The 57,671-nt window shown below is 39.1% G+C and carries 63 protein-coding genes and 1 tRNA gene (2 of these 64 running past the window's edge); 46 read left to right on the top strand and 18 right to left on the bottom strand.

Features of this window, described 5'->3' with window-relative positions:
- The 33 genes from QNI22_RS07445 to QNI22_RS07285 all read left to right on the top strand — a co-directional run.
- A protein-coding gene (locus QNI22_RS07445; RefSeq protein WP_314510010.1) for an SGNH/GDSL hydrolase family protein crosses the window boundary here: on the top strand, positions 1-650 show its end. 3,049 nt of this gene lie to the left of the window's left edge; 650 of the gene's 3,699 nt are visible here — the last part of the coding sequence; its start codon lies off the left edge, out of view; it ends in the stop codon at positions 648-650.
- Positions 651-663: 13 nt separating this feature from the next.
- Complete coding sequence (locus tag QNI22_RS07440) at positions 664-882, top strand: hypothetical protein (RefSeq protein WP_314510009.1); 219 nt, start codon at positions 664-666, stop codon at positions 880-882.
- Positions 883-911: 29 nt separating this feature from the next.
- Positions 912-3,389: a fibronectin type III domain-containing protein gene (locus QNI22_RS07435; protein ID WP_314510008.1), complete on the top strand. Its 2,478-nt coding sequence runs from the start codon at positions 912-914 to the stop codon at positions 3,387-3,389.
- Between the two features lie 18 nt (positions 3,390-3,407).
- Positions 3,408-3,644, top strand: a complete 237-nt coding sequence (locus tag QNI22_RS07430) for a hypothetical protein (protein ID WP_314510007.1) — start codon at positions 3,408-3,410, stop codon at positions 3,642-3,644.
- 59 nt (positions 3,645-3,703) lie between these two features.
- Complete coding sequence (locus QNI22_RS07425) at positions 3,704-4,165, top strand: hypothetical protein (RefSeq protein WP_314510006.1); 462 nt, start codon at positions 3,704-3,706, stop codon at positions 4,163-4,165.
- Between the two features lie 26 nt (positions 4,166-4,191).
- Complete coding sequence (locus QNI22_RS07420; RefSeq protein WP_314510005.1) at positions 4,192-4,428, top strand: FtsB/FtsL family cell division protein; 237 nt, start codon at positions 4,192-4,194, stop codon at positions 4,426-4,428.
- Positions 4,425-4,817, top strand: coding sequence for a hypothetical protein (locus tag QNI22_RS07415; protein ID WP_314510004.1), 393 nt, complete (start codon positions 4,425-4,427; stop codon positions 4,815-4,817). The genes QNI22_RS07420 and QNI22_RS07415 overlap by 4 nt, the downstream gene beginning before the upstream one ends.
- Positions 4,771-5,067, top strand: a complete 297-nt coding sequence (locus QNI22_RS07410) for a hypothetical protein (RefSeq protein ID WP_314510003.1) — start codon at positions 4,771-4,773, stop codon at positions 5,065-5,067. Before QNI22_RS07415 ends, QNI22_RS07410 begins: the two co-directional genes overlap by 47 nt.
- A gap of 17 nt (positions 5,068-5,084) precedes the next feature.
- On the top strand, positions 5,085-5,549 hold the full coding sequence (locus QNI22_RS07405) for a hypothetical protein (RefSeq protein WP_314510002.1): 465 nt from the start codon (positions 5,085-5,087) through the stop codon (positions 5,547-5,549).
- A gap of 96 nt (positions 5,550-5,645) precedes the next feature.
- On the top strand, positions 5,646-6,986 hold the full coding sequence (locus QNI22_RS07400; RefSeq protein WP_314510001.1) for a S49 family peptidase: 1,341 nt from the start codon (positions 5,646-5,648) through the stop codon (positions 6,984-6,986).
- A gap of 73 nt (positions 6,987-7,059) precedes the next feature.
- Complete coding sequence (locus tag QNI22_RS07395; RefSeq protein WP_314510000.1) at positions 7,060-8,055, top strand: hypothetical protein; 996 nt, start codon at positions 7,060-7,062, stop codon at positions 8,053-8,055.
- Positions 8,056-8,058: 3 nt separating this feature from the next.
- On the top strand, positions 8,059-8,334 hold the full coding sequence (locus QNI22_RS07390; protein WP_314509999.1) for a hypothetical protein: 276 nt from the start codon (positions 8,059-8,061) through the stop codon (positions 8,332-8,334).
- Positions 8,335-8,338: 4 nt separating this feature from the next.
- Entirely contained in the window at positions 8,339-8,929 is a 591-nt protein-coding gene (locus QNI22_RS07385; RefSeq protein WP_314509998.1) for a hypothetical protein, read from the top strand.
- A gap of 139 nt (positions 8,930-9,068) precedes the next feature.
- Entirely contained in the window at positions 9,069-9,713 is a 645-nt protein-coding gene (locus tag QNI22_RS07380) for a glycosyltransferase family 25 protein (RefSeq protein ID WP_314509997.1), read from the top strand.
- Positions 9,706-10,263: a class I SAM-dependent methyltransferase gene (locus QNI22_RS07375; protein WP_314509996.1), complete on the top strand. Its 558-nt coding sequence runs from the start codon at positions 9,706-9,708 to the stop codon at positions 10,261-10,263. The genes QNI22_RS07380 and QNI22_RS07375 overlap by 8 nt, the downstream gene beginning before the upstream one ends.
- A gap of 6 nt (positions 10,264-10,269) precedes the next feature.
- Positions 10,270-10,443, top strand: a complete 174-nt coding sequence (locus QNI22_RS07370) for a hypothetical protein (protein ID WP_314509995.1) — start codon at positions 10,270-10,272, stop codon at positions 10,441-10,443.
- Positions 10,440-11,150, top strand: a complete 711-nt coding sequence (locus QNI22_RS07365; protein ID WP_314509994.1) for a hypothetical protein — start codon at positions 10,440-10,442, stop codon at positions 11,148-11,150. Before QNI22_RS07370 ends, QNI22_RS07365 begins: the two co-directional genes overlap by 4 nt.
- A gap of 5 nt (positions 11,151-11,155) precedes the next feature.
- On the top strand, positions 11,156-11,815 hold the full coding sequence (locus QNI22_RS07360) for a hypothetical protein (RefSeq protein WP_314509993.1): 660 nt from the start codon (positions 11,156-11,158) through the stop codon (positions 11,813-11,815).
- The gene (locus QNI22_RS07355) at positions 11,799-13,421 is read left to right on the top strand and encodes a hypothetical protein (protein WP_314509992.1); all 1,623 of its coding nucleotides are present in this window, start codon (positions 11,799-11,801) and stop codon (positions 13,419-13,421) included. The genes QNI22_RS07360 and QNI22_RS07355 overlap by 17 nt, the downstream gene beginning before the upstream one ends.
- Positions 13,422-13,641: 220 nt before the next feature.
- Positions 13,642-13,941: a hypothetical protein gene (locus QNI22_RS07350; RefSeq protein WP_314509991.1), complete on the top strand. Its 300-nt coding sequence runs from the start codon at positions 13,642-13,644 to the stop codon at positions 13,939-13,941.
- A 22-nt stretch (positions 13,942-13,963) separates the two neighbouring features.
- The gene (locus QNI22_RS07345) at positions 13,964-15,319 is read left to right on the top strand and encodes a hypothetical protein (RefSeq protein ID WP_314509990.1); all 1,356 of its coding nucleotides are present in this window, start codon (positions 13,964-13,966) and stop codon (positions 15,317-15,319) included.
- Positions 15,288-16,271 carry a DUF6712 family protein gene (locus QNI22_RS07340; RefSeq protein ID WP_314509989.1) on the top strand — a complete coding sequence of 328 codons (984 nt, stop codon included), beginning with the start codon at positions 15,288-15,290 and terminating at the stop codon, positions 16,269-16,271. The genes QNI22_RS07345 and QNI22_RS07340 overlap by 32 nt, the downstream gene beginning before the upstream one ends.
- Positions 16,258-16,572, top strand: a complete 315-nt coding sequence (locus QNI22_RS07335; RefSeq protein ID WP_314509988.1) for a hypothetical protein — start codon at positions 16,258-16,260, stop codon at positions 16,570-16,572. The genes QNI22_RS07340 and QNI22_RS07335 overlap by 14 nt, the downstream gene beginning before the upstream one ends.
- Entirely contained in the window at positions 16,569-17,354 is a 786-nt protein-coding gene (locus tag QNI22_RS07330; protein WP_314509987.1) for a hypothetical protein, read from the top strand. The genes QNI22_RS07335 and QNI22_RS07330 overlap by 4 nt, the downstream gene beginning before the upstream one ends.
- Complete coding sequence (locus QNI22_RS07325) at positions 17,351-17,869, top strand: hypothetical protein (RefSeq protein WP_314509986.1); 519 nt, start codon at positions 17,351-17,353, stop codon at positions 17,867-17,869. Before QNI22_RS07330 ends, QNI22_RS07325 begins: the two co-directional genes overlap by 4 nt.
- 3 nt (positions 17,870-17,872) lie before the next feature.
- Positions 17,873-20,002, top strand: coding sequence for a SprB repeat-containing protein (locus QNI22_RS07320; RefSeq protein ID WP_314509985.1), 2,130 nt, complete (start codon positions 17,873-17,875; stop codon positions 20,000-20,002).
- 4 nt (positions 20,003-20,006) lie between these two features.
- The gene (locus QNI22_RS07315; RefSeq protein ID WP_314509984.1) at positions 20,007-20,330 is read left to right on the top strand and encodes a hypothetical protein; all 324 of its coding nucleotides are present in this window, start codon (positions 20,007-20,009) and stop codon (positions 20,328-20,330) included.
- Between the two features lie 45 nt (positions 20,331-20,375).
- The gene (locus QNI22_RS07310) at positions 20,376-21,914 is read left to right on the top strand and encodes a hypothetical protein (protein ID WP_314509983.1); all 1,539 of its coding nucleotides are present in this window, start codon (positions 20,376-20,378) and stop codon (positions 21,912-21,914) included.
- A gap of 54 nt (positions 21,915-21,968) precedes the next feature.
- Positions 21,969-22,235, top strand: coding sequence for a hypothetical protein (locus tag QNI22_RS07305; protein WP_314509982.1), 267 nt, complete (start codon positions 21,969-21,971; stop codon positions 22,233-22,235).
- On the top strand, positions 22,228-22,749 hold the full coding sequence (locus QNI22_RS07300; RefSeq protein ID WP_314509981.1) for a glycoside hydrolase family 73 protein: 522 nt from the start codon (positions 22,228-22,230) through the stop codon (positions 22,747-22,749). Before QNI22_RS07305 ends, QNI22_RS07300 begins: the two co-directional genes overlap by 8 nt.
- Before the next feature lie 111 nt (positions 22,750-22,860).
- Positions 22,861-24,246 carry a hypothetical protein gene (locus tag QNI22_RS07295; RefSeq protein ID WP_314509980.1) on the top strand — a complete coding sequence of 462 codons (1,386 nt, stop codon included), beginning with the start codon at positions 22,861-22,863 and terminating at the stop codon, positions 24,244-24,246.
- A 70-nt stretch (positions 24,247-24,316) separates the two neighbouring features.
- Entirely contained in the window at positions 24,317-24,718 is a 402-nt protein-coding gene (locus tag QNI22_RS07290) for a hypothetical protein (RefSeq protein WP_314509979.1), read from the top strand.
- On the top strand, positions 24,718-27,960 hold the full coding sequence (locus tag QNI22_RS07285) for a phage tail tape measure protein (protein ID WP_314509978.1): 3,243 nt from the start codon (positions 24,718-24,720) through the stop codon (positions 27,958-27,960). The genes QNI22_RS07290 and QNI22_RS07285 overlap by 1 nt, the downstream gene beginning before the upstream one ends.
- Here the strand turns inward: QNI22_RS07285 and QNI22_RS07280 are convergent.
- A complete protein-coding gene (locus tag QNI22_RS07280) occupies positions 27,957-29,159 on the bottom strand; it encodes a tyrosine-type recombinase/integrase (RefSeq protein WP_314509977.1) in 1,203 nt (400 codons plus the stop codon). The genes QNI22_RS07285 and QNI22_RS07280 overlap by 4 nt on opposite strands.
- 144 nt (positions 29,160-29,303) lie before the next feature.
- Positions 29,304-29,387: transfer RNA gene (locus QNI22_RS07275), tRNA-Leu, on the bottom strand.
- Positions 29,388-29,599: 212 nt separating this feature from the next.
- Here QNI22_RS07275 and QNI22_RS07270 point away from each other — a divergent pair.
- From QNI22_RS07270 to QNI22_RS07260, 3 genes are all read left to right on the top strand, one after another.
- A complete protein-coding gene (locus tag QNI22_RS07270; RefSeq protein WP_314509976.1) occupies positions 29,600-29,806 on the top strand; it encodes a hypothetical protein in 207 nt (68 codons plus the stop codon).
- Positions 29,807-29,911: 105 nt separating this feature from the next.
- Positions 29,912-30,259 carry a hypothetical protein gene (locus QNI22_RS07265; protein WP_314509975.1) on the top strand — a complete coding sequence of 116 codons (348 nt, stop codon included), beginning with the start codon at positions 29,912-29,914 and terminating at the stop codon, positions 30,257-30,259.
- A gap of 144 nt (positions 30,260-30,403) precedes the next feature.
- Positions 30,404-30,970, top strand: coding sequence for a sugar O-acetyltransferase (locus QNI22_RS07260; RefSeq protein ID WP_314509974.1), 567 nt, complete (start codon positions 30,404-30,406; stop codon positions 30,968-30,970).
- 194 nt (positions 30,971-31,164) lie between these two features.
- On the opposite strand, the gene QNI22_RS07255 is transcribed toward QNI22_RS07260, so the two are convergent.
- The 8 genes from QNI22_RS07255 to QNI22_RS07220 form a co-directional block, all read right to left on the bottom strand.
- Complete coding sequence (locus QNI22_RS07255; RefSeq protein WP_314509973.1) at positions 31,165-32,046, bottom strand: DUF6268 family outer membrane beta-barrel protein; 882 nt, start codon at positions 32,044-32,046, stop codon at positions 31,165-31,167.
- Positions 32,047-32,083: 37 nt separating this feature from the next.
- Positions 32,084-32,797, bottom strand: coding sequence for an ABC transporter ATP-binding protein (locus QNI22_RS07250; RefSeq protein ID WP_314509972.1), 714 nt, complete (start codon positions 32,795-32,797; stop codon positions 32,084-32,086).
- Between the two features lie 56 nt (positions 32,798-32,853).
- Positions 32,854-34,098: an ABC transporter permease gene (locus QNI22_RS07245; protein WP_314509971.1), complete on the bottom strand. Its 1,245-nt coding sequence runs from the start codon at positions 34,096-34,098 to the stop codon at positions 32,854-32,856.
- A gap of 2 nt (positions 34,099-34,100) precedes the next feature.
- A complete protein-coding gene (locus tag QNI22_RS07240; RefSeq protein ID WP_314509970.1) occupies positions 34,101-35,222 on the bottom strand; it encodes an efflux RND transporter periplasmic adaptor subunit in 1,122 nt (373 codons plus the stop codon).
- Between the two features lie 24 nt (positions 35,223-35,246).
- A complete protein-coding gene (locus QNI22_RS07235) occupies positions 35,247-36,569 on the bottom strand; it encodes a TolC family protein (protein WP_314509969.1) in 1,323 nt (440 codons plus the stop codon).
- Between the two features lie 11 nt (positions 36,570-36,580).
- Positions 36,581-36,979 carry a DUF2147 domain-containing protein gene (locus QNI22_RS07230; RefSeq protein ID WP_314509968.1) on the bottom strand — a complete coding sequence of 133 codons (399 nt, stop codon included), beginning with the start codon at positions 36,977-36,979 and terminating at the stop codon, positions 36,581-36,583.
- 324 nt (positions 36,980-37,303) lie between these two features.
- Positions 37,304-38,071 (bottom strand): LytR/AlgR family response regulator transcription factor, encoded by a 768-nt coding sequence (locus QNI22_RS07225; RefSeq protein WP_314509967.1) that lies wholly within the window; start codon positions 38,069-38,071, stop codon positions 37,304-37,306.
- Positions 38,065-39,096, bottom strand: coding sequence for a sensor histidine kinase (locus QNI22_RS07220; protein WP_314509966.1), 1,032 nt, complete (start codon positions 39,094-39,096; stop codon positions 38,065-38,067). Before QNI22_RS07220 ends, QNI22_RS07225 begins: the two co-directional genes overlap by 7 nt.
- Positions 39,097-39,233: 137 nt before the next feature.
- Here QNI22_RS07220 and QNI22_RS07215 point away from each other — a divergent pair, with 137 nt between their 5' ends.
- On the top strand, positions 39,234-40,148 hold the full coding sequence (locus QNI22_RS07215; protein ID WP_314509965.1) for a nucleoside hydrolase: 915 nt from the start codon (positions 39,234-39,236) through the stop codon (positions 40,146-40,148).
- Positions 40,149-40,204: 56 nt separating this feature from the next.
- On the opposite strand, the gene QNI22_RS07210 is transcribed toward QNI22_RS07215, so the two are convergent.
- Positions 40,205-40,981: a hypothetical protein gene (locus tag QNI22_RS07210; RefSeq protein WP_314509964.1), complete on the bottom strand. Its 777-nt coding sequence runs from the start codon at positions 40,979-40,981 to the stop codon at positions 40,205-40,207.
- A 165-nt stretch (positions 40,982-41,146) separates the two neighbouring features.
- The gene (locus tag QNI22_RS07205; protein ID WP_314510574.1) at positions 41,147-42,376 is read right to left on the bottom strand and encodes an NADP-dependent isocitrate dehydrogenase; all 1,230 of its coding nucleotides are present in this window, start codon (positions 42,374-42,376) and stop codon (positions 41,147-41,149) included.
- A 435-nt stretch (positions 42,377-42,811) separates the two neighbouring features.
- On the opposite strand from QNI22_RS07205, the gene QNI22_RS07200 reads away from it, so the two are divergent.
- Positions 42,812-44,827, top strand: coding sequence for a sensor histidine kinase (locus QNI22_RS07200; RefSeq protein WP_314509963.1), 2,016 nt, complete (start codon positions 42,812-42,814; stop codon positions 44,825-44,827).
- A 62-nt stretch (positions 44,828-44,889) separates the two neighbouring features.
- On the opposite strand, the gene QNI22_RS07195 is transcribed toward QNI22_RS07200, so the two are convergent.
- Entirely contained in the window at positions 44,890-45,555 is a 666-nt protein-coding gene (locus QNI22_RS07195; RefSeq protein ID WP_314509962.1) for a YggS family pyridoxal phosphate-dependent enzyme, read from the bottom strand.
- A 305-nt stretch (positions 45,556-45,860) separates the two neighbouring features.
- Between QNI22_RS07195 and QNI22_RS07190 the strand changes: the two genes are divergently transcribed.
- Both QNI22_RS07190 and QNI22_RS07185 read left to right on the top strand, forming a co-directional pair.
- Positions 45,861-47,414, top strand: a complete 1,554-nt coding sequence (locus tag QNI22_RS07190) for a GH3 family acyl-acid amido synthetase (protein ID WP_314509961.1) — start codon at positions 45,861-45,863, stop codon at positions 47,412-47,414.
- A gap of 68 nt (positions 47,415-47,482) precedes the next feature.
- Positions 47,483-48,118, top strand: a complete 636-nt coding sequence (locus QNI22_RS07185) for a LysE family translocator (protein ID WP_314509960.1) — start codon at positions 47,483-47,485, stop codon at positions 48,116-48,118.
- 69 nt (positions 48,119-48,187) lie between these two features.
- Here the strand turns inward: QNI22_RS07185 and QNI22_RS07180 are convergent, their stop codons facing one another.
- Both QNI22_RS07180 and QNI22_RS07175 read right to left on the bottom strand, forming a co-directional pair.
- The gene (locus tag QNI22_RS07180; RefSeq protein ID WP_314509959.1) at positions 48,188-48,721 is read right to left on the bottom strand and encodes a GNAT family N-acetyltransferase; all 534 of its coding nucleotides are present in this window, start codon (positions 48,719-48,721) and stop codon (positions 48,188-48,190) included.
- Between the two features lie 21 nt (positions 48,722-48,742).
- Positions 48,743-49,090: a winged helix-turn-helix transcriptional regulator gene (locus QNI22_RS07175; protein WP_314509958.1), complete on the bottom strand. Its 348-nt coding sequence runs from the start codon at positions 49,088-49,090 to the stop codon at positions 48,743-48,745.
- A 194-nt stretch (positions 49,091-49,284) separates the two neighbouring features.
- Here QNI22_RS07175 and QNI22_RS07170 point away from each other — a divergent pair, with 194 nt between their 5' ends.
- Positions 49,285-50,163 (top strand): SDR family oxidoreductase, encoded by an 879-nt coding sequence (locus QNI22_RS07170; protein ID WP_314509957.1) that lies wholly within the window; start codon positions 49,285-49,287, stop codon positions 50,161-50,163.
- 59 nt (positions 50,164-50,222) lie between these two features.
- Here the strand turns inward: QNI22_RS07170 and QNI22_RS07165 are convergent, their stop codons facing one another.
- On the bottom strand, positions 50,223-50,750 hold the full coding sequence (locus QNI22_RS07165) for a DinB family protein (RefSeq protein WP_314509956.1): 528 nt from the start codon (positions 50,748-50,750) through the stop codon (positions 50,223-50,225).
- Positions 50,751-50,936: 186 nt separating this feature from the next.
- Here QNI22_RS07165 and QNI22_RS07160 point away from each other — a divergent pair, with 186 nt between their 5' ends.
- Positions 50,937-52,241, top strand: coding sequence for a serine hydrolase (locus QNI22_RS07160; protein ID WP_314509955.1), 1,305 nt, complete (start codon positions 50,937-50,939; stop codon positions 52,239-52,241).
- Positions 52,242-52,576: 335 nt separating this feature from the next.
- On the opposite strand, the gene QNI22_RS07155 is transcribed toward QNI22_RS07160, so the two are convergent.
- Positions 52,577-52,939: a hypothetical protein gene (locus QNI22_RS07155; RefSeq protein ID WP_313999592.1), complete on the bottom strand. Its 363-nt coding sequence runs from the start codon at positions 52,937-52,939 to the stop codon at positions 52,577-52,579.
- A gap of 154 nt (positions 52,940-53,093) precedes the next feature.
- Here QNI22_RS07155 and QNI22_RS07150 point away from each other — a divergent pair, with 154 nt between their 5' ends.
- From QNI22_RS07150 to QNI22_RS07135, 4 genes are all read left to right on the top strand, one after another.
- Complete coding sequence (locus QNI22_RS07150) at positions 53,094-53,681, top strand: hypothetical protein (RefSeq protein WP_314509954.1); 588 nt, start codon at positions 53,094-53,096, stop codon at positions 53,679-53,681.
- 180 nt (positions 53,682-53,861) lie between these two features.
- Positions 53,862-54,410 (top strand): hypothetical protein, encoded by a 549-nt coding sequence (locus QNI22_RS07145; protein WP_314509953.1) that lies wholly within the window; start codon positions 53,862-53,864, stop codon positions 54,408-54,410.
- An 85-nt stretch (positions 54,411-54,495) separates the two neighbouring features.
- On the top strand, positions 54,496-55,176 hold the full coding sequence (locus QNI22_RS07140; RefSeq protein WP_314509952.1) for a hypothetical protein: 681 nt from the start codon (positions 54,496-54,498) through the stop codon (positions 55,174-55,176).
- A 23-nt stretch (positions 55,177-55,199) separates the two neighbouring features.
- Positions 55,200-55,820 carry a DUF4136 domain-containing protein gene (locus tag QNI22_RS07135; RefSeq protein ID WP_314509951.1) on the top strand — a complete coding sequence of 207 codons (621 nt, stop codon included), beginning with the start codon at positions 55,200-55,202 and terminating at the stop codon, positions 55,818-55,820.
- Between the two features lie 38 nt (positions 55,821-55,858).
- Here the strand turns inward: QNI22_RS07135 and QNI22_RS07130 are convergent, their stop codons facing one another.
- Positions 55,859-57,671 carry the 3' portion of an OmpA family protein gene (locus QNI22_RS07130; protein ID WP_314509950.1) on the bottom strand. 131 nt of this gene lie beyond the right edge of the window, so the window shows 1,813 of its 1,944 coding nt (coding positions 132-1,944); its start codon lies beyond the right edge, outside the window; its stop codon occupies positions 55,859-55,861.

The following is a 57,671-nucleotide window of genomic DNA, read 5'->3' as shown; positions in this document are numbered from 1 at the left end:
ATTATGGTACTCAGGTTAATATTATCCGCAATAGCGCGGGTACTGAGATGGGACGCTTTGAAATAACAATCCCAACCGATGTAGGAGTTGGTTTTATCACAACAGATCCAACCAGAGACGCGAAAAGGTTCAATTGGGTACATAAGCTTTTGGGCACAGACGATCATGTTATTCTATCTAATCAAACCGTAAGCAAGACAAGGGTTGGAATTGGTATGGATAACTCAGCCGGAATGCCTTTGCCAGGTGCTACACTAGAAGTTTGGGCTGCAACAGCGGACGGATCTGCGAATGCTTTTGTAATCCGGAATGCGGCAGGTGCTGCCAAGTTAGTTGTGGCAGATAGTTCCGGGAAGCTATTTCTGGCAGCTGGTGTAAAATTCAATGTAACTAATGTCACTACCAACACAACGCTAGATGCAACTCACCACTATATTTTCACTACTGGGACACTTACACTGACATTGCCTTCGGCTAGTGCCAATATAGGTACTCAATACGCAATTATGAAGCAAGATGCGGCAGGTACAACGGTGACTATTACCCCTTTTTCTGGAGACAATATAAATGGTGCCAGTACATATAGTTTAACAACTCAATATCAAGCCATTCGGATTATAGCTACATCAGCAGGCTGGAGGCTACTCTAAACATACTATTTATATGAAAGACGAAGAATTTGACAATCAAGTAAAGGAACTCACTATGAAAGGTATTGAGATTCTGCCCATTGCGCATGATTCGGTAACCTCTTACAGTGTACAGGATACATTCGAGTTTTGTGGCGTTAAATGGGAGCTATGGGATGAAGATAAAGAAGAAGCTTTTGAAAAAGTTATTGATAAGGCGAACGAACTACTCAAAAAACGGGAACCTCAATAAATGAATTACTTAACAAAAGATTTTAGATAATGCCATCTATCCGACAAATATTCACAAAGCTATCTGGTGGTTCTACTTCACCCACGCCAACCATACCAGGTACATTCAGCCTTTCTGTAACGCCAGGCAACGGACTTAATACCGTTGCCTGGACGGAATCTACAGGAGCTGCCTACTATATTTTAGAGTACTCCCTCACAGGAGCCGGTGGCTGGACGCAGTTAGGTGGCCAGCTTAACAGCCTTGGCTATCCACATACAGGCCTTACCAATGGGACTCAGTACTATTATAGAGTAACAGCTTATAACAGTACTGGTAATCGTGTAAGCTCTATTGTATCAGGTACACCATCCGGATCTTCAGCCAGCTTCAGTCTGGCTGCCCTGGCATTGGATAAGCAAAACTATCTTTCTTGGGCTTCTTATTCCGGTGCAACAGGCTATCAGGTACAGCGCCGGCTTTCTGGATCTTCCAACTGGGCAAATGTGGGAAGTGTGACTACTCAAACCCAGTATACGGATACAGATGCAGCTTTGCAGAATGGTGAAGCCTATGAATATCAGGTAGTAGCTCAGGGAGTTTCTGCTACTTCCAATGCAGCTTTATCTACTCCTGAAGTTGGAAACATTATGGATGTGACCATGCCAGCACCTACAGGTGTTATTGGCTGGTGTGAAGCTTCTAAGAAAGTACAGCTGATCTGGCGTAATGGTGGCACAAGATCCCAGCTAACGTATGAAGTTCAGTATAAAAATAATTCTGGCTCATATGAAACCCTGACTACAATTACGCCTGAGCTTTCAGATAAAGGAATTTATGGCAGTACTGAAATTCCTTCTTTGCGTGGAGTAGAACCTAAAAAGTATTTTCTGCATGATTTTTCCAGTCAATCTCTGACAGGAACGAATTACTACAGGATACGGGCAAAGTATGATAATACGTTTGTATCAGCCTGGTCTACTGAACTTCAGGTTACAATTCAGGGAAGTTATGTAGATACAACGGCTGCTAACTTTGCTACTACCTATGCAGCCCAGACGGCTCCTGGAACAGTTGTTCGGATTTTATCCGGAACATTGGATACTGCCAATGATGTGACATTAAAACCACGTATTTCTATTCTGAATGTTGCCGGATCTGTCAACTATACAGGCCAACAGCAGTACAGCTGGGATAAAGGTTTTCTGAAAGTGAATAATTCGACTCTTACCAGTATGAATCTTTCCATTACTGGTTTGACAATTGACTGTTCCAATTATACAGGCAGGGCTGGGATATCCTGTAATAAGGTACAGGGTTTAGTGATCTCCAACTGCATTATTTCGCGTTCTTTCTGGCAGGGTATTCAATTAGGTATAGATGCAAGGGATTGCGTAATATATGGTTGTACACTTACTAATGCAGGATATGGACCTCCTGAATCAGGTGATCCATGGACTGGTGAAGGCAATAGCTTTATTGGAGCTATTACCCTTAGAGGGAATACTACCAATATTCAGATTTTTGATAATATAGTTTCTTCTCCTGTACGTGGTTATGGATTCAAAGCTTTGATTGATTATATCAATACAGATGGATCTGGAAACTATTACAATGTGCATAGTCAGAATAATATTTTCAACAATGATTTTGATATGGGTAACCGGCTTTGGCTGGGAGCCAGTCCACAATTCTGGGGTGAAATATGGGCTGCCGAAAGTGTGAATTGGTGGGTGTTTGCCAATAAAGGAAAGAATCAATTAAGCCTGGAATACAGAAATGAGATAAACAGAAGCTACAGGCATTCTGTCAGAGTAGAGCAAAACCTTTTAACTGTGATGTATAAGGCAGCTCTTGAAGTTAGTAATCATGATCTGGTAATTACTCGAAATGTACTTGATTTGCGCAATGTGCAAAACTGTCAGGAGGTTTTTGGGGATTATAATAAGCCATCATCAGGCTTATATACTACAGAAAACCTATTGATAGAGTTTAATCTAATTTTATTAGGTAGTGAGATTCCAAACGTACAGACACATAGAAACCTTACTTCTAACTGTATTAATCGGAATAACACCATTATTAGTCCCAATGGCTTCCCTTATGCTTACTATAACGCCAGGACTAATGATGATGGAAGTTCACCCAATCATCCAACCAATCTTACTATTGAAAATAATGTATTTCAGTGTCCATCGGCTAACAATGTTTTCATTACCAAGAAAAGTACAGATGGTAATGCTGGTGGATTTGCACCATTTGGCAATGGTCAACTGACAGTAGTTGGAACGTGCAACATCAGAGGCAATCTGTTTAATGCTTCTGTACAGCTTATGCCAACCACTACAACAGGTGTAAATAACAATTTTACATCTGGCGTGGCTCCCAATCTGGTTGGTGGATCTGATATCAGACAGATGTATAAGCCGGCTGTAGGTGGCAACTGTCACAATACTGGCAGCAAAATTGGAAAGAAATATGCTGGATCTGCACCTGATCGGGGATGCTATGAGCTGGCAGCTAGTTAACGATAACCTATTTTATATATGAAAAAATTAGATGCAGATGATCTTTTACTGTTGCAAATGTTCTTAAACATTCCGGCAGTACTCAAAAAGGAAGACTGGCACAGAGAATGCCAAACCCTTCAGATGAAATTGCAAGGCGCTGGAGATCGGGGAGAGATAGAAGATAAGGATTGGGATAAAGCTATGGAGTATATGGAACTTCATGAACTGGCTTTAAAACGTGATCGGGAAGCCTTAAAAGCAAAGTGGGGATAGTTTATCTGTCCTTTAAGACTGGAAGTCTGGCAAATAGATTTGTCAGACTTCTTTGTTTTATGGGCTTAACTATCTTCATTCTCATTCTTGCTTTAACTATTCTGGTAGATGCCTACACAGATGCTAATCGCATTAGTGAAGGTAAAGCAGTCAATCATTTGCGTGGTGCATTGATCCGGCTTGTTCCCCTTACAGCTGGTACTATGCTGATTACCACACATTTGTTCTATATGGTACTTTGGCTGGCTGTTGCTGGCGCTTTTTACTGGCTAATCTTTGATATCGTATTGAATCTATTCAGGGGTTTGCCCTGGTACTATCAAGGGATTGTATCAGATAGTGAAGAAGATTCTTTTACAGATAGCCTGATTGATGAAATGCCTATTGTATTAATGCTTCTGGCCAAAATAGGGATGATAGTGCTAACCATAGCAGCCTGTAATCAGAGAGCACGCATAGAAGCCTTACTGAAAGCAGTACTTATTCACCTGGCTAACTGGATTATTGAATTATGGAAGTAGAAGTTAAAAATTCGAATAGGGACTTTATGCGTAACATAAATACGCTTGTGTTAGGCATTCTCACTGTGCTGATCACTTGGTTTGGGAATACAGTAATGGAGCTTAAAGACAGTGTGAAAGATTTGAGTTCAGAAATCAAAGTGCTTCAAACCAAAAATGACAACCTGAAGGAAAAGAATGATGATCTGAAATACAAGGTTGAACAGTGGGAAAAGAAGCTAGAAGATATCCGCGAAACTGCTAAACGTAACAGACTTCAATGAAAAACATTGCTTTAATCAGTTTAGGCCTTATAGGCATTGGCCTGGCTTCAGCCATTTTGATTCCTTCCTGTGAACAGAAACAATGCGACTGCACAGAGAAGGTAAAACAATTGAAAGATAGTGTAACTGCATTCCAGCATCAGGTAATGCTGCTGGAATGGCAGTATGATAGTTTACAAAACGTTAAACAAGCCGTCAATTATGAAATCGTTCAACTGGAAACCCAGCGCCAGGAGCAATATACGAATGCTCCTTATCTGTCTAGTGATTCCCTTCGCAGGGCATTCACAGACTACCTTAACCGATACGCTAGGGACGACATTGACAGGTTTAGAAGCAAACGTGATTCTCTTACACTTAAAGGATTACCAGCTGATCAAACCCATTAAGGCAAAACTTGAACTGAAAACTTCTATTCAGGAAAAGCAGCTTGCCATTAAAGACAGTACTGTACGAACTGTCAGAAAGATGAATCTATTGAAAGATGACATCATTCACGGGCTGGAAGTACAGCACAGAGAAGATCAGCTGACAATCAAAAGCCTGCAATCAGACAATAAGAAAGCCAAACAACTTTGGTGGAAATGTACTGGGATCGGGTTTGCTTTAGGAATTGCCACACGCTTTATTTTTCACTAACCTACTCTATATTTATTATGAAACATCTATTTCTCTTGTTCCTTACACTGGGAACTTTCCTTTTTACAAAGCCTGACTTAAAAGCAGCTAGCCTACAAACTGACACAACTATTTCCCAGATTGATTCCAGTGCTTCCCAAAATATTGATCAGGGATCTGACATATCAGAAGCAGCTGAACATTTGGTGTTCACGATTGATGAACCTGAAAACTTGCTTGGCCTGGGATTAGTTATTGCTGCCTTCGTTACTCTATATCTAAACAAAACCCTCAAAAACCTAAAGTACTGGCAAAGTACATTATTAGGTTTGGGTGGTACTATAGCGTTAGGTATACTCAAATTTGCTGGGGATGGGACACTTAATAATATTGCTGGGAAAGATTTACCTGCACTACTTCTTCCATTGATTTGGGGATGGGTTTCGAAATGGATAAATGATAGGGATAAAACAGCCAACACTGATACTTTGCCTCAAAGCTAACATCACCTGTTTTTAGACCAGCAAAACCGCTAGACCTTGTTTAGCGGTTTTTTGTTTGTCCTTTCTACAGCCGTGCTACATATGAATTTTTGTAGCATGAAAAACTACAAACTGCTTTCCGCTATTCTTGCTGGACATTGGCTGATAGATCCCACATGGGCAAATGCCAATCTGCCATTGGTAGAAGCTATCCTGAAAGGGGAAAGTGTAGACAGACCTGCTAAAGAATATGAAACGGATGCTGAACGGCCTTATATGGTGTATAGTGTTCAGGCAGGAACTGTAGGTGCAAGTCGCTGGACTAGTTTTAATGAAGCACCTGAAAACTCTATTGCAGTCATTCCTGTAATGGGTCCTATGCTGAAGTATGGTGATGGTTGCGGTGGTTTAGGTACTGTGCACTATACATCTTATATGAAAGAAGCCAAATCTTCTAATAAGATAGTGGGTGCAGTACTAGTAATGGATACACCAGGTGGACAGGTAGATGGAACATCTACTTTTGCTGACTCTATAGCAGATATGGTTTCCAATGGAAAGCCTGTAGTGGCTTTTGTTGATGATGGCATGTTAGCCAGTGCCGGTGTATGGGCTGCTTCTCGTGCCAGTGAAATAATTGCCAGCCAGCCAACAGATACCATTGGATCTATTGGAGTGTATACCACAATTGCAGATTACTCAAAATGGTATGAGCAAAAGGGTATAAAGCTCACTGAAGTGTATGCTGATCAGTCCAAAGATAAAAACAAAGATTATCGTGATGCCTTGAAAGGGGATGTCTCAGGCATCAAAGAAACGGTAAACTTCATTGCAGATCAGTTTATAGCTGGCGTAAAGCAATTTCGTGGGGATAAGATCAATACCAAAGTTGATAATCCTTTCACGGGTAAAATGTATGAAGCTGAATTAGCTCTACAAGTTGGGCTGATTGATGGCATTGGCAATATGGAATATGCTGTCAATCGTGTATATGAGCTTCAATCCCAAGCAACTTCTTCCACTAAATCAAATACAAAGTCCATGAATCTTACCAAGAAATGGAATGCTGTTGTAACCGCAATAGGTTGGACTGCATTAGTGATCGGTGAATCTGATCAGGTCAACGAAGCCAACCTGCAGGCGTTCGGTGATGAAACTAAAAAGTTGCAGGATGCCAATGCTCAACTGACTAGCCAAATCAAAGATCTGAATGATAAAGTTACGGCTGCTGACAAAGGTAAGGCTGATGCTGAAGCTGCACTAGCTGGTAAAGTAACTGAATTGGAAACAGCTAATGCTGAAGTTACCAGACTGAAAGCATTGGTGCCAGGAGCACAGCCAAGTGCAACTATAAAAACTGGTGATGATAAGATTCCATCTGCTTCTTCAGATAAGAATGAAGTCATAGATGCTGAAGCTGATCATAACAAGTTTGCCTATGAAATGCTAGGCCGGTAATTGAACTTGACTCTATTCAAGATATTGTTTTTTCCATCTAACTCACTCTTTTAACTCTTTTCTAGTCATTGCTATGTCAATAAACTTAGAGCAAGTAAAAAAAGAACTAGGGAATTATTTTCGTACAAATAATAAAGTAGTTCGTGAATGGGTGTACCGTGAAGCTCAGGTTTCCAAGTACATGCGTACCCTTACGAGAGTAAAGGGTAAATTTCCTGCCCAACATTCTGTAACTGATCACGTTATTCAGGGTTTTGCCTCTGTATGGAATGCACTAGGCACCACAACTTTCAAAACCAATGAATTGGTTAACTACCATCAGAAGGTAAACTTTGAAATTGTTCCAGCTGACATCCTTAACAGCTGGCTGGCAGAATTATATCAGGAGAATATGAAGCCGGCTGATATGCCTATCAGCAAGTATATAGCTGAAAAAGAGCTAGGGCCAAAAGTGGTTGAAGATATCGAGATCCTTTCTGGTGATGGGGTGTATGATAATACTAAGCTAGGACAGTTTGGCTATTCTATGAATGGTCTGAAAAAGATTCTGGCTGATGGTATTGCTAACGTAGACAATCCTATGTATCGCATCAAACTGAACGCTCTTCAAGACAACAATATTGTAGCTGAAGTAACTTCATTTGAGCGTGCCATACCTACTAAAGTTCGTAAGTCTCTGAAATATATTTTCATGAGTACTTCTAACCTAGAGCGTTACATTCTGGACTATGAGAATAAGTTTGGTGCTAACACCAACTATACAGCCGAAAATGGCATGAAAACCCGTCTGGGTAAACGTACCATTGTAGGTTTGGATTGTCTGGATGGATCAGATCTGATCTTTGCTACTCCTGAAGACAACTTCCTGAAGTTGATTGATATTTTCGATGCACCACAGGTTACAGATGTTCAAACTCTGGACTATAAAGTGAAAATCTTTATGGAATTCTGGCTTGGCTATGGCTTCTGGATTAACCAGCTGGTTATGGTATCTGTATACACTGGCACATCTACAGGCCTTGCAAGTGGCTCTGACGGTACAGACAACAACCAATTGTACTACGCATAACCGATGCCGTTCCATCTGACCTTGCAGGAAAAAGTTACCGATAACACCTGGCGTGCTATCGGTACTTTTTCTAATTCAAGAGGCGATAACGGGAAAGCGGATGTATTGCTTCGTGAAACGAATGAGGGGCTGTTGTTGATAGTTGATGATCAAATAGGGGAAAGTAGAGTTGCTGGAAAAAAGGTAACAGACTATCACAATGCACAGCCGGTGCCTGCTGATCTGGAAGCAGGAAATACAGTAACCTTCAATAACTTCTGGTATTCTCTAACAAAATAATACTATGCCTGATTTAACCGACTTGCTACATGTAGATGGTGATGATAATACCAGTGGTGTTGGTCAGTATATCTATGTAGCCAAAGAAAAAGAAATTCTTGTTTTGCCTTTGCCTGACCAGGATGATTCCAGTGCTGCTACTGGTTCACTGGCTGATCTTGTAACCATTACAAGAGACATTGAAATGTTACCAGGGAAAGACTTTAAGCGTATCTATGTGACACTGGAAACTGGTGAATTAAAACATGATGCACAGGGTGAACTGGATGGTATGAGTTTCTTAAACCAACTGGATTTCTTCATGCCTGGATCACGAGCTGAAGTACTGGGTTTTGCTCAGTGGGCTAAAAACAGTTCTTTGATCTTTTTGATCCCTGAACTGGATGGTCAGATCCGGATGTTAGGACATCGTGCATATCCTGCTAAAATGATTCCTGCCAGTGGAACAACTGGAAAAGCAAGTGCAGACCGTAAAGGCTCTAACTTCAGCTTTAAATCTGTAAGAAAAGGACCAGCTCCAATCTTTGCGGGTCGTGTGAAGACTGGTTCAGGATCTGGAGCTTCAGACTATCAGGATCTGGTATTAGTTGACTAGACATTCAAGCCCAGTGGGCAAATGATGAATCCCTTTATGGGAATATGTAGCAAAAGCCTGGCAATTGTCAGGCTTTTTTCGTGTCCTTTCTTGGCAATTGCCACTCTCACACCTTTACGGCTCTTAATTCTCACTGCTTATGAGCCCACTTTCTCAATTAAACTTTGACCGAATTTATGTAATCAATCTCAAACGCAGACCAGACCGCTGGGAGCATGCTGGTAAGCAGCTGGCAGATGCTGGCATTGAATGTAAACAGTACGAAGCTGTCGATGGCCAGCAATTACAGCTAAAACACCCATTCATGACTGCTGGTATGGTAGGGTGCTGGATGACTCACAGAGATATCTTTAAAGAAGCTGTAGAAAACGGCTATGAAAGTATTTTAATCTTTGAAGATGATCTGAAACTGATAGATGGCTTTAACCTAATGCTATCTCTTTCCCTTTCAAAGCTTCCTGCGGATTGGGAATTTGTCTATCTGGGATATACCCATTATGATGATCAGCCCAAAACCGGCTTACAGAAAGTAAATGACTTCTGGATTGTGCCGGCTAATTGCTGGGGAACTCAGGGTTATATGGTCCGCGGAAAAGAAGCCATCCGGAAAGTCTATGAAGGGATTAAAGAAGTTTCAAAAGAGCAATGGCAAGTTGATCAGCAGATCAGCATGAGTATCCTACCTGAATCAGGCCTTCGGTATTATGCACACTATCCCAGTGTTGTACGCCAGGCAGGCCTAACAAGTGATGTTCAAACCCAAAAACTTATTTTCAATGAATAACAAAGGTATCTGGACTTTGGAAGAAGCCAAGACTGGCCATATCCATTCCATTCTGCTGGCACAAGGCCTGGCAAAATTATTTGATAAAGCACAGCCTGTCTATGATCTGGGTTGTGGAACCGGCTTTTATGCCAGATATCTACAGCAGGCTGGCTTTGATGTACGTGCATTTGAGCCTACAGAAGGCATTGAAGAAATAGCATTCTTTTCTCCAATAGAGCGCCTGGATCTGTCTGAAGAAATTAAGCCTGGGACCTATCCACGTGCACAGATACTTTGTCTGGAAGTAGGTGAACACATTCCGGCTGAATATGAAGACATAGTACTGAATAATCTTTGGTACTTATCAGATACTGATGCTTACATAGTTCTTAGCTGGGCTGTACCTGGTCAGGGTGGTTTAGGACATGTGAATGAAAAGCCTAACAACTATATACAGTTAAAAATGCATGAACGTAATAGAGATTATTGCCACAAGCAATCTGAAGACTTACGTGCATTAGCTGGAAAATGCTGGTGGTTTGAAAATACTATTATGGTTTTTAAATAATCCTTCATGAAAGAAGAAATTGAAAAATGGCTTAATGCCAAAAAGCCCAGCTTCAGGAAAGGAGTTGCGCTATTTCAAAAATATGGCTATTCCAAAAGCCTGAAACGCCAGCTTGAAACAACAAGTGAAAGCCCTGATTCGCTGGCCATGGTTAAACAAGCTCTCAAAGATCTTTTATGACAGAAAGAGTTATTCACCCTATAGAAGCCTGGCTTCGTGATCCCAAAGACTATTGGGCTGGCTTAAAACTGTATGATACCTATAGTGAACGTCCCAGATATCCCAGACTCAGACATACACTGGGTTTTGGTCCGGATGATTATAACTGGTTATCTATCAAAGAAGAACTGACTTGGTTACTACAGAATGTTATTGTTCACAGTTTCGAGGCTGAAAAGGTAGTAGCTGAAGTAGAGCCGGCTACTGATCAGCAGCCAGCTGGTGAAACAGATAGCCTGCCAAAGCAGCCTACTACTGAAGAAATAGACGAACATCTATATTTTAACCGGCTGCCAGATGAAGGTAAAGAGTTAGTGAAAGAATGGAAAGGTTTATATGCTCAGTCGGCTTCTTTGCATGCTACACTGATTCATTTGCCAAGTGATGAAGAACGGAAAAAAGCAGCTAAGATGATTCTTGAAAACTTTGATCAGATTCATGTGAACTGGGATAAGTTAGATTATTATCAGAAGCATGGCCATTTTCCTGCAAAGCCAGTTGTAGAGCCCACTCCTGATCAGCAAGATCCGGCTGCCTTAATGCGCCGGCTGAATAACCTTCGTAGTCAGGTTTCCAAGCAAAAGGATAATGCAAATCGTCAGACAGAAGTAATTGCCTGGCGTAAGGAGATTGAAACAATAGAAGAAGCTTTGGGTATTAAAAAATAGTTAGAATGGCAAAGAAAGAAAGCAGAAAGAGCTTTAATAAGGAACTCAGAATAGAAGGTCGCCAGGATCTTCAACCAGCTATAGAATATGCTTCCTTATTCGATAAAATACACGCTCACTATATTAAGGGTGATCACCCGAATGGTAAGCCGCGTGTAAAGCTCACTGATGCTGAATCTGAAGTACTGGAACGTTGGGAATTGGCTTATTCTATCCTTCGAAGCATGCGTACTACTGAAGAAACAGTACGCATCATCATGAAACTGAAGAAAGTAAAGAAATCCACGGCCTATCATGATGTGACAAGTGCTTTACGGCTTTTTGGTGATATTTCTCAGGCTTCCAAAGAAGCCCATAGAAATCTTTTGGCAGATTATGCCACAAGGGTGCTACGTAGAGCCTACAAAGCCAAAGATGATGATATGGTGGATAAAATGTTGGGAAAACTGATCAAAATCAGAGGTCTGGACATTGAAGATCCAAATATTCCGGATTTTGACAACCTCAAACAACATATCTACAATATCATAGTAGATCCTTCTCAGATTCCAGGCCTGGAGAACCATACAGCTACTGAAATTGATACTATGATTCAGCGCTATAAGGAGAAAAGGAAATTGATCAACGAAAAAGCGGATTTTATTGAAGATGCAAAGCCAGCCTGAAGCTCAGAATATCTATTATAACCGTCCTATACTAAATGCGATGCTGATTGATGCTAATCAGGAATATCATATTTGGGGACGTGGTACGGCTAAAAGTTCGGGTTTGTTAGCCAATAAGCTGGTACGAAACATTACCCAAATGCCAAGATCAGCCGGAATGATCATTGGTGAAACCTATATTCAGCTTTTAACTCGTACTTTACCTTCTCTGATATCCGGATTAGAACGGCTAGGCCTTCGCAGGGATCACCATTATTATATAGGTCGAAAACCTCCAAAAAGCTGGAAATGGAAAGAACCTTATGAAGCTCCTGTAAGCTATGATCACTTTATGATCTTCTACAATGGTGCAGGCGCTCACCTGATCAGCCAGGACCGCGTGGGGAGCTCAAACGGTTTGAATACAGATTGGGTTTTGGGTGATGAAGCCAAATATCTGAACTATAATCAGTTTTTGGATGAATCACTGCCTACTATGCGTGCCAATCGTACGTATTTTGGCCATTTGCACACACATCAATCTATCTGTTTTGCTACATCCATGCCTACAGCTGCTGAAGCTAAGTGGATTTTGAAGAAAAAACAGGATATGGATCAGGAACAGATTGATTTGATGTTTTTGATCAACAAAGAAATTATGAAAGCGCATAAATCCGGAAAAAAAGCCCGGGCGAATGCTCTTTTAAACGAGCTTAATCTTTTGCGCAAAGATTGTGTGCATTTTTCGGCTGCCAGCAGCTTTGAAAATATTGCAGTCCTGGGAGAGCGATATTTTCGGAATATGCGCCGTATCATGCCTGATTTTATCTGGGAAACAGAAATTCTCAATATTGAGCCTAATACAGTAGAAGGTGGTTTTTACCCTTATCTGGATGCAGAAGGCAAGCATGGCTATTCTCATAGTTACAATAATGCCAAGCTGGAAGAATTCCATTATAATTTTGACCAGATGAAGGATATGGACAGCCGGTTTGATCTGGACTGTATATCTACTCTACCTATTAGAGCTGGTGTTGACTGGGGTTCTTCTATATCTACTATGTCCATTGCTCAGGACCTTACCCATACAGAAATGAGAGAATACCGGTTTATTAATGCCCTATATGTGAAACACCCTAAGCATATAGACCATTTAGCCAAGGCCTTTGTGGACTACTATAGATACCATACCTGTAAAGAGCTTATACTATGCTATGATCCAGCAGGGGATAAGAAGCAGGCTAACAGTGATCTTACCTATGCTCAACAGTTTATGAAGATAGTACGTGCTGCTGGGTGGACTGTTATACCACGTACCAAGGCAAGCTATCACCTACACCCTGAGAGATATCTATTATGGGCTAGGTTATTATCTGAAGAAGAAAACCTACCACGTATACGATTCAATAAACGTAAGGCCATGCACATTACCACATCAATGGCCAATGCACCTGCCTATGATATACCTAACAAAGGTATACGTAAGAACAAGGATAGTGAGAAGAATACTAGTGGTGTAGATCCATTAGAGGCCACACACTTCAGTGATAGCGCTGATTACTTACTCATGAACGATTTTAATTATATGTTAAAAAATCGCACTGGCTTTGTTCCCAACCTGATGTAAAATCATATATCGTATTACTTTTTAAAACGGAAATTGCCGTTTTGCGTCAGTGCGTGCCGGAATCAAACTTTCCATTTTTTTACCCTTTCAATGCCTCTGAAAGGGTAAAATCCTATCTGTCAGACCTGTAAATCGGTTTTGGCTGGAAACGCCCTGTCTATACGCTGTCCTTTCCCCTGTTTTCTTTTTTTAAGTGATTCGAAAGAAAAACAATTGCCATATGATCAAGCTCAGTGAAGCCCTAATGCAGATGGAACAGGGCGAAACCTTCAGTTGCAAGTTTGTTACTTTCAACCAACGTAGAAAAACAGGTGGGGAGATTATCGAAATACAGGAAGCCAGGTTATTTCGCCAGTCTGCTTCTACTCCTGAAGAAAAGAAAGAGTCTTCTGGAAAATCCAAATCACCTAATCACTGGGCGAACAGCACCCGTAACATTCTGATTCTGCCATCAGAACAGATCCGAAAATTACACATACGGCTGTTGATCGAATTCAATGGTTTCAAAGTCATCTACTAACCTACCGTGTCTATAACTCGCTATGTCAGAAATTTTAATTAATGATGCATTAACGGTTGCCTATTTGCCTCAAAGCCAATCAGCCGTTACGCTGGGGAAAAACCAGCGGCCTACAGCTCCCTTAGAAAAAGAAACCGGATCAACTACTGAGTATGCCAGGTGGGGTGATGACAACTTGTTTCCTCAAAACATCACACGAGAGATCGAAGCCAATACTATCATTGGTAGTACTCTTGATTGGAAGGCTAGGGCGCTTTATTCAGGAGGTATAATGTATGGTAGCAGAAGTTATGATGAAAAAGGAGAAGAAAAGTTTACTCCTTTCATAGATGTTGATATAGAGGAGTTTATTTTCAAAAGCAATGTGCTTCGCTATTTGATTGAGGCCAGTACTGATCTTTACTACTTCTACAATGTCTTCCCTGAAATTATTCTTTCAGAAGATCGTAGCCAGGTAGTATCTATCAGTGCACAAGAAGCTACCTTTTGCCGTTGGGCACGTCAGGATCAGAATGATGGATTGATAAAAAAATGTTTCATTAATGCCAACTGGGATAAGGAAGGTTCAGATTACCTGGACAACTCAGTACCTGTAATTGATCCTTACTATGCATCTGTCGACAAAGTAAAAGGAGATACTAGTTCCAAATATATTTATCCAGTTAGTTACCCAACGCCTGGCAAGGTTTATTACCAGTTAGCTCACTGGGATAGTATACGTGTGTCAGGATGGTATGAAGTAGCAAAAGCTATTCCTGCATTCAAAAAAGCTTTATTTGGCAACCAGGTTATTACTCAATACCACGTTGAGATCTCTAAAGAATACTGGTCTGACAAATATCCCAACTGGAATTCCCTGCCAATAGAAAAGAAGAAAGAGTTGATGACAGAAGAACTTGAAGCCTTTGATAGAAGGATGTCAGGGATTGACAATGCCGGTAAATCCATTATGACATCTTTTGAACATGAGGAACTTCATGGAAAAGATCATTCCTATTGGAAGATTAATCCCATTGATAATAAAATCAAGTCTGGGATCTATATAGAAGATTCTCAGGAAGCCAGCTCACACATATTGTATGCACTCTCTGTAGATCCTACCATTATTGGCAGTGCTCCTGGAAAAGGTATGGGTGGTGGATCAGGTAGCGACAAACGTGAAGCCTTCAATATGTATATCAGTCTTTGTGATGTACATGCACACCTGATATTGGAACCCCTGCAATTCATTGCCTGGTATAACGGATGGTCAAAAAAATATCCAGGCTTCACCTGGCGTTTCAGACGTCCAATCCTGCAAACCTTAGATAAAGTTACACCTTCCAAACGCGAAACAACTACACCAGATGCCTCTAATAAAAACAATTCAGGAAGTTAAAAACTATGTGTCTGTTGGGATCAACAATGAATTTGAAACCATCACGCCAGATCTGATACAGGCACATGATAGAGTGTTAAAGTTGTTAGGTAGTACTCAGTATACTGCCTTAGAAACTGCCTATGATGCTGGACCTGTTACAGGTGAGATAAAAAGCCTGCTGGAATTCTGTCAGGGCATTATCACAAATCTGTGCTATGCTGAATTTATTACGCCTGGTCAACTGGATATTTCAGATTCCGGATTTAGAATTCAGGTAGATGGTGAGTACAAAACGGCTTTCCAATGGCAGATAGATGATCTGAAATTATATTTCAGAAAGAAGGCAGCGGATAAGGAAGAAAAGATGCTGGCTTTTCTGGAAGAAAAATCAAGCACTTTCCCAGACTGGGCTAACTCTCCAGCTTCTACTTTATTTCGTCAGTACTTCATCAATTCTACTTCAGAGTATCAGGATCATTACAATATTGCCAGCAGCCGGCTAACGTTTCTGGCTTTGATTCCTACTATGAAGTACACAGAAACCTTTTCTATTGAGCCAAATATTTCACCTGCCTTATTCGCAAAGCTGAAAGATCAGATTCAAAATAAAACGCTGACAGATAAAAATAAGCTTTTGATAACCTATATCCAGCCGGCTGTAGCTTATCTGACTATCTGCAATGCCATTGATGAACTTCCTGTAGAGATCAAGGAAAATGCATTGGTAGTAAATGAATATAGAGCTACCGGGGAGAACTACAGGCAGCAAGCAACAGCTTCAGATAAGTTATTGGTCAGCAAGAAAGCCAGTGCCTGTGTGAAAGGAAATGATTATCTGCAACGTTTGATAGCCTTTTTGAATGCCAATGCAGATGATTATCCTGAATACAAGGATTCCGGTTTATATAAGCCACCCACTGAAACAATATTTGTAGATCGTTCCTCAAAGCATTTATATGGAGGCTTTTAAAGATTACTTGGACTTTCTGCAGAAACGTTTTGAGCAGATGAAGCAGGAAGATATAGAGGCTGAAAAGGTTCTGCGTGAACAAGCTGCCAGATATCAGGTGCCAGATGGATATATGAATATTAAAAGCATTGCCAAAAAGTTTAAGGTTAGCTTAACACGCAGGCAAAAGCTTCGTCTAATCAAACATTGTAAAAATGTTTGTAGCGAAAAACAGATAGATGTTCATATGGCTATGGATAAATTCCTCCTTTTTCCTGTAACCATTATTAAAGAAGCCCTGAAAGATTTTAATTTTCTATGACAGTAAACTATCCAAAGAACTGGAATGAGCTAACAGGAAAGCAGCTACTTTCTGTATTGAAAATAATCCACCAACCTATTTCAACAGAAGCAAAGAAGCTGCTTTTGTTGAAAACAATCCTTTCTGTAAAGATGAAGTCTTTACGAAGGATGGAAATAGAAACAGTGGCCAGGTGTATGTATGTACTTGATCCGTTTATCAAAGGTGATGTCAGTCTGACTAAAAATCTTCTCCCATGGTTACGCCTTCACTTAATCTGGTACCAGCTGCCATTTAAAGTATATGGCCCAGCTGACGGCTTTAAGAATATGAGTTTTCTGGAATTTGTCTTTGCTGATACCTATTACTCCCAGCAGTTTGGTAAGAAACCTAAACCGGATGCACTGGATAAGATGCTGGCAGTACTATATAGAAGGAAGCGTGACAAAGATCTACCAGGCTCATTAACCTATAAAGGAGATATCAGACAGAATTTCAATGAACACCTGATATCAGATCATTCCAAGTACTTCACTAACCTAGATCCTGTAAAGAAGCTGGCCGTCCGTACCTGGTTTAGTGGATGCAGACAGCAACTTGAAAAGATGTATCCGTATGTTTTCAGTGGAGACAATCAAAAGAAAGCTGCTTCATCCGGATGGACTCAGGTACTGATCAGCCTGGCAGGTGAAAAATTTGGTACAATTGATCAGACAGGCACGGAAAATCTGCACACAGTACTGATGCATATGAATGAAGTGATCAAAGAAAATGAGGAACTGAAAGATAAATACGGCAAATGAGACACGCGGAATACAATCAATACTTCAGGGATCTGGCTACAAAGCACGTAGATATTAAGCATAGTGATACAGAAATGCACTTTGCTAGGATTATCCGCAGTGCTGATCCCTTCTTTAAGCTGGAACTCTCTGAATTCCTCACTAAGCTTAAATCCAAGCTGGAAACACCTTTTATGCTACTGGAAACCTATGATGCCAGATTTGAGGATAACAAGTCTGACAATAAATGGCAACTGGCTATGGGTGCTTTTATGATTCTGGATAAAGTCAGTAAAGGTGATTACAATGAAGTAGAATCCAAGCTAGACTTTACAGAATCTGTTGCTACTGATATCATTGGTAGGCTATACAATGATTACAAGTTAAAACGTATCAACTGGCATGTAGATCTGAATGATATCACTTTGGAAAAAGTTGGGCCGGTGGGTGATTCTATGTATGGTACCCGTGTAGACTTTCTTTTGAAAACAACAGCTAATACTTCTTTAAAATACGATCCTTCTAAATTTTTGTAATACATGGCAACAAGAGCACGATTAAGGCTGGGGTTTGGAGGTGCACAGATATCAGGTACACTGGTATTAAATTTCCCTAACCTGGGCGCGTTAGGATCTTATCGGTTTGGGACAGATTTTAATGATCCTGCAAGCCTGGCTTCTGCCATCCGTAGTACTGTCGGTTTAAGCTTCACAGTTACTTCATCTGGTAATATAGTTGAGCTATTGGCAGATAATTACAGTAGTCTTTACAATGTACAGGTATCTGGAAATATTTCAGGTATCACAGCTAGCATCAATAATTCAGGGAGTGGATCTATTTTTAAAATTCCCTATACTAAAACCAATGCAACCGGCTTTGGTCTGTCTGATGGAACTATTACCCTGAATCCTGAAGGAGGTAATGCGCCTTATACCTACGTTTGGAATGATGGATCTACAGCTAAGGATAGAATCAATCTGGCTGCTGGTACATATGCTGTAACCGTTACAGAAGCGGGTGATGCTGGCCAGTTTAAGCTTAGTCTTACCATTCCCATTGTAATCACCCAACCTGATACACCTTTACTGGTAAGTATTGCCAATAAAGCTAACATTCTCTGTTTTGGTTCTTTGGCTGGCTATATTGAGCTTGCTGTATCTGGTGGCATTGCACCGTATACCTATCTTTGGAATGATGGAGCTACTACCAAAGATCGTTCTGGCATTCCTGCAGGTGTATATTCTGTTATTGTCAAAGACGCTAACAATGTTGAAAAACAGCTTACCAACATTGTTGTTAGCCAGCCTGATGTTCCTTTAACTGTTGAAAGGATCATCAGTGACAATGATGTAGAACTGATTGCATCCGGAGGCGTTGAACCTATAACCTATACCTGGGCAGATGGACCAACAACACGGATCAGAACCAATCTCGCGCCTGGCTTCTATACATGTGTTGTAAAAGATGCCAATGGCTGTAGCAAGACAGTTAATATTGAGATTGCAGAGTTCCGGTTTTTCTGGTCAAAAAATCCGATCGTCTTTCGTCCGGAAATGGATAGCCTGGAAACAAAATTCTATCCTTCTTTTGTGCTGGAAGTCTGGATAGAAGGAAGCTACAGAAGCAATGCATTTGACAAGATGGTAACTGTAGAACAGCCGGCAGATTCACTGGGAAAAACCGTTTTTGATGTGCAAAACATTCTGGATACCTATGTACAGCCTCATTTACCCGAATTTAATCAGAGCAATGTATCTATTGCCTCAAAGGCTTTTAAGCGTTATTTTCTGCGTTATGCTGAAAAATATGCTGATTCAGCAGATGGAACACCCACAGCAAAAGAACCTGTACAGTTATTGACAAATTACTGTCTGCATGGTGGATTGGATTTTGAAGAATATGCAGCTGATACATTCTTTACTAGCTATCTGGAAACACAGAAACCCTTCTTCACCTGGTATCCAAACAATAAGAAACTGCCAGTTGATCAGCAGGAATACCTTTATTATCTGCATAACACCTTTGACTATAATACTTTTGGTGTGAAAGTAAAAGTCACTTTTACAGATGGAAGCTTTGTTGTAATAGATAAGTTTTCAATGGCCAATGTACTTCGTTATGAGCTGTATATTGTGCCAGCTGGTTATACACAACTAGCACTGGCCAGTGTAGATCCCTCTAAAACTGTCTATTTCTGGGAAATCTATTGTGTTGGTCCCAGTGGCCAGGTGATCACTGAAGTACGTAGATTCTATCTGGATACAGAATACTATCCATTCCGTCAGTTCTTTTTGTATGCTAATTCCATTGGTGGGTATGATTCACTGATGGCAACCGGAAATGCAGAAAAGAATGTGGATGTAGATGCTGAAGAACTAGCCAGGACGCTACCTTACAATTATAATCCTGTTGAAGGAGAAATAGCCACTGTGAGCCGTGTAGGTCAGGTTACTTTATCACTGAGTACTGGCCATAAAGATCTGAAAGAGATTGAAGCTTTACAGGACTTTTTGATTAGCTTAGATGTGAAAAGGATTAACAATGGCAGATATGAAGCAGTAACAGTAGTGGGTGACAATGTAACTATTGTTGAAGATGATAATACACTGTATTATATTCCTTTTAAAGTCAGACCGGCTAAAATGAATCGTTATACACCAAAGCTTTAATATTATGGATCAATACAAGAAACTTCATCCTGGCGTCTTATCAATGCACTATGACATTATGGATACAATCTATAAAGATGTGCCACTGCCTTCTATTCAGGATTCTTTTATTAAAGACTATGTTGAAAAGATTAACAGTGGAGTCTTAAAGAAGTTAGAAGAATTAGGATTACCCCTTACTGAAGAAACCTTTAACCGTATTTCAGAAGTTAGAAATCCAATTGCACCAGGTGCAAAGTTTTGGTTTCTTGATTATGGGAAGCCAACAACAGTCCCTTTATTTAGTATAATAGTCAAATCAGGTGATCATCCTATAGATATTTTTTAGGCTTTCTGTCCTTTCTCCCTCATTTTAAGGCTATCATATTTGGGTATGATAGCCTTTCAAATTCTAGACGAATTTTTGGATATTGAGCCTAGCAGCTCTTTTACCATCAAGTCAGCAAACCCAATGTTTTCTGATGATAGCATTCCAGGAATGCTTACCTATCCTTTTACCGTCACAAACACCCCAAAGACACGCCGGCTTTTAGGCTTTCCTAACTTAGTTGCATCTGAAAATCTGGTAGGCAACCAAGTGGATAGTATCTGTTGGCTGGGTGGACTGGTGTACAAGGTGGGTAAAATTGTAGTTCGTGGTGCTAACTCTAAAAAGTTTCAGTTAAACTTTCAGTCTGATGCTGGAGATGTACAGACCAAAGTAAAAAATAGCTCCCTTCGTGATCTTTTAAAACAGGAATTCTCCTTTACTTCTGTTCCCAGTGCATTTCTGAATGCTATTAACACACCTGTTTACAAACCCTATCAGAATAGTTTAGCACCTTATACAGCCTTTCCAATCCTGAATGAAGACTTCTATCAGGATAAGAATAGCCAGTTTGGTGGGTATCTGAATTATTTTGTCAATGGTGCATTCCCTACCAATGCCTATACCAGCAAACATGCTATGGTACCGCAATTCTATTTGCTGTATGTACTGGAAATGGCTTTCCAGGCAATAGGCTATAGAATGACAGGCAGCTGGATACAGAATGAAGAAATTCAGCAACTGATCCTTTATAACAACTATGCATTAGATAGGATTGGGAGTAATTACAATCAGTACTTACCTCAGATCACATTAAAGAATCATGTGCCTGATACCAAGTTTGGTACATTCCTGATCAACCTACAAAAGATATTTCCTTTGGGTTATGTATTTGATACAGTCGCCAAACAGGTAGAATTGGTAAACATTCCCGATATCTTAAAGCAATCTGACTATGTAGACTGGACCAGTAAGGCAGATGCTGACTGGGATCTAACACCTGTTGAAGGCAAAGGCTATACATTGCAAATGAATCCGGATAGCTCTGATGAACTAACCAAAAACATCAAAGATGACTGGAATAAGTTTGTCATTGGAGAAGGAGAAGAACCTATTACTACAGATTTTTCCCCTTTGGAAGTATATAAACATGCTGATTTGCTGAACACGGCAAGACAGTGGACCACTCCACACATCCGGCAAAAAGGTAGCTCTCCTGAATTTGAGATAGGAAATAATGCTTCTGGACTACATCTGATGTGGTATCGAGGTATGAGGCCAGACGGATCTGGGAACAATTACCCATTTGCTACTTATGATACAATTGATCATGCAGGAAATACGATCGGAAATTATTCTTTGCGTTGGACAGGTGCAAAAGGCTTGTATGAAAAGTGGTGGAAACCCTATATAGAGTTTCGGGCTAATGCCAAAACCATAGACCGTAATGTAAATCTGAATCTGGCAGATATTCTTTCACTGGATCCCCGCAAGAAAATCTATCTGGATCAAAACCTGTATTTCCTTCAGGATCTCACAGTGACAGTAAGTCAGAAATCCGGAATTAAGCCGGCTAAAGTTACCCTTCTTAGAACCAAGACATAAGGTAGTGTCCTTTCTGCATACTGGCAATTGCCTGATTTTAGCAGAAAAAAACGTATGAAAAACGCTGTCTATCTTTTATTCATTGCTAGCCTGGGATCTATGATTCTGGCTTTTGTTATCGAAGGTGTAATTGGTGCTCAGGGAGCCAAAGGCCTTTGGAACTGGTTTGAAAGATTTTTTACTGTTGCGCCCGGGAGTATGTCAGATGTGAGTACTGCCAGTAAAATACTCGTTGGGATATCAGGAGCCGGTGCGGCTATTCTGCTAGTTATTCTTATAAAGGCTGTTATTAAATCTCTTTCTAAGAAGAAAAATGACTAATCCAACAGTAACCAACTTTGTTAAAAAGTATTATCCTTTTGCCAAGCAAACACAGGATAAGGTAGGCATTTCAGCAGTGGCCATCCTGGCACAAGCTGCTGTAGAATCAGCCTGGGGAAAGTCTGCACCTGGAAACATGTTTTTCGGGGTAAAGGATACGGATGGTGTCAATGGGAATGAGCAGCTACTTCAAACAGTAGAATATCTGGCTACCAGCAAAGCTAAATTCCCTGTTACCATTTCGGTTACATGGGATAAGACAAAGAAGCTGTATAAGTACATCGTAAAAGATTACTTCAGAAAGTACAAAACACCTGAAGAATGTTTTACAGATCATGCTCAGTTCTTTTTTAAAAATAGCAGGTACGCCAAAGCTTTGAAGGTCAAAGAAGATCCTTTTCTTTTTATTGATGCTATTGCCAAAGCTGGCTATGCTACAGCGCCGGATTATGCTAAGATTCTGAGGAATGTAGCATTGATGATCATTTCAGCTATTAGAGAGCTGAAAGTTTAGGTTTAAGGTTATAAGTGGTTTTACACTAAAAAGCCGTTGGGTATTACCTAACGGCTTTTTTTGTATATTTCTAAAAGTACATACTATTTTCTAACTACACTTTATAAAAATATGGGATTAGATTTAACTCTTTTGAATAATAATAAAATTAAAGAAACACTAGAAAAACTAACAGCAAAGGCTAAAAAATATGATGTGCTTGCAAAGCAGAAGTCATATGCGTTAAGTGTACTATCAACCTTAGAGAGCTTATATCCTGAAGGTAGCTGGCCAGTTACAGGCATGAGGGATATTATTTATTCAAACATAATCTTTGGTCTGAATATTCCTGTAGAGAATGGAGCTATCGTGATTACAGATCAAAATGATCTTGTTTCAAATATTTTAGAAGCATTAGGCAAACTAATTGAAATGCACTTGGAATTTCTAAAAATCAGAAAAGTTCAGCAGAATATCCTTAAAGCTTCACTTGAAAAACCACGAATCTGTATGTATGAAGGATGCTTAAATTTGACTAACCAAGGCTGTCATATAATAGCAGAGTCTCTTTTACTAAAAATGTTTGCTCCTGATAGGCAAGTTTGGACTACTATGCCCGATTTTTTTAGTAATAATGGTAGGAGGTTAAAATTTTACAAGAAAGGTATTGCAAAGCAATTGACATTTCATGGTTATTGTTATGATCATGACACTCCTCTCTTTAGAGAGATTGAAGGAACAAATTTATTTAATCCTCATGAGTATCGTCACTTGATTTTACAAACTTATCGAACATTCTGTTATCAGCTAAGATTGAAAGAAATAGTATTAGACACTTATCAAAATTATTTACAAGAGCCTACTCTACAACAAAATCTCACTTTTCAAGAAGGTTATGAAGGAAAAAAGGCTAAAATGGCCGGGGAAGTTCGTGCTTTATGTATGCTAAACACCTATAAGGTATTATTAGATAATCATGTAAAAGATCGAACATTAAAAGATTTTGAATTTAAGGTTTATACGTTTCCTAAGATACCCTTTTGTTCTTATTTTATTCATTTTATTCCTACTATTCTGGATGTTACTTACGATGCTGATCACTTATTCAATCTATATCAACATTACACAGAGACGCAACTGATAGAAGAAACCATCAATCATCTTAAAATAAAGAATCCTACTCAAGACATAAAAAACCTTTTATTGAAACATACAGCTACTTGCAATTTGGTATCTGATAGAGCAAATTCATACTTTATCGTTGGATATCATAAAAGCAGTATTACAATCAGAGATTTTTGCATAAAGCTGGATAAGTTAGATACAAATACCCTTCTCAAAGAGATAAGTGACTTGCTACTTAAATATGTGGAAAGCTGGATGTGTTCCCCTGCTTTTTATAGAGAACACATCCAGCCAAATGAAGCTGAAATACTTCGAATCAGAGAATACTTTGGAAATAATCCTAGTGAGAGAGATTACGGAACAATTAGCTTTAATCTTTTTGAGAATATTTAGTAATAACATCTAGTCCTTATTTGTCCTTTCCCCTCTGAATTCCATCCATGATTTTCGTATCATGGAAACTATGGAACAAACCAGCCAGGCGTGGGCTGAAATCACTATCAAAGAATGGATACAAAGTCTGAAAACCAAACGCATTGGTAGCAGCTTCAGGCTTATGCAAAGTTTTCACAACCATGTTTCTACAGCTGCCGGTGGAGATCTGCACAAAATAGAATTTGCCTATCTGCTTTATGGGATGTTTGTAGATATGGGTGTAGGAAAAGGCACTGGCATTGAAGGCGTACGCGAAAATGCTACAGAACGCCGGTTAGTAGGTCGAATGCGTGGAAACGCCAGAAAGCCCAAAAAATGGACTGGCAAAGTACTTACACGCGAAACATTCCGTCTGATGGAAATATTTGCTAAAAAATATGGTGACCGTGCTATTAAAACAATCTCTGACAATATTCCTGAAACCGTCTAATGGCAACTACTTCTGAAGAACGTAAAATTAAAATTGTGGCTGATGCCCAGCAGGCAGGTGCAACGATTAAACAACTTGAACAAGGTACTAAAGCCCTATGGTCACAACTTAGAAACCTAACACCAGGAACTGATGAATTCATCAAAAAATCAAAAGAATTTGATGAAGTAAAGGGAAGATTAACAAGCCTGAAGGATGAAGTCAATGGAGTTAAGAAAGGTTTCTTTGATCTGGGTGGCGCTTCCAATCTGGTTAAAACAGCTTTGGGTGGCGCTTTTGCTGTTACAGGTATTGTTGAACTGGCTGGCCAGCTTATTGACTTTGGTAGAAAAGCTTATGAATTAGCCAAAACCTATTCAGATTCTTTTGCTGATATCCGGAAATCTACAGGAATGACAGCTGATGAAGTCCAGGCATTGAATGATCGCATTGGAGATCTGGACACTCGTACTTCCCAGTTGGACCTATTGGAAATTGCCAAAGTGGGTGGTCAGATAGGAATTGCTACTAATCAGATGGATGGCTTTATAGAAAGTACAGATAAGGCTGTAGTTGCTTTGGGTGATGAATTCAGTGGTGGTGCTGAAGAAGTTGCTGGCAAAATGGGAACACTTGCATCTTTGTTTAAGCAAACTAAAGATCTGAATGCAGGTGATGCCATCAATCAGATTGGATCAGCTTTAAATGAACTAGGTGCAACCGGATCAGCTACAGCTCCTGTAGTAGCAGACTTCACAGCACGTATTGGCCAGCTTGGTAATCTTGCACCTGAGATCAGCCAGACAATGGGTTTAGGTGCTGCCTTTCAGGAATTAGGATTAAGTGCTGAAATTTCAGCTGGTGGTTTAACAAACATTCTTTTAACTGCCTCAAAGTCTACAGATACATTTGCTCAACATCTGGGTATGACAAATGAGAAGTTTAAGGAAATGATCAATACAGATCCTAATGAGGTTGTCCTTAAACTAGCTGAAAGCTTTAAAGGAGTGCCGGCTGATCAACTGGCCAAACGTCTTGCTGCACTGGGTATCAATTCTCAGGAAGCTACCAAAGTAATGAGCTTGTTATCTAACCAAACTGATAAGGTTAGAGAAAAACAACAACTGGCTAATAAAGCAATGCAGGAAGGTACTAGCCTTACAAATGAATTCAATGTAAAGAATAATACCGATGCAGCTATAGCAGAGAAAAGAGCAAAAGCTTGGGAGAAATTACAATTGCAGTTTGGTCAGGGTATAGCACCTGCAATCAGTTTAGTTCAGGAGTTGCTTATAGGTCTGTTTGGAGTATTGGAAGATGTATTTTCAACATTAGAACCTTACTTTACAGATTTCTTTAATGTACTGGGCGAATTAGCCAGAAGCTTAGGTATAACAGCTGATAAGGGTTCTTTCCTGGCTGGAGTATTTGAGGCCATAAAGATCATATTAAATATAAGCCTTATTCCTTTAAAGGCTGTATTGTCAGTTATTACTGCATTAGTGGGTGGTTTCAATTATGCCTATCAAAGTTCATCTTTATTCAGAGGTGCAATAGATTCAATGTTAGTTCCTGTAAAAGCCTTATGGGAGGGTATAAAACAGGTAATCAGTTGGATTAGTAAACTATCTGAAATGGCAGGTAAGGAAATAAAAGTTAAGACTTCTGTAGAAACCGACAAAAAGAATACAAATAACAATACCAATCAAAATAATACTACCGCTATACAAACTACAACTTTAAATACACTGGACTCTGAAGCAGAAGCTGATAAGAAAGCTGCCGAAAAAGAAGCTAAAAAACAGGAACAAGCCAAAAAGAATGCAGAAAAGAAACAAAAAGATGAAGAAGATCATCAGAAAAAAATGCAGAAGCTTCGTGATGATTATGATCAAAAATCATTAAAAGCAGATCAGGATTTAGAAGCTTTGCGTGAAGCTATTTCAGAAAAAGGAACGGATGCCAGGCTTTTGAAGATGATTACTTCTCATAATAAACAAATGGCTGAAATTGAGAGAAACAAAGAAGCTGTTTTAAAAAATGAGGCGATAACAGAACAACAAAAGATTGATCTGATAAATAAATACAATGCGGAAAAAGATATTCTTCAGCGAAAATTCGATGAAGACAAGGCAGCTTATCAGGAAGAACAAAGACAAAAACAACTGGAAGCCGAAAATGAAAGACTAGCAGCACAAGACGAAGAAGAACTGGCCAGGCTGGAAGCACAGGATGAAGCTGATCAGTTGAGAATTGAAGGAAAACTTCAGGAAGCAATTGATGCAGAGATGCAAAAGCAAGATGCTATTTATGAGATAAAAAAAGCAGCAGCTGAAAGGGAGCTGGCTTTTCTTCAGCAGTCTGATACAGCAACCGCTGCACAGATCCAGGCTGCACAGAATAAATTACTGGCACTTGAAGTTGAACATGGAAAGCAGAAAGTAGAAAATGCTAAGAAGACAGAAGAACTGAAAAGAGTTGCTTTACAACAAGGTTTAGGGTTTGCTTCAGATGCATTAGATATCGGAATTCAATTATTGAGTAAAGATGAAGAAGCCAGAAAGAAGAATGCAGGTGTAATTAAAGCATTTTCTGTTGGGAAAATAATTACTGATCTGGCAACAGAGATTTCCGGCTATATGGCACATCCTGGATCAATTGCATCTTTGGGTGTTGTAGGTACCATAAAGGCAGTACTGGCAACTGTCAGAGCTGGTTTAGCTGTACGTAATGTATTAGCCCAAAAATTTGCAGATGGTGGTAATACCATGTCTTCTCTTGTAATGGGACAACTCTATAAACAGAATTCTATTCCCATGGTAGAAGTGGATGGTGTTTGGCAAAGGGCTAATAATGTGGGAACTTTTGCAAAAGGTGGGCATATACCTAATACATCTTTGGGTGTGATTGGGGAAAAAGGTGCTGAATGGGTTGCGCCTAACTGGATGCTGAAAAGTCCGAAATATGCTAACATCATTGGATATCTGGAAGCAGCCAGGGCGAGAAGATTTGAAACAGGTAGCTTTACAAATCCTGGTGTTTCTTTAAATACTGCTTTGGCTGATAATTCGGCTGCCACTTCACAAATGCAGGTACAGGAAAAAATGCTGGCAGAAATGTCAAGTATAAAAGAAAGGTTAATGGCTTATCAGATGGAAGTTTCGAAGTGGCAAAGGGAAATATATGTAAGTAATAATATAGTAGAAACCAGAAAAGCATTAACCTTATTGAATCAAATTGAATCAGATAGTACAATCTCCTAGATTATTCTAGGAGATTTTGCTTTAAAACGATCATTGGTAATCAGATTTAAGGATTTAAGATATACCCAGAAACTATCCCAATCTCTGTGACCAGTTTGTTCTTTTAAGGCTTCTACGTCAACACCTGCCAGAAAATGCATAACAATTCCTGTATGTTTGATAGAATAAAATGTCAGATCCGGATCTTCATCTAACTTTAACGCATGTAGAGCAGCTCTAAATTTCATGTAATAGGTTTCCTTACCACGTGGTTCTTTTCCTGGCTTGCCATCTCTGCCAAAGATGTAATAGCTTTGTGGATATTTCTGTAAATCCATATCCTGAATAACATTCAATAAATGAGGACTGATATCTACACGTCTTTCATAGTTATTTTTGCTATGTTCAGCAGCAACCGTAATCTTCTCCTGGCGCAAATCTATATCCCCAATCTTTAACAAACGAAGTTCAAATTTAGGTCTGGCGAATGTGTAGAACATAAACACCACAAACCGATACAATTCCTTATCATTCTTTTTTAAGTAGGTAAGAATTGATTTGAATTGTTCTTCTGTGAAAGCCTTATTTTTTCGACTTAAATTCTTTTTCCCTGTTCTACGTCTCTGTTTTATAATTTTTGGACATGGGTTTTCTGCAATTATCCTTTCACGAACCAAAAGAGAGAATAACCCTTTGAATAATGTTTTGATATGATCTTTTGCCAGATATTCTGTTTCTAAGGTGATGTATTGATAAAATCCCAGAATATCATTTTCATTCACCTTATTGATAGGCTTCTCTTTTAGCTCAGGAGGAGCATACTGATAAAATAAATCTCTCACATTCCGATATCTGGCGTGGCTGCCTATTCTCAGTTCTGCTTTCTTAAAGTCTAAAGCCCAATCTAAAGCCTGTTGTAAGGATAAAAACGTGTAGATAGACTGAGGTTTTTCATCTTCTGGCTTTGGAATGGGGTTACCATTAAGGCAGAATCCACGTGCCAAAAGATTGTTTATGGTTGCTACACGTGCTTTACCATATTCCAGTCTTTCTTTCTCTGTTTTTAAGGCATTTGGAAGGTAATCATGCTGGCGAATAAGCTTTTGAGAAGCTTCATCCCACACTTTGTATTCAATGTACCAGCGCTTTGACAGGTCGCCAGATCTATTCTTTAATACAGCTGGGGAAAATTTTGAAACAAGTTTTTTTTCTCTTGACATTGATAGCTTTAAGTGAGCGGCCACTTTTTCACTATCTCCATCAAGAGCAGTTTCAGGATTGATTATAAATGGTTGTAGCAGCCCGGGAGCTGCTACAGATTTTTCTTTAATATTGCCGTCAGATTTAAAATCTGAAAGGTTTTGTGCCGAAGACGAGAGTCGAACTCGTACAAGGTTACCCTCGCACGCCCCTGAAACGTGTGCGTCTACCAATTCCGCCACTTCGGCTCAAGTGGAGTGCAAAAGTAAATAAAAAATTATATTAGCAAAATTAACCCATCAATCTTTTTTGATTTATTTGATTCCTTCCCTCGAAATTATATTCATACTACAGAAAATAGTGTTTTGAGACAGTAAAATACAACATCTTTAGTAGCTTTACCTGTCTTTGTTTACATTCATACTTTTACCTATGATTTTTTTATCTCTATCTTTTCTAAATGACTGAGCGAATTATTACTATTCAGGCTTCCGAAATAAAAATTGAATATCTTGTAGCCGGGCAGGCTGCACACATTGCAGTATATCATACCGAATTACAAAATGCCCTTCAGGATGGGTATAGGATTAACAAAGTGCTTCAATACAATCCGGCAATTCCTCTATCTGCTTCTATTGTTACTTTATCATTGAAGAAGAGAAGGTAAACGAATCAGGTAAATATGTCGTTATAAGCTGATAATGCAGAATGTAAATTGAACTACCTTTGTGATTGTGTAACAATAGCAATTTAAGTTTTAATAATTACTAGTATGTCTGATTCATCATCATTAGCTGCTATATATGAAAGTTTTCTTCTTCAGGTATATGGAGGAAAACCAACTACTAAAAATGGGGCTTATGCCAGTGTGATGGCTAATCTTATCAATAAAGAAAAAGGCAAACGTGGCCCTGCCAATTCGCCTGATGCCGAAGTCCAACTCGAAAAGGTGAAAGAATATATCCTGTTAGCCTTAGATAAAGTTTTAAAGTGGAAAATGTCTCAGAGCCATCGGGATTCTATTGAAGGATTAAAGAAAAAGACACGTTCGGCTCGCTCTTCTTCCGATTTACTGGAGGTATGTGAATTTGCCTACTTACTGATTGATCCCAATGTGTAGACTATAAAGATTGGTCTGGCAGGGATCTGATAATACAATATATTTTTCAGGTAACTACTTCCTGATCTGATATAACTCCTTATAGATACCGGAGCAGATCTTTAAATTTCATTTTGTATTACCCTTTAAATTTCCTCATCTGCAATGAAAACAGAGAAAGAGAAAATGCTCGCTGGAGAGTTATACAATCCACTGGACCAGGAATTAGTCGAAGAGCGTCTTCGAACCAGATTACTTATCAAGGAATTAAACGATAGCCGAGAAGACCAGACAGAAGAAAGAATGCGGATTCTAAAAGAGTTGATTCCTAACGCAGGGCCTGACTTATGGCTACAGCCTCCTTTCTATTGTGATTACGGCAGTTACATGATTGTGGGTGAGAAAGTATTTTTCAATTTTAATTGTGTGGTACTGGATGTAACCTATGTAAAAATAGGGAGTAGAACTATGTTTGGACCTAATGTACAGATCTACACAGCCACCCATCCTATTGATCACAAAGAGCGGTCTTCTGGAGTAGAGTATGCTAAACCTATTACCATTGGAGAAGATGTATGGGTAGGAGGGAGTGCTGTAATTTGTCCAGGCGTCACCATTGGAGACCGGGTAGTCATTGGTGCGGGTAGCGTAGTAACCAAAGATATTCCATCCGATGTATTTGCTGCCGGAAACCCATGTAAAGTGATTCGACCAATAACAGCCAAAGAATAGTTTACCTACTTATCTTTCTGAGCCTCATTTTCCTGTATGGAAGATGAGGCTTTTTTCTGTAGTACTGTAGTGGTTGGTGGCTCATTTTTCCAGCATAGCCTGTTTATGAATGGTATTCTATTGTATCTGGATAACAAGGTTGTATGAGACATTGGTTGCAAAGAGTAAAAATACAAGAGTGTTGCATACTCATTCTATCTGCGTTTTAATTTAATTGCCAGGCCTGCCTGAAGCAAATATCCATTGGCAGCGATAGTACGTATGGCCGTGCGTTCGCCTCCAATAGGAAAGGTAAATAACGTCCAGGGTACTTTTGTATCCTTAGTAAATACCTGAACTTTTCGTCGGAATACATACCCCGCTATCAGGGAAAAATATAGATTTTTATAAAGTTTCCAATCAGCATATAATTGCGCATTCCATTGTTTAAACTGTACAATCTGGCTTTCATTGTATTGAGAGCTTAAGCGACTGGAAGAATTATCGACTTGTATCTGGGTGCCTAATGTCAATCTTTTGGTTACAAGATATTCTATTTTAGGTCTAATCGGGAATAACCCTGACATGCTCCATCTATCATTAATTTTCCAATCAATTTCCAGAAAAGGCATCAATACATTTCCAAAAAATTGTCGGGCATATCCTATTCCAAAACCTATGCTTGTTTTTTCAGAAAGTGTGTGTTTCATTCGGAATGCAGTGCTGAATCGAAAGTCTTCTTCACGAATATCCTTGAAGTCAGAATAAATGCCTGGCGTAAATAACCAGGAGAACGAAAGGTTTGATCGTATTTTTCGTTGCCACGCTACCTGCACAGATAATCCATGTAATGCCTGATGATCATTTATGGTTTTCCCAACCCACATAATGTCATAGGTCGGACCTACAAGAAACTGATTCCGTTGTCCTGCTATAATTGGATAACGCAACTTGATACTACCTTGTTGAATGTATTCATGGGAAGTACTTGTTTGAATAGGTGAAATGGAATAATGTATATCTAACAGTTCAAGTTCCTGGGCTTTAATCAATAAAGGAATACACACAAAAAATAATACCAGAGTTGTTGCTTTCATCGAAATAGAGAAACGTTTTAATCAGACGTAAGAAGACTTATTTAGTAGGTTGTGCAGGAATAATCTTACCATCCATCATCTCAATGATCCGATCCGACTTATTCGCAAAGTCATTGTCGTGAGTTACTGTGATAATGGTTTTACCAAACTCCTTACTGAGCTGCATAAACATATCAAATACAATGGATGTATTCTTGCTATCAAGGTTGCCTGTTGGTTCATCCCCCATTAGTATAGTAGGCTCATTGATCAATGCCCGGGCAATAGCTACCCGTTGTTGCTGTCCTCCGGATATTTGGGAAGCAGGTTTTAACGCCTGATCTGCAACTCCCAGCATCTTCAGTTTTTCGTATGCTTTGTGTTCTATTTCTTCTTCTGAATATTTACCAAGGCGAGAGGCTGGAATCATCACATTTTTGAGGCAGGAAAAATCAGGCAGCAGGTAGTGAAACTGAAATACAAAGCCCAGATGTTCATTCCGAAATGCTGCCAGTGCGTTTTGTGGTTTGCCTGTTACTTTTTCTCCGTTTAACGTTAGCAGACCTTCATAGTCGGTATCCATAGTGGAGAGTATATATAACAAGGTAGATTTGCCACTACCTGATTTTCCGATAATAGATACAAACTCACCTGTATATACCTCAAAACTTACCTGACGAAGTACCTGGAACTTCTCAGGCATATAAAAGTATTTAGAAATGGATTCAGCTTTTAACGCTAAGTGTGTTTGCCCTGATGGCGGAACAGACATATAAGTTGGCTGAGAGTTTTGCATAGAATAGATAGGAATAGGAGAGTAGTGGAAAGTTAGCCGCGGATAATAGATACAGGATCAACTTGTGAGGCTTTACGAGCCGGTATATAACCGGCAAAAAAAGCTGTCCCTATGCCAAATAAAAATCCCTGAACGTAGTATCGGAGATGAAAGGCAATAGGTAAATAGGATACATTGCCCATTCCTATATAAAATTTAGAGGCAGTCAGTGAAATTGCCCAACCCAGAAAGACACCCACACTTCCACCTATAATACCTATGAATAATGCCTGTTGAATAAATATTGCAATGACATGTGTACCCGCAAACCCTGTTGCTTTCAGAATAGCTATCTCTTTAATCTTTTCATAAATAGTCATATTCAGAATATTGTAAATGCCAAACCCCGCTACAATAAGAATGGTGGCTACTACAGAGTTGGCAATGACATCCCGGATCAGACGAGCAGCAATGGATTGTTCGTTAGCACTTTGCCAGTCTTCTGCATCATATCCTGTTAAAGCTTCCAGCTGTTTACCAACGGCAGGAGCACTGGTATAATCCTTTATATTAATATATACATCTGTGATGTAGCTTCTGTCTTTTTGTAACAGTTGCTGTACTACAGCTACATTGGTATAACATCGGGTATTGTCAACAGTTTTTATGGTTGTCTGAAAGATCCCTGTTACCATCAGGCGTTTCACAGCTCCATTGGAGGCTGTAAGGGTGATGTTATCTCCTTTTTTCAGGTTCAGATCATTGGCCATTCCACTACCAATGATAATTCCATCCGGATTGCTACTGAGTTCTTGGACAGTACCAGTAATCATAGTGGAGGTAATGTCAAACATCTTGTCCTGTTCCAATATATTAACCCCCGAAACATTTCCATTCCGTTGTATACTGGTATTAGAGCAGATTACATTGGTAATGACCTGAGGAGAAATAGCTGTAATCTGTTTGTGTTGCTTAAGGGCATGGATAACTGAATTAGGGTTATAGATGCGATTGTCAGCATCAACCAGTTTAGGGTTACTAATCAGATTGATGCTTTGGGTACCCAGATAGTTATATAACATTTTATCGGAGCTTAACTGATTCTCATTATACAGCCGGATGTGTGGTGTTGAGCTAAGAGTTACCTTCTCAAAATAATCATTTGTACCACTAATCAGTGAGTTCATGAAAATGAACATTGAAATGCCAAAGGTTACCCCTAAGGCTGCAACAGCTGTCTGCTTTTTGCGACTGACCAGGTATGTAAAAGCGATTTGGGTATTTATACTGGTTTTCATAGTCAATAGGCTTTTAATACCTGGTCCGTTGGTTGAATACCCTGAATGACTTCGACCCATTCGGTGGAAACAATACCTGTTTGGATAGAAATAGTATCATTGTTGTTTTCAGCCTTTTTGATTACTTTTCCATTAGGACTCAGACAGGCTCTTGGAATGAGCAATGCTTTGTCTTTCTTGTCTACAATGATATTGGCCTGAAGTAAGGTGCCTGCAATAATTGATGCTGGCAGAGTATCAAATAGTGCTTCTACTTTATAGGATTGAAGTTCTTGATTGAAATAGGGATATACTTTTGAGACTTTCCCTGTTAGGGTTTTTCCTTTCTCAGTGTTGAGTTCAATCAGTACAATCTGGTTTTCTTTAACTTTATTGATACTGTTCTCATCAACATTCAAGGTTACGACCATCTGTTGAGGGTCGCCTAGTGTGGCTATAGCCTCCCCCTTACGAACAAGTTCTCCTTCTTTCTTAAAGACTTCATAAACTTTATAGTGGGCAGGTGAAAGCAATCTGGAATAATTGTTGGTCGAACTAACTGTTTGAAATTGACTTTGGCTATTGATTAGTGCTTGCTCAAGATTATTTTTGGTAGCTGCTATAGTGGCTTTAAGTGATTCTACAGAGTGAAGAGATCCCTCATAATTTACCTGTGCTTTGTCCAGTTCTACTCGTGCAACAGAGTTGGTGGCTGCCAGTTTTTGCATGCGATCCAGTTGTAGTTTGTCTAATACCAATTTTTCTTCTGCAGAGTGTAACTGTGCTTCCAACTCCTTTACTACTGGAGAGTTGGTGGACGCATTTTGTCGGGCTATCTGAAGATTATTATGTGCAGCCTGCTCCTGAATGGTATTGTTTTTTTGATCCTGGATAAACAAGAGCTGATTTGTTTCTACCAGATTGCCTTCCTTGACCAGACTTTTTTTCAGATAGCCTTCATTAAAAGCTGTAAGGGTAAAGAAATTTACAGGTTCTACATAACCAGTAGCAAAAACTGCTTCTGTTATAGGTGCGATAGTAGGATTGACCCATTCTTTATTACGTTTGCCAGAACATCCTGATAATCCTATAGATGCAGCAAATAAAACATATGTCAAATAATATGTATAAGCAGATTTTTTCATGTGAATATTCTCAGTGAGAGTTATCTATAAAGCCTTATTTCGGATCTGAACACGATAGTATTGGACCAGATAGTTAGAAAGGCTCTCCAGGTATTCATTCTGACCCGACAGATAGTCAGAGAAAGTTCGCAGACGGTCATCAAGAGATATAGTGCCTTCTGCCAGCTGTCGGTTGGCATGCTGATCATTCTGGTGATAAAGTTCCAGAATGGTTTCAGACTTCTTTAATGCATCATAGGCATTAGCAAATGATAAACGTAGATTGTCATCCTGAATATCTGCCTGTTTTTGACTGTCTTCGTAATATTTTTCTTTATACTGCCAGTCAATCCGGGATTTCTGGATCTGGTATATTCGGGATGCACCCGCCAGAATGGGAATGCTTAATCGTAGCCCCCAGTATTCCTGGGGCAATGAGTTTGTATTAGTAAACTGCCAGAAGTTGTCACCTGAAATTTGGTTATTCCATTGATATACTACAGAAAGCTTAGGTGCAAAAGATGCCTTGGCTGCTTGCCAGGTCGTTTTTGCCAATAAAACCTGAGAGCGAGCCAACTCAACTTCCGGATGATAGGAACTTTGTATTGTAAGTGGTTCTGGTAAGGAACTGGAAAGTACTTCTGACAAACTCAATGAATCATTTACAGATAATCCCAACAAAGATTTGAGGGTGTTGAGTGCAATTTGTCTGTTCTGTACTGCTATTTGCCAGGTTTTCTGTGCCTTTTCATGATTAATCTGTGCGGAATTTACAGAAACTTCGCTGACTTGTCCCTCTGTAAATTTTTGACTTGCATTAGTCAGAATGGTATCTGCAATTAGGATATTTTGTTCAGACAATCTGGTCACTTCCTCTAACAGTAAATAATTGTAGTATGCACCAGCTGTTTGTTCATATACCTCTCGTATGGTTTTATTTACTGCGAGTCGAGCTACTTCGTGTGAATATTTTGCTGAAGCAATCGCAAACCAGTCTTCTGTGTTTAAAATGTTGAATTGAGCAGTAAAATTGGTATTGTATATATAACGTCTGCCAAAAGTCGCTTCTATAAACGTCCCGGCAGGAGCTTCCTGATTAAATAAATTCGCTGGAATCAATGTGGGCTGAATGCGAATGTTATCTGTAAAGCTTCCATTGGCAGTAATTGTAGGGAAAAGATTTCCATACGACTGTTTCATAGTCTTGTCTGCGATAGCTTGTGAGGATTGAGCAGAAATAATGGAAATATTGTTTTTCTCTGCATACTGCCATACATCATTCAATGAGGAGAATGAGATCTGTTGTGCATGGGCTTGTGCGCCCATACACCAGCAGAATGCACTTAGACATAAGATTCGAATTGACATACCTGAAAAGCTTAGTTGGTAGATGTAACCCGTTTCCAATCCTTAGAACGGCTCATGAAACCTGCTTTTGCTGTAATTTGTAAGGTATTATCATCCGGCATTACAATTGTTGCCGGAAATTCAGTATTGCGTGCAGGGGCATAAACTTTCCCTTTCCATTGATTGGATGAGTAGCTTAGATTTTTCAGTACTACATCTCCAGGTCGGACTTTGCCATCCTGTGTTTTTAACCAGATTAGTTTTCCAAAATATTGGTTGTCTTGTTTGTAGACTTCCATTTTTCGGTCTCCATCCTGATTTTGATAGATGCCAATGATAGCATCACCGTTTGCTGTTTGGGCTGAAGCTGTGTAAGACAAAACTGTGCATAGTGATAAAAAAAGAAAAGAAAAGAAGCGTATTGCTTTCATATGTTTTGATTTTGATTACACTTCAAAAGTAAAGGAAGAGTTACCCTTATTGGGGAATAGATAAGTAAAGCAGGCAAAATGAATTATCAAACGGGCAGAAGAAAAATGAACTCTTTTGGGAAGAGGAGTATTAGTATTATCCTTACAAGACCATTAACAGTAAATGTCTCTAGTAATTAGGTACAGTTATTCCTTTATTTACAGAACTTGAAAGCCTGAGAATGACCTAAATAAATAAGAATGAGTAATTACCCATTTACCCTACTAGTAGGGAGTGCCTCAATGTTCTGTTTTACTGACCGAACATAGTGGAATAGAGCCAGCTTATGAGTGTTCAAGCCAATGCAGGAAATCAGAAGCTTTGGCCTTACTTATCACAATAGGTTCCGGAGTTGGAATGTGAAGTTTAACAGTAAGCTTACGGGCAAAGTAATGTTCTGCATTTGCAATTGCATTGCGGTTTATGATAAATTGTCGGTTGGCTCGATAGAATACCTGTGGATCTACTATTGATTCCAGTTCATCCAGTGTATAGTTGATAACATGTTGCTGATTACGTTGTGTAAGAACATGTACAATACCATTGGTATAATGAAAAAAGGCGATCTCTTCTGTTTTTAAAGGAATGATTTTCTCCTTGAAGTGGACCAGAAGAGAGGTTTTGTAAGGTTTCTTGAGTTGAGAAAATAATGCCTCTAGCTTAGCTTCATATTCTTTATTCCCACTATAAATCTGTTTTAGGCTTTCGTACTTGTCAAGGCTTTTCCCAAGTTTTATTTTGTCGATAGGCTTAAGCAGATAATCGATGCTATTGGTTTCAAATGCACGTATGGCATATTCATCAAACGCTGTACAAAAAATGATAGGAGAATGTATTCGGACAGTTTTAAAAATATCGAAACAAAGGCCGTCTGCGAGCTGTATATCAGAAAAGATTAGATCCGGGACAGAATTGTTATTTAGCCATTGGATGGCTTCTTCTACTGACTGAAGAATAGCTGTTATATGGCAGCCAGGCTGTAATTCCTCCAGAAGTTTCTGAAGTTCACGTGCTGCCTTTATTTCATCTTCAATAATCAGTATGGTTAGCATTTGGCGATGGGTGCTGTTAAACAGGGTAAGACAGGGATTTTAATACTAAATTGGTTGGGTGCCCGTATAATTTCAATAGACTGATTGGCTAACAGTTTATAGCGGTCGCTGATATTCTGAAGACCTATACCAGTACTTTCTTCTACAGATAACTTAGGCTGAAGGTTGTTCTCTACAACAAGCTTATCTTCTCCTTCATTGTAGATTCGGATTTGTAAAGGATGAGATAAAGAAACAATATTATGTTTTATGGCATTCTCAAGCAGTATCTGTAATGATAGTGGAGGAATGCATTTTTCCTTTACATAGTCTGAAATCGTAATTTCCAGCTGCAACGCATCTTCAAATCGTTCTTTGAGTATATAGCTGTAAGATTGCAAAAAACTTAGCTCATCCTGAATAGTAGCCAGATTGTTTTCATTATAATTCAATAAATACCTGTACACATATGATAGCTGAAGTACATATTCTTTTACGGGGTTTTCACTGGCTATTGTTTTAAGTGTGTTAAGCGAGTTAAACAAAAAATGCGGACTGATCTGTTGTTGCAAAGAATGTAGGCGGGCCTGCAGGTTTTCTTGCTTTAATTGTTCATTTTCTATTCTGGCTTTTTGTGTTTCTAACAATAGATTCAAATAGTATACAACAAAATAAATAAATCCACCTACTACAGCCCCTCTGAACATAATCATAAATAAGCGCTGATAAAAGTTTAATCCCTTCAAGACAGGAATGAGTACATAGGCAGGAAAATACAGTTCAGAGAGAAAATGATAAAGCACTGAGTATCCTATACAGACCAGAAGTCCTAAGAATCCTCTGAACAAAGAGTTTTGTATTGAGCCACGCTGAATACAAAACTGTAAGATTACCCAGCAGAACATACAATAAACAAAGTTGTAAAAAAAACTCCATACAACATTGTTATAATTATCCAGATCAATGCGTATAATACGAGGTACCGAGGTTAAGGCAGCAATGAAGATAGAAAGGATGACGCCTGTTTGCAGGTGGTAATTTTTCATGGCGATAAAACTAAAGATTTTGCTGTAGCTTTACTTTTTTATAACAGTGAAACAGGCAATTTTTACATCGAACTGACCAAAATAATATTTTCGGCATTGATTACTATACAACTGTAATACCTAAAACATTCCTTTATATGAAACGCCGCACCTTTACTCAGCTACTTACTTTCCTCATTGCAGGTACCACTGCAACTTCCTGGTCCAGATCCTTAGCAGATAAGAAACTCACAGTAATTATTGATGCAGATACAGCCAATGAGATTGACGATTTGTATGCGATTGTAAGGGCATTACTGGAACCACGTTTTCAAGTCAAAGGATTATGTTCTGCTCAGTGGCATAATCAGTTGTCTCCTCCTAATACAGTACAGGAAAGTCAGAAATTAAATGAAGACTTGCTTCGATTAATGAATCGTATAGATATTCCGGCACCACTGGGATCAGAAATGATTATGGGGCAACCTTGGGGAGAATACGAAGGGCGAAATTCTCCGGCAACTCAATTGATGATACATACTGCCCGGCGAGTGCCTGCAAATGAAAAACTGATAATTATTAGTCTGGGTGCCGCTACCAATGTGGCATCCGCATTGAAATTAGCTCCGGATATTATGTCCAAAGTAATCTGTTACAATTTGGGAGGGCATTATGATGCTACGAAGAAGATCTGGAACAAAGACGAGTTTAATGTTCGGAATGATTTGAATGCTATTAACTTTTTGTTCAATACAGAAGGAGTTGACTTGCATCTGATGCCAATTAATATTCTGTATGATTTTAAGTTTACACTAGAGGAAATCTCAAAACGGCTTTCCGGAAAGGGTGGTGTATGGGATTACCTGGTGACCCGCTGGCTAAGCAATGCTCCCGGAGACAAAGAACGTATTTTCTGGGATCTGGCATTAATGATAGCAGTAGCCCGCCCTGACTTGGCCAAAGAAGAAAAGCGATTAACACCACCTGAAAACACACAACGGGAAGTATCTGTCTATACCCAGATAGATGTAAAAGGAATGATAAACGATTGGTGGAAGATAACTGGAAAATAATAAAAGAGGTAAGTGTTGCGACTGGGTAGAAGGTATAGCCGCAACACTATATATAATTATGCTCCCTTTACAAACCGGATTAATTCCCGAACCTGATTTAGGAACTGTGCATCCTCTGAAAGTTTGGCAATTTCCTGTTCCGAACGACGTGCTAGTTGTTCATGCTCGCGGGCATTCTGTTGTTTGATACGATCAGTCTCTTTATCAAGTTCAGAGAGCTTGTTTGTCAGATAAGCAAGTTCTTCCTGTTGCTTGCTGGCCCAGGATTCTCTGTATGAAAGATTTAACATTTCCTCCAATACAGTTATTTTGCTGGCTACTTCGTTTAATTTGGCACTAAGCTCATATACATCGTCTCTCGGATAGCGTATTTCATGGCGGATAGATTGCAGGCGATGTACCACATAATCATATAAACGAGACAGTGGTCGCACAAAAGTAAGTCCTAGCGCTGCCAGTGAGGCCATGTAACCTACTACCGTGACACCATAATAGGCTAGTAAATAAAGAACTAACGCAGATATAATATGAAGAAAGATGGCAGCCCATAAAAAGCGTTTGGAGAGACGCTGAGCATAACTTATGTCTGCTGCCTTTACCTCAATACCTTTATCAGAAGATGTCTGAGCATCCACCAATACTTCTTTAGCGGCAAAGTGCATATTCCAGGGAATGGTTGTAATACCTGTAAGCCACCAGAAGGCTACAATGCCAATTACCCAATCAACCAGCGTTCCGGCCTGAATCTGGAGATATTTAAGAACTGCAAAAACAATCAACACAAGAATAGTAACAGCAAAGAGATAGGCTGCACCAAAAGAATTATTTCGCATAGACTTTAATAGATAATGAATAAAGGGTTAGTCGGTTGAAAGATAATATCTTAGATTAATATGTATATGTTCAAAAGGAAAACATTTCCGGTAAAAGAAAAACCCTGGTAAAGGTTATTTACCAGGGTTTGGGATAGTACTTCTTTGTAAGAATATCTATATATGTTATTTTTTGCGTTTTGCCTGAAGGTTTTTATCCAGTAAATCCAGAAATTCTTCTGTGTATAGATAGTGTTCGCCATGATTTACTTTATTGCCAAAAACAGAGATGGCAAGATCTTTCGTCATTTTGCCACTTTCTATGGTTTCTACACATACGTCTTCCAGTGCAGTACAGAAGTCGATCAGAGCCTGGTTACCATCCAGTTTACCACGGAATGCCAGACCACGAGTCCATGCAAAGATAGACGCTACTGGGTTTGTAGAAGTTGGATTACCTTTCTGATGTTCACGATAGTGACGGGTTACCGTTCCGTGAGCAGCTTCTGCTTCCATAATCTTTCCATCAGGAGTGATCAGTACAGATGTCATCATACCCAGAGATCCGAAACCTTGTGCTACTGAGTCAGACTGTACGTCGCCATCATAGTTTTTACAAGCCCATACAAACTTGCCATTCCACTTCAGTGCAGACGCTACCATGTCATCGATCAGACGGTGTTCGTATACGATACCTGCTGCTTTGAATTTGTCAGCAAATTCAGCATCGAAGATCTCCTGGAAGATATCTTTGAAACGACCATCATATTTTTTCAGGATGGTATTTTTAGTAGATAAATATACTGGCCATCCTTTTTGTAAGCCCATGTTAAAGCAGGAACGAGCAAAGCCACGGATTGATTCATCTGTGTTGTACATTGCCAGCGCTACCCCATTGCCTTTGAAGTCATACACAGTATGTTCAATCACTTTACCATCTTCACCTTCAAACTTAATAGTCAGTTTCCCTTTTCCTGGAACCACAAAGTCAGTAGCACGGTATTGATCGCCAAATGCGTGACGACCCACTACAATAGGAGAATCCCAGTTAGTAACCAGACGAGGCACATTGGTACAAACGATTGGCTCACGGAAAACAGTACCATCCAGAATGTTACGGATCGTACCGTTTGGAGACTTCCACATTTGTTTCAGGTTGAATTCTTGTACACGAGCTTCGTCAGGGGTAATGGTAGCACACTTAATACCTACTCCATATTTCTTAATAGCTTCAGCAGCGTCAACAGTAACCTGGTCATTTGTCTCATCGCGATATTCAACGCCCAAGTCATAGTATTTAATATCTACATCCAGATAAGGAAGAATAAGTTTGTCTTTGATGAATTTCCAGATAATACGGGTCATTTCGTCGCCGTCCAGTTCAACGACGGGGTTGGCTACTTTAATTTTTTCCATTGTCAAAATAGTATGTGTAGAATGAATAAAACCGGCAATGCCGTCATAGCTTGCCATATGTACGGATAGTGTCACAAAGGTAAAAACATCATAGTAAATTCAAAGACACGTATTTGAAAAGAAATACATATAAATGAGAGAAATCAGGTTCTTTAAAGAAGGGTTTTGGTTACTAATTAGGATAGGTTGTATATAAATAGGGGTAGGAACTAGCGTTATCTTTCGGAGTTTTGTTATTTGCATTAATGGAGAGAAGTATCTTGACTGCTTTTGATGTTTTATGCTCAAGCATATATTTTTATATAAATAATTGAGTGTACACCTATTTACCGCTTAGTTAATAGTTGTACTTGTGTAGACTCTACACAAGAGGCTTGCTAAATACATCTGTTACTATTGGGTTATCGTAGTTTTGCTGGAAATAGAAAATTTTACGTGACAAAGAGCTATAATCATAACATATTGCATTTCTTCTGGGGAATATGTGTGCTGTTATTTCCTGTCAGAAGTGTGTTTGCCAATGCATATCCGCAGGCAACAAAAGGTGTATTAGATTTAAGCAAGTGGGACTGGCAAGAGGATGGTATTACTGATTTGAGTGGAGAATGGGAGTGGTATTGGAATGGGCTCTATACTCCTGAGACTTTTTATACACGTATTCCTCCTATAACTTCGTATATATCTGTCCCCGGTGTCTGGAATTCAAATGTGGCTGGTAGTGAATGGAAAAAAGGACATGGATACTGCACATATCGGCTCAAAATTATCCTGCCTGCTAAAAAACAACTATTGGCCATAAAAGTACTCACTGCTTCTACTGCCATGGAAATGTATGTGGATGGGCATAAAGTAGGAGAGGAGGGTCAAGTGGGACGTTCTTTTGCTGAGATGGCTCCTGAATTTTCTCCATTTGAAGCGACCTTTATGCCAACAGGTGATACATTGGAAATTCTGGTTCCTGTGTCGAACTTTCATTATCGAAAGGGAGGACTCTGGAATGTAATCAAGCTGGGGCCGGCAAAGGATATTCAACATTTACGCGTACAAAATCTGACTTTGGATTACTTCGTGGTTGGGAGTTTTCTGTTAATTGGACTATATCATTTGTTTCTCTATATATTTTTACGTCGTAATCCTTCTCCCCTTTATTTCTTTATTTTATGCAATCTTCTATCTATACGTATACTCACAACAGGAGAATATGGAATTAATGTCTGGGCTGACATAAGTTGGAATACTCTTATCCATTTTGAGTTTTTGTCGCTGTATCTCTCTCCTTTGGTCTTTGTTTTATATTCCCGTTATCTGTTTCCCAAAGAGATTTCAAGGATGGTTACCCGATGGGTAGTTTTGATTGGTTTTGTTTTTGCCGGATTAACCCTTTTGTTTCCACCAGATATATTTAGTTATGGAGTTCGACCTTTCCAGGTATATATTTTTCTCATTGCTGTATATGGTGCTACTGTCTATTTTAAAGCCTGGAAAAACCAGCGGGTAGGAAGCACATATTTCCTGTTTGGCTTTGTTATATTGTTTCTGATGATAGTGAATGATGTATTGTATACTAGCTTTATTATACAAACGGGACATTTTTTCTATATCGGATTAGTAGTATTTGTATTCTCCCAGGCATTGGCACTATCCCGTCAATATTCTATTGCCTTCTCTGATCTGGAACACGCTAATGTTCAGCTTGAAACAGGCAATCTACAGTTAAAGGAGAAAAATAAAATGGTAGAATCAACCAACGAACAGTTGCAGAAGTTAAATGCTGAAATGGATGGGGTGGTTTACAGAGTTTCGCATGACTTACGTTCTCCTATTGCTTCTGTGCTGGGTTTGATTGATTTGATGCGGAAAGACAAGAGCACAGAGGAAAACCAATTGCCACACTATATAGATCTTCAGGAGAAGACATTACGACGAATGGATTTACTGATTCAGGATATTATTGATTACGCACGAAATAATAATACGGACCTACAACTGGAAGAAGTTAATTTCCTAAAACTGATTGAGGATATACTAACCGATCTCAGTCATCTGGAAGAAGCGATAAAAATTGAAAAAATAATAGAAGTTAATCAGACGGGTGTATTTTGCAGCGATACGAAACGGCTGAATATGATCTTTAGCAATCTTATCTCAAATGCGATTCGTTACCATAAATTGAATCAATCCGCTCCCTTTATTAAGATTAGAGGAAATATAACTTCTGAAAAGGCTATAATAGAAATAATAGATAATGGACAGGGTATTAGTTCCGAGCATTTAGAGAAGATATTTGACCGATTCTATCGGGCTAATCATGCTACTAAAGGATCTGGTTTAGGATTATATATTGTCAAAGAAGCTGTTGAGAAGTTGAATGGTGTTATAGCTATAGAGTCTGAAATTAATCAGGGAACAACTTTCAAAATTACTTTACCAAACTTATCCGAAAAAAGATAAGACGAAGGCCCCTAAATAGCCATTAGCAGGTTTTATACTAGTGATAGCCTTCGTCAGGTACTTTATCGGCTTCCAAAAATGGCACTTCCTACCCGGATTAATGTGCTTCCTTCTTCTATCGCGATTTCATAGTCTCCACTCATACCCATGGAAAGTTCCTGCATTCGGACATTTGCTGGCAGAGATGTATTTTTTAATTTCTCAAAAAACTGCTTTAGACTACGAAATTCCTGACGTATCTGATTTTGATCTTCTGTAAATGTTGCCATTCCCATCAAACCTACAATTTGTGTGTGTTTGAGACTTTCAATAGATCCAGATGAGATCAGCTCTTCGGCTTCCTCAAAGGAAAGCCCGAATTTCGTTTCTTCCTGTGCTATAAATAGTTGCAACAAGCAGTTAATTGTACGATTGTTTTTGGCAGCTTGCTTATCTATTTCTTCCAGAAGCTTCAGACTATCCACAGAATGTATGAGTGCTACAAATGGTGCAATATATTTGACCTTATTGGTTTGAAGATGTCCAATCAGGTGCCATTGAATATCAGAAGGTAAAAGAGGTTGTTTCTCCTGCATTTCCTGCACTCTGTTTTCGCCAAATTGTTTGCAGCCTGCATCATATGCTTCTTTTAGCATCTCAACAGGTTTGGTCTTGGTCACTGCGATCAGTTGACAGTGAGTGTGCTGGAGTTGTTTCTCAATAGCTGCGATATTTTCGTGAATAGACATAACTAAAGAAATGATTTAAAAACAAGTAAATAGATTGTCCGCTGATTGTATCGGATGTATGTCAGGTATAGATATTTAGTTAGTGAACAGGCGTTTACTAGGTGTCTTGTGGCCAGTTTTCTGTCGGATACATTACACTCGTATTGACTTCAGTTGATTTCGGTTTAACTTTGTTCGCCATTCAGAGATGGTTGTGTAGTAGATGTCAGGGGTTGCGCCTGCAAAACTACAAGGTTTTTAGTGAGAAGATATAATTTTTAGTACGCTAGAATTATAATTAGTATTTCAATTAACGGAAAACACACATGGCAATAATCGGGACTTTACTAAAGCGAGGTATTAAACTTCGTAAAATGATTGAACAGGAACGTGTTAGACCTTATGAATTGCAACGGGACGAGCTGGCGGCACTATTGGATAAAGCAAAAAAGACTGCTTTTGGGAAAACATATGGCTTTGAAGAAATTCTACATGAGATTACATATAATCGTGATCCTCATGCCTTCTATAAGAAATATAAGGAAAACGTACCCGTTTTTACATACAATAAGATATTTCAGCAGTGGTGGCATAAAACGCTTCAAGGTAAGAAGAATATATGCTGGCCTGGAAAAATAAAATATTTTGCTCTGAGTTCCGGAACTTCAGAATCCTCCTCCAAACATATTCCGGTTACAAAGGCTATGATTAAGGCCATTCACAAAACCAGTGTCCGTGAAATTCTTTCCCTTGCTGACTATCCGGATCTTCCTGGCAAGTTATTCCAAACGGGTATGCTGGCTCTGGGAGGTAGCACTCACCTTAACTACAATGGAACTTATTTTGAAGGAGATTTGAGTGGTATTAATGCCAGCAGAATACCTTTTTGGTTTCAGCATTTTTACAAACCGGGTTTTGAAATAGCTAGTATTGCAGATTGGAATACAAAGCTGGAGGAAATTGTAGAACAGGCACCTAAATGGAATATTGGTTTTATAGCAGGTGTACCTGCCTGGATACAGATTCTTATGGAGAAGATCATTGATCGATATCAGTTGAAAACTATCCATGATATATGGCCTAATCTTGCTGTTTATACACATGGTGGTGTATCTTTTGAGCCATATCGCAAAGGATTTGAAAAATTGCTGGCACATCCTCTGATCTATATTGAAACATATCTGGCTTCAGAAGGATTCATAGCTTACCAGTTACCAGGGCGTAATTCAATGCGTATGGTGTTAAATAATGGGATGTTCTATGAGTTTGTCCCATTCAATGAACAAAATTTCGGATCGGACGGAGAAATGGTAGAGAATCCGGAAACACTAATGATTGATCAGATAGAGGAGGGCAAGGAATATGCATTGTTACTGTCGACATGTGCAGGGGCATGGCGTTATTTGATTGGCGATGTGATAAAGTTTGTGGACAAGAAAGCTTGTGAAATTGTGATTACTGGTCGGACAAAACATTTTCTGAGTTTGTGTGGAGAGCACCTGTCTGTAGATAATATGAATAAAGCTGTACAACAAGTGGCTGAAGAACAAGGAATAGATATTCGAGAGTTTACAGTGGTAGGTATACCACATGGTACTTTGTTTGCACATCATTGGTTTATAGGAACGGATGACGAAGCCGATCCGCGATTGTTGCGTGAGAAGATAGATGAGAAACTGAAAATACTCAATGATGATTATCGGGTAGAACGTGCTGCTGCACTAAAAGATGTATATGTGGATGTTGTACCTACAGAGGTTTTTTATCAATGGATGGAGCATAAAGGGAAGATCGGTGGTCAAACCAAGTTTCCGCGTGTAATGAAAAGGCAACAGTATGAAGAATGGGAGGCTTTTGTGAAGAATTTTGCCAATAATTGATCTGTTGTTGGTTGTCCGATGAAGAGAGGACAATGGAATTGCTTGTTTGATTTTAAAAGATTTGCGGAATGATTTATGCGTTGTTAACGGGCATGAAATATGGCCTTATTCTGTCTGTAACGTTTAGTTTAGGACCTGTGTTTTTTTCTTTGTTACAGACAGGAATTCAGAAAGGTTTTCGATCCGGAGCGTTAATGGCTGCCGGAATTGCTCTTAGTGATTTGATGTATGCTTTTGTCTGTCAGTTGGGACTTTCTCAATTGGTCAAACAGTTTGAATCCAATATTGCAGCTGTTGGCGGACTTATCGCAATAGGGTTTGGGATTGCTACTTTTATGAAAAAATCCCGTCTCGAAGTAGCAGAGAATGGGACAAATCAACCACAGCGAGTGGGAACATTTCGATTTATTTCCAAAGGATTTTTGCTTAACTCTTTGAATCCTGCAGTAGTTTTATTTTGGATTGGTATGGCTTCTGTAGCCTCTGCCAAGATTGAAAAAAGCCCGGCAGAAGCCTATATATTTCTGGCTGGGATTATTTCCATCCTTTTTTCTTCCGATCTTCTTAAAGTGTTCTTTGCCCGAAGAATTAGTAATTATCTCAGCAGTCACACATTAGACTGGATGAACCGAATTGTAGGACTGTGTCTGACAGGTTTTGGTGTGTGGTTGATTTATTCAGCTCTGACTGGAAGAATTCAATAAGATCCCAATTGAGAAAGGAATGGAACATAATGTTTCACACAAATGAACTCATTCCTTTCTCTTTAGATGTTATGAAATTTTGTTAAGCAATATTCGATAGTCAGGCCAGGCATAACGAAGTGCCAAAGATTGTCCACCACCTGGATTGTCATGTAACACTGCTTCCTGATTGGTGGCTCCCAGCTTTTCATAGAATCTTCTGGCTGGATGATTATCATTCAGAACCCAGAGATAAAATGAATCAGATAAATGTGAGTGTTGCATCCAGAATACAATGTGTTTTAGCAATTGGGAACCAATGCCTTGACCCTGTTTCTGACGTGACACATGGAGGTTGTCTATTAATGTACCCCATACTGAATCTTCATCTCCAAAAGCACACACAAATCCGCTAAGAGAAGCGTTTTCGTCTGCTACAATAACTTTTTGATTGGGTAGAGGTGAGAAAAATCGTTGTTCCCATACATTCTTTCTATTTTTCCACACTTCTGTATCCAAAAAGGAATCACTAAACATGCCTCTATAGGTATTTCTCCAGCTAGTAGCATGGAGTATAGCAATAGACTCAGCATCCTGAAGGGTAGCTTCTCTGTAGTGTTGCATTAGATAGAATAGGCAGGATTACTAATTGAATGCCACCTTGTTGTTGTATTGATCCCGTGAACGTAGGATATGAGGCATATTCTGTAGTGCCCATTTGGCTAGACCATCTATATAGGGGATTAGGCTGCTACCCATCTCTGTTAACTGGTATTCAACCCGTGGCGGAATCTCAGGATAGATCTTGCGAGTTATCAGGCCATCTGCTTCTAATGTACGCAATGTCACAGTAAGCATCTTCTGTGATATGTCAGGAATAGTATGGTGTAAGGCATTGAATCGCAATGTTCCTTTCTCATCTAACATGATCAGAATCAGTACTGACCATTTGTCCCCAAACCGATCCAGTACATGCCGCACGGGACAGTTCATAAGATCTGAAAATTTTTCAAGATTTCTTTCTTCCATAACTCCTTCATTTACAACAATCGTTACCTGGAGGTAAGTGTCTAACTATCAGGTGCCTTCTTGTTTGATGTAACGTACCTATATACCTTTGAGTTACCAAAAGTAAGTTACTGTATTTTGGTGTGCAACTATTTCGAAACAAATTAATAAACATGACAATGAGCAAATTATTAATAACCGGAGCAACTGGACATTTAGGTAAACTGGTTGTAGAATTACTGGCAAAAGAATTACCTCTATCTTCTATCGTTGTATTGGTAAGAGATGCTGAGAAAGCGAAAGAGTTTACAGCTAAAGGTATTGAAGCACGTATTGGAGACTTCAATGATTATGCTTCTCTGGTAACTGCATTCAAAGGGATTGACAAGCTGTATTTTGTATCAAGTAACGATATAGTTAACAGAGAAAAACAACATGAGAATGTAGTAAATGCAGCAAAAGAGGCAGGAGTAGGACATGTAATCTATACCAGCTTTGCTCGTAAAAATGAGACAGAAACTTCTCCTATTACCTTTATTGCCAAGTCACATTTATATACAGAGAAATTGTTAAAGGCGTCAGGAGTATCCTATACTATACTAAAACATGCTTTGTATACAGATATCATTCCTATGTTTATTGGTGACAAAGTATTGGAAACCGGAGTAATATTCCAGCCTGCAGGAGAAGGAAAGTCTTCATTTGTAACAAGAGAGGATTTTGCTGAACTAGCTGTTGCTGTGTTAACGACTTCAGGACACGAAAACAAGGAGTATGAAGCTGTGAATACCGAAGCAGTATCCTTTCAGGATGTAGCAGATATTCTTACAGAGATCACAGGCAAGAAGATCACTTATGTCGCTCCAACTGCAGAAGTATTTACAGCTGAATTGACAAAAGCAGGAGTTCCCGGCGAAGTAGTAGGCTTACTGACAGGGTTTAATCAGGGTATCGCTCAGGGAGAATTTGCTAATACAGATGCCACTCTTGAAAAACTGATAGGTCATAAACCTACTTCTGTAAAAGTATACCTGCAACAGGTATATGCGTCAAACTAATCGATTTGTTATATGAAAACAGCACAAGACAGATACGTCTTGTGCTGTTTCTTTATTAATCAGGCCATTAAGAGATAAAACATATAATCAGTCATTGGCGCATCTGTGAAGCCTAGTTCACGCCCTATCGTAACCAACTGGCCTCTGTGATAGGTGCTGTGATTCATGCAGTGTTGCACGATCTCAAACCCTGATCTGGAAAAATCTCCTACATACGGAATACTAAAGGGATACATCTCATACAAATCTTCTTCTGTCATATTCTCTACAAAAGTACAGAACTCTTCAGACTGATGTAGCAGAGTCTGCATCATGTCCTGAGTAGTACCGTCAAAAGTTGTGTCTCTTGTGTTGCCTAAAGGACTACGTTTCAGATTGCCTAACCACCATTGTTGTGTTTGTAGAATATGCCATACTGTTAAATGTACACTGGGAAAACTGGATGCTACTTCTACTTCCATTAATTGTGCAGGCTTGGCTTGTAGCCAATTGATCAATTGCTTGTTAGCCCATGCATTATAATTTGCATAATCTCTGCTTAAAGAGACAAGAGAAGATTCTGCTAATTCAATAGATGTTTGTAACATGGTCTTGTTGTTTAGTGTATTACAAAGAAACAACAGAGAAGTGACAGCAGTATGTCAGTAGTGTTTTAGAAAAAACGAAATAATTCAGAATAAAGGAAAGGAATAGCTGAAATGGAAATTCGGACTGATTTCTAAGTTCATACAAGGTTAATTTATTTTTGGATGTGGTTTTGTATATTAGTAACCATGAAAAACTATACATACCACTTTCTTATAACTTTTCCATTTTATTTGATTGCCTCAGTTTGTTTAGGGCAGGTACAAACAGACAACTTTCTGAAAAAGCTATTTACTAAAAATACAGATGCTATTTTTCAGCAAGTTATTCAACATTCTCAGGAATATCGGTTGCAGATTATCTATACCCGTATAGATCGGGATAAGCACAATGCTCCCTCCTTTACACACTATAGGTATCAGGTAGATAGCACACTCTATTTTAATCCTGCTTCTACAGTCAAATTGCCTCTTGCTTTGCTATCACTGGAAAAAATAAACCAGTTGAATGTTGTTGGAGTTACAAAAAATACTGCTATGCAGTTTGACAGTGCCTATAGTAATCAGTCCAGAGAATGGAAAGACCCTACTTCTCTTAACGGTTATCCATCTATTGCTCATTTTATAAAAAAGGCCTTTCTGGTAAGTGATAATGATGCCTATAGCCGTATGTATGAATTTGTCGGACAGGAGACCATCAATCGGTCGTTACATGCCAAAGGTTATCCGGATACCCGTATTACGCATCGGTTTGTTCGAATGACACCAGAGGAAAACCGACATACGAATCCGGTTCGTTTTATTACTGAAAAAGGCGAAATGGTTTTTAGCCAGCCTGCTGCTTATAACCGGGATGCTTTTGACTTTCGGCGAGTGGAAAAACTTGGTAAAGGATATTATGATAGCAAAGATAGTCTGGTACAGGAGCCTTTTGACTTTACTATGCGAAATAAGCTACCCTTGCAATCATTGCAGCAGATATTGCAATCTGTTATGTTTCCTACTTCAGTAAAGGCCAGACAGAAGTTCCAATTGACAGAAGAGGATTATTCCTTTGTATATCAATATTTGTCTCAATTTCCGGGCGAGACCAACTATCCCAACTATGATCCTTCACAATATTATGATACGTATGTAAAATTCTTTTTTCAGGATAGCCTGCATCACCAACTACCAGAAGGGGTGAGGGTCTTTAATAAAGTAGGGTGGGCGTATGGGTTTATGACGGATGTTTCGTATGTGGCAGATTTTAAAAATAAGGTGGAGTATATGCTGACAGCTACTTTATATGTAAATAGTGATGGGATATTGAATGACAATAAATATGAATATGATACAATTGCTCATCCGTTTCTCTACCAGTTGGGGCAAACAATCTATCAGTATGAATTAAAAAGGAAGAGAAAATATAAACCAGATCTGAGCAGATTCCAGGTTTCTTATGAAAAACGTATTGCCGATGGAATACCCTTAATACGGGATGTCGATAATTAATGAGAATGAGTAAGTATACATTCTCTCAGCTATTCGAATATAGTTCAAACGGATAGAAAAAATAATGAGAGACATGTGATTACCAATTTATAAAATGACCAGAGTTTGAATCACTTTTGTGTTTGACCAGAATACCGATCATTTCTCAAAATTATTCGAATAATGTTCAACTTTTTTGTTGACCGGAATTTAGTTCATCCTTGTTAATGACTGGAACTCCGGTCAGTTTTACAAAATACTGGTTCTTGATCATCTCCTTTAAATTTCTTGTAGAAATAGTAATTTGTACCTGTGAAGTATTTTTCAAAGTATTTGTTGCAAATCTAACCAGCAAGTTAAAACTCTTCCCATCCCTCATTTTGCGGATCATATTTGACAAACTCATCTGTGTCTGTAAACTCAGAGGCTGTCATAGATATTTCAAATACACCTTGTTCAGTAAAACCGGATTCGAAGTAGAGTGCATGATCTGTGAGTAAAGCCAAAACACCTTTTAGCTTTTTATGCTCAAATTGTTTGCCTGTAGCATTTTCATTCTGTAGTAAATACCCATAGTTCAACAGGCGTTTTTCGAGTGTTTCTTTTTGGTCAGATGTGAAGGGAAGCAAGTTGTCTGTATTCTCAAAGAAATCTTCTCCTTCGTATGCCAGTTGTTTTGATTTTACTTCTCGTCTATAAATAGATACCCTATATCCCATAACAATACATTTTTCGGGAGCGAGTTTAGTGATTTTTCAGGAAAGTCTTTCCAATACCAGAAGAAATACCATTTTTAATACACATTTAATTTTGTTTTAAGATGGTTCTAATATGCTACTTCTACTTTTGTTGTGTAATGTAAAGGAAGAAAATATGAAACGTTTGATTATAGTCAGTTTGATTCTGGCATGGTCACAGGGAGTAGTGACAAATGCTCAAACCTTGCATATAAAGGTACTAGATTCTTTTAATCATAAGCCCATACAAGGTGTAGAGCTAGCTGGAGTAGAAAAGGCTTACACAGATAAAAATGGGGAAGCCGATATAAATCTCTATGATGATGAACAGATACGATTTATAAAAGGAGACTATTATCCATTGATTTTGCAAGCTAATGCAGAGAATTTTGATAACCCTTACGAAATCGAACTTTTCCTGGTGCATAAGGTAACAACTTCTGTTACAGACCTGCCTGCTGCTATACGGAAACAGAATATGACTGGATATCTGGAGTTTGAATATGTGTTTTCAGATGATAGTACTGATAACAGTACGTTGAAGTTATGGGTATATGATGATATGAATGGATTTGCTCAGCGTACCAGTCCTTCTGTGAAGGGTTCGGGAATAGTACAAATTAACTGGCAATCTGATTATACTATTGCGCATGATATTGTTCCCCCGGTACATCTGACTAAGTTTGTCGAAGACGGCAAGAAATGTGTATATACCTCCTTCTAAGATACCTCACCTTTGTAACTACTGAACAGGATAGCCCAACTCTACTCGTATTTTTTGTAATGTCCTCGGGTTTCTCAACAATAGAAAGTTGTTGGAAAATAGACGATTCCTATCACTTCAGCTATTGTTGAATATGAGTTTTCCTATTTATCCAATTCATCACTACAAACCTTTACAAAGATGAAATCGATAGTATTTTCATGTATCCTTTTGGCAACCTCATGGGTGAGTTTGCAGGCTCAGGTTTCTTTTGCAACTGAAACTATTACAATAAAAAAAGTCCCTTCCGGAGAAACACCAACAGATGAAATCAAAGCTTTTTTGAAAGACTTTCCCAATGAGAGTATCACAAAGAATACATTACAGCCTCTGGATACCTATACTAAAAACTGGAGAGTAGTAGATACCCGATCATCCGATTACAGGGCTGGACAATCTGCAGATTATTACCAGGTCGATACCAGAAGCAATCACACTGTGACACACTCCATTTATAGTAAAGATGGTAGACTGCTGTACTTCAGTGAAAAAACGAAAAATGGAGAATTACCTGCTGTTATTACAAATGCACTGGAGAAAGACTATAGAGGATGGAAAGTTGTTAGTGAAAAAGAAATGATTCATTCTTCGAAAAAGCCTGATTACTACAAAGTAGTGATTGAGAATGGGAAATATAAACGCACTTTGTTTTTTGATCTGGAAGGAAAGTTTCTGAAAGAACATGCCTGAAATATAGTGCTATCCAGATCATACCTGTTAATAGATTCATAAAGAGTCTTCCTGAAGAAAGACCTTCATAAACGCTGTATTGTATATGAAAATGTTGAGTAGAATGATACCTGCTGCGGTGCTGCTGAGCTTGATGATAGTTGTGTTACTATGGTCCTGTCAAGGGAAAAGGCATGAATATAAAGTATCTGCACAGTCTGTTTCTGATATCATGTATGATACCTCTTATGTGGGTGTTGCAGAAGAAAAGATATTGGACAATCGGTCTGATGTACAATTTTGCAAGGCACTACAGTTGTTAAAAACTCACAAAAATCTGGAGGCGTCTATTTACATCCGTGAGGGTGTCACTTCTCTTCAAAAAGAAGATTCAGGTAAAGGTAGTGAGATTCGTAACAAGCTGGATAGCGCAATTATTGACCTTCTGCAAATGGCTGCTGCTGCCCGAAAAGGAACATTAAATGAAGATACCTTTGCCAATAAGTATCATGCCGCTGAGTGGATGGTGGTACATGATGAAATAGAAATGTGGGAGCAAATGCCCGCATTAGACGCTAAGACCAATCTTCATTTACGGAAGACTCTTCAGAACATCAACTATAAGCTAATTTCAGAAGACGCTGAAGTAAAGAAGGAAGGCGAGTGTTTACTGAAAGAGGGTTACGCTTTCCTGAAAAGCTCTCAGGTGTTAGCCAGAGATACCGTAATATCTGCTACACATAGGGAGGCTGAACGGATAAAATCTTTTGTAAAAAAACAAATCTAACTCTCATACATAATCCTTTAATTATGAGAACATTGATAAAATCAGCTGTCTATACATTTTTTATTGTATGGGCAACTACCTGTAGCTTGGGACAAGTAACTACAGATTATGATAAAAATGTAGACTTCTCAAAGTTCAAAACATTTGCATGGATGAAAGAAGACATTCAGGTGGGTAGCAACCCATTGTATACAAGTAAGCTTATTAACCGGAATATAAAAGAACATGTGGAGCTTGAACTGGTAAAACGAGGCCTGATGCGGGTAAATCCGGATCAAAGCCCGGATTTACTAATCTCTTTTCATACCTATACAGAGAAGAAGCATATGGCATATAATTATGGCAGTCCTATGCTGTATCCCGGTGGCTATCGTATGGGATGGTGGTATTATCCCTGGGGATATGGAAACTGGCCGTATGCCTGGAATTCCAATTTCAGATCATATAATTATGCAGAGGGAACTTTGATTGTCGATGTAATAGAGGCATCTACTAAGGAACTGATCTGGAGAGGATCTGCGTCTGGAGTGATTGACACTCCCAACCGATTGGAAAAACAGATTACCAAAGGCGTAACCAAAATTATGAAACATTATCCGGTAACAAAAGGAGAAGTTGACCTACCCGTTGCCAAACATTCCTGACATAAAAAATCCCCACTGGATTGTAGTGGGGATTTTCTTTATAATACCTTAAATTCAATTCTTCGGTTTAGTTGCCGGTTTTTCTCCGAGTTATTGGGGACTGCAAACTGTGTTTCTCCATAACCTACATAGGTAAGTCGATTTTTCTCAACTCCTGCATTGATCAGGTAGTCGTAAACACTTTTAGCTCGTTTCAGGGAAAGTTCCAGGTTATCACTGTCTTTACCTACATCATCTGTATGTCCTGATATTTCTATACGCAAACCTTTTGTATTTTTCATCAGAGCCATCAGTTTATCCAATTCCGTTTTGGACTTACCTTCGAGCTCCCATTTGCCTGTCTCAAAGAAAAGATTATTCAAAATATCTTTGGCTCCTTTTTCAATAGGTTGCAGATAGATATCCAGGACAACCGGTTCATTGTTTTTAGTTCCAGAATAATCGAAATACAAACTTTTAAACAGATAACCCTCTTTATCTACATACAATCCATACGAGGCTCCTTCTGTAAGTACTGTCAGATAAGATCCTTCTTTACGATCTGATTTCATGACTGCCTCCAATGCTCCATCATTCAGGTTAAAAAGTTCTATTTTGGCTTCCAGACTTTTTTTTGTTTTGGCATCGTATACGATGCCTTTCAGATAGTTACTCTTATGCTTTACTGCAATTTCTTCCGGAAAGTCAAACTCGTAAAGCTGGCTGCTGATATACTTACGGCCTTGTCGTTCTTCATGAGCAAAATATCCTTTCTTTCCATCTGCTGAAACAAACAGAGATACCTGGTCATCCTGGTTATTGATAGGATAGCCCAGGTTTTTGGCAAACGACCATTTTCCTCCTTCCAGTTCAGACGAAAATAAATCAAAGCCACCCATTCCAATATGGCCTTTGGATGAGAAAAACAACGTTTTGGCATTCACGTGGATAAAAGGCGAGAGATCATCATCCGGAGTATTGATATTGGTTCCCAGATTACTTGCGACTCCCCACAACCCATCATCTCCAAGTTTACTTACCCATATATCACGTTTACCATATCCTCCACGCCGGTCAGATGTAAAATAAAGTGTACGTCCATCGGCAGAAAGTGAAGGTTGCGATTCCCAGAAGGGTGAATTGACTTTGTTACCCAGATTAAGAGGTTCAGTCCATTCGTTACCAATTTTATAAGACACATATAAATCACAGCTACCAAAACTTTGTCTTCCGTCACAATTGGTAAATACCAGTGTGCGACCATCTGCAGAGATAGTACATGTCCCCTCATTCTCTACTGTATTGATCCGATCTGACAGAGGAGCTGGCTCGGTCCATTCATTTCCTTTTCTGTAGGCTACATAAATATTTTCGTCACTTCGGGCATCCAGTCCCTTGCGCGCTGTAAAAAATACTGTTTGTTGATCAGCGGTAAGTACAGGAAAGTATTGGAGTGCAAACTTATTAAGCTCTTTGGTCATCGCATTAGCTTTGTAGGCCAATGGATGTTGCATGGCTTCCGCTGCAAAGTTACAATTCGCAATTTGCTGCATAGCCATCGTTACCTGAAACTGCTTTGGTGGTTTTAGATCCAGAAACTTCTGGTAATAGTCTTTGGCTTTGGTATAATCAGCTTTACGTAGATAATAATCACCTAAGATACTATACGCACTGATAAAAGATGGATTACCCGGTTTTAATTCTATGGCTTTTTCATAATGTTGACGACTCAGATCTGCATAGTTTTCTGTTACTTCAACCTGCGATTTCAGTTCATAAACATTACCCAAACGAAAATGGGCTTCCGGATAATTAGGTTCACGTTCAATCGCTTTTTCAAGTGCAGATACAGCCTGATCAAACTTTCTTTCC

This window comes from Xanthocytophaga agilis, from assembly GCF_030068605.1.
Lineage (GTDB): Bacteria > Bacteroidota > Bacteroidia > Cytophagales > 172606-1 > Xanthocytophaga > Xanthocytophaga agilis.
The sequence above is the reverse complement of the archived record's forward strand: the minus strand, read 5'-3'. Positions and strand labels throughout refer to the sequence as shown.

Coding starts and splice junctions, on each gene's coding strand:
- QNI22_RS07140 (WP_314509952.1), top strand. CDS start 54,496: ATGAAAATGTTGAGTAGAATGATACCTGCTGCGGTGCTGCTGAGCTTG.
- QNI22_RS07150 (WP_314509954.1), top strand. CDS start 53,094: ATGAAACGTTTGATTATAGTCAGTTTGATTCTGGCATGGTCACAGGGA.
- QNI22_RS07325 (WP_314509986.1), top strand. CDS start 17,351: ATGAGACACGCGGAATACAATCAATACTTCAGGGATCTGGCTACAAAG.
- QNI22_RS07400 (WP_314510001.1), top strand. CDS start 5,646: ATGAAAAACTACAAACTGCTTTCCGCTATTCTTGCTGGACATTGGCTG.
- QNI22_RS07440 (WP_314510009.1), top strand. CDS start 664: ATGAAAGACGAAGAATTTGACAATCAAGTAAAGGAACTCACTATGAAA.
- QNI22_RS07215 (WP_314509965.1), top strand. CDS start 39,234: ATGAAACGCCGCACCTTTACTCAGCTACTTACTTTCCTCATTGCAGGT.
- QNI22_RS07350 (WP_314509991.1), top strand. CDS start 13,642: ATGATCAAGCTCAGTGAAGCCCTAATGCAGATGGAACAGGGCGAAACC.
- QNI22_RS07240 (WP_314509970.1), bottom strand. CDS start 35,222: ATGAAAAAATCTGCTTATACATATTATTTGACATATGTTTTATTTGCT.
- QNI22_RS07170 (WP_314509957.1), top strand. CDS start 49,285: ATGAGCAAATTATTAATAACCGGAGCAACTGGACATTTAGGTAAACTG.
- QNI22_RS07425 (WP_314510006.1), top strand. CDS start 3,704: ATGGGCTTAACTATCTTCATTCTCATTCTTGCTTTAACTATTCTGGTA.
- QNI22_RS07435 (WP_314510008.1), top strand. CDS start 912: ATGCCATCTATCCGACAAATATTCACAAAGCTATCTGGTGGTTCTACT.
- QNI22_RS07205 (WP_314510574.1), bottom strand. CDS start 42,376: ATGGAAAAAATTAAAGTAGCCAACCCCGTCGTTGAACTGGACGGCGAC.
- QNI22_RS07230 (WP_314509968.1), bottom strand. CDS start 36,979: ATGAAAGCAATACGCTTCTTTTCTTTTCTTTTTTTATCACTATGCACA.
- QNI22_RS07330 (WP_314509987.1), top strand. CDS start 16,569: ATGACAGTAAACTATCCAAAGAACTGGAATGAGCTAACAGGAAAGCAG.
- QNI22_RS07395 (WP_314510000.1), top strand. CDS start 7,060: ATGTCAATAAACTTAGAGCAAGTAAAAAAAGAACTAGGGAATTATTTT.
- QNI22_RS07320 (WP_314509985.1), top strand. CDS start 17,873: ATGGCAACAAGAGCACGATTAAGGCTGGGGTTTGGAGGTGCACAGATA.
- QNI22_RS07365 (WP_314509994.1), top strand. CDS start 10,440: ATGACAGAAAGAGTTATTCACCCTATAGAAGCCTGGCTTCGTGATCCC.
- QNI22_RS07135 (WP_314509951.1), top strand. CDS start 55,200: ATGAGAACATTGATAAAATCAGCTGTCTATACATTTTTTATTGTATGG.
- QNI22_RS07315 (WP_314509984.1), top strand. CDS start 20,007: ATGGATCAATACAAGAAACTTCATCCTGGCGTCTTATCAATGCACTAT.
- QNI22_RS07385 (WP_314509998.1), top strand. CDS start 8,339: ATGCCTGATTTAACCGACTTGCTACATGTAGATGGTGATGATAATACC.
- QNI22_RS07185 (WP_314509960.1), top strand. CDS start 47,483: ATGATTTATGCGTTGTTAACGGGCATGAAATATGGCCTTATTCTGTCT.
- QNI22_RS07335 (WP_314509988.1), top strand. CDS start 16,258: ATGGAGGCTTTTAAAGATTACTTGGACTTTCTGCAGAAACGTTTTGAG.
- QNI22_RS07415 (WP_314510004.1), top strand. CDS start 4,425: ATGAAAAACATTGCTTTAATCAGTTTAGGCCTTATAGGCATTGGCCTG.
- QNI22_RS07300 (WP_314509981.1), top strand. CDS start 22,228: ATGACTAATCCAACAGTAACCAACTTTGTTAAAAAGTATTATCCTTTT.
- QNI22_RS07270 (WP_314509976.1), top strand. CDS start 29,600: ATGACTGAGCGAATTATTACTATTCAGGCTTCCGAAATAAAAATTGAA.
- QNI22_RS07195 (WP_314509962.1), bottom strand. CDS start 45,555: ATGTCTATTCACGAAAATATCGCAGCTATTGAGAAACAACTCCAGCAC.
- QNI22_RS07285 (WP_314509978.1), top strand. CDS start 24,718: ATGGCAACTACTTCTGAAGAACGTAAAATTAAAATTGTGGCTGATGCC.
- QNI22_RS07235 (WP_314509969.1), bottom strand. CDS start 36,569: ATGTCAATTCGAATCTTATGTCTAAGTGCATTCTGCTGGTGTATGGGC.
- QNI22_RS07380 (WP_314509997.1), top strand. CDS start 9,069: ATGAGCCCACTTTCTCAATTAAACTTTGACCGAATTTATGTAATCAAT.
- QNI22_RS07360 (WP_314509993.1), top strand. CDS start 11,156: ATGGCAAAGAAAGAAAGCAGAAAGAGCTTTAATAAGGAACTCAGAATA.
- QNI22_RS07190 (WP_314509961.1), top strand. CDS start 45,861: ATGGCAATAATCGGGACTTTACTAAAGCGAGGTATTAAACTTCGTAAA.
- QNI22_RS07245 (WP_314509971.1), bottom strand. CDS start 34,098: ATGAAAACCAGTATAAATACCCAAATCGCTTTTACATACCTGGTCAGT.
- QNI22_RS07155 (WP_313999592.1), bottom strand. CDS start 52,939: ATGGGATATAGGGTATCTATTTATAGACGAGAAGTAAAATCAAAACAA.
- QNI22_RS07220 (WP_314509966.1), bottom strand. CDS start 39,096: ATGAAAAATTACCACCTGCAAACAGGCGTCATCCTTTCTATCTTCATT.
- QNI22_RS07345 (WP_314509990.1), top strand. CDS start 13,964: ATGTCAGAAATTTTAATTAATGATGCATTAACGGTTGCCTATTTGCCT.
- QNI22_RS07210 (WP_314509964.1), bottom strand. CDS start 40,981: ATGCGAAATAATTCTTTTGGTGCAGCCTATCTCTTTGCTGTTACTATT.
- QNI22_RS07290 (WP_314509979.1), top strand. CDS start 24,317: ATGGAACAAACCAGCCAGGCGTGGGCTGAAATCACTATCAAAGAATGG.
- QNI22_RS07145 (WP_314509953.1), top strand. CDS start 53,862: ATGAAATCGATAGTATTTTCATGTATCCTTTTGGCAACCTCATGGGTG.
- QNI22_RS07280 (WP_314509977.1), bottom strand. CDS start 29,159: ATGTCAAGAGAAAAAAAACTTGTTTCAAAATTTTCCCCAGCTGTATTA.
- QNI22_RS07265 (WP_314509975.1), top strand. CDS start 29,912: ATGTCTGATTCATCATCATTAGCTGCTATATATGAAAGTTTTCTTCTT.
- QNI22_RS07420 (WP_314510005.1), top strand. CDS start 4,192: ATGCGTAACATAAATACGCTTGTGTTAGGCATTCTCACTGTGCTGATC.
- QNI22_RS07370 (WP_314509995.1), top strand. CDS start 10,270: ATGAAAGAAGAAATTGAAAAATGGCTTAATGCCAAAAAGCCCAGCTTC.
- QNI22_RS07260 (WP_314509974.1), top strand. CDS start 30,404: ATGAAAACAGAGAAAGAGAAAATGCTCGCTGGAGAGTTATACAATCCA.
- QNI22_RS07305 (WP_314509982.1), top strand. CDS start 21,969: ATGAAAAACGCTGTCTATCTTTTATTCATTGCTAGCCTGGGATCTATG.
- QNI22_RS07295 (WP_314509980.1), top strand. CDS start 22,861: ATGGGATTAGATTTAACTCTTTTGAATAATAATAAAATTAAAGAAACA.
- QNI22_RS07165 (WP_314509956.1), bottom strand. CDS start 50,750: ATGTTACAAACATCTATTGAATTAGCAGAATCTTCTCTTGTCTCTTTA.
- QNI22_RS07310 (WP_314509983.1), top strand. CDS start 20,376: ATGATAGCCTTTCAAATTCTAGACGAATTTTTGGATATTGAGCCTAGC.
- QNI22_RS07430 (WP_314510007.1), top strand. CDS start 3,408: ATGAAAAAATTAGATGCAGATGATCTTTTACTGTTGCAAATGTTCTTA.
- QNI22_RS07375 (WP_314509996.1), top strand. CDS start 9,706: ATGAATAACAAAGGTATCTGGACTTTGGAAGAAGCCAAGACTGGCCAT.
- QNI22_RS07250 (WP_314509972.1), bottom strand. CDS start 32,797: ATGTCTGTTCCGCCATCAGGGCAAACACACTTAGCGTTAAAAGCTGAA.
- QNI22_RS07255 (WP_314509973.1), bottom strand. CDS start 32,046: ATGAAAGCAACAACTCTGGTATTATTTTTTGTGTGTATTCCTTTATTG.
- QNI22_RS07180 (WP_314509959.1), bottom strand. CDS start 48,721: ATGCAACACTACAGAGAAGCTACCCTTCAGGATGCTGAGTCTATTGCT.
- QNI22_RS07405 (WP_314510002.1), top strand. CDS start 5,085: ATGAAACATCTATTTCTCTTGTTCCTTACACTGGGAACTTTCCTTTTT.
- QNI22_RS07175 (WP_314509958.1), bottom strand. CDS start 49,090: ATGAACTGTCCCGTGCGGCATGTACTGGATCGGTTTGGGGACAAATGG.
- QNI22_RS07355 (WP_314509992.1), top strand. CDS start 11,799: ATGCAAAGCCAGCCTGAAGCTCAGAATATCTATTATAACCGTCCTATA.
- QNI22_RS07225 (WP_314509967.1), bottom strand. CDS start 38,071: ATGCTAACCATACTGATTATTGAAGATGAAATAAAGGCAGCACGTGAA.
- QNI22_RS07340 (WP_314509989.1), top strand. CDS start 15,288: ATGCCTCTAATAAAAACAATTCAGGAAGTTAAAAACTATGTGTCTGTT.
- QNI22_RS07390 (WP_314509999.1), top strand. CDS start 8,059: ATGCCGTTCCATCTGACCTTGCAGGAAAAAGTTACCGATAACACCTGG.
- QNI22_RS07160 (WP_314509955.1), top strand. CDS start 50,937: ATGAAAAACTATACATACCACTTTCTTATAACTTTTCCATTTTATTTG.